Source organism: Thermophilibacter sp. ZX-H3, from assembly GCF_052599055.1.
Map to the genome: position 1 here is coordinate 1 of NZ_JBQXES010000022.1, position 46,087 is coordinate 46,087.

45 protein-coding genes and 2 tRNA genes are annotated in these 46,087 nt (G+C 68.6%); 39 read left to right on the plus strand and 8 right to left on the minus strand.

What is annotated here, in order from left to right; translation table 11 throughout:
• Positions 1-160: helix-turn-helix domain-containing protein (locus tag ACULPM_RS09340; protein ID WP_445332089.1), on the minus strand; the 160-nt coding region annotated here is incomplete at its 3' end.
• Positions 161-353: 193 nt separating this feature from the next.
• Between ACULPM_RS09340 and ACULPM_RS09345 the strand changes: the two genes are divergently transcribed.
• A tRNA-Glu gene (locus tag ACULPM_RS09345) sits at positions 354-429 on the plus strand.
• Positions 430-585: 156 nt separating this feature from the next.
• On the opposite strand, the gene ACULPM_RS09350 is transcribed toward ACULPM_RS09345, so the two are convergent.
• Together ACULPM_RS09350 and ACULPM_RS09355 are read right to left on the minus strand one after the other, a co-directional pair.
• The gene (locus ACULPM_RS09350; protein WP_445332061.1) at positions 586-1,545 is read right to left on the minus strand and encodes a hypothetical protein; all 960 of its coding nucleotides are present in this window, start codon (positions 1,543-1,545) and stop codon (positions 586-588) included.
• Positions 1,542-2,582, minus strand: a complete 1,041-nt coding sequence (locus ACULPM_RS09355) for a response regulator receiver protein (RefSeq protein ID WP_445332062.1) — start codon at positions 2,580-2,582, stop codon at positions 1,542-1,544. Before ACULPM_RS09355 ends, ACULPM_RS09350 begins: the two co-directional genes overlap by 4 nt.
• Positions 2,583-2,838: 256 nt before the next feature.
• On the opposite strand from ACULPM_RS09355, the gene ACULPM_RS09360 reads away from it, so the two are divergent.
• The gene (locus ACULPM_RS09360; RefSeq protein WP_167930771.1) at positions 2,839-4,053 is read left to right on the plus strand and encodes an iron-containing alcohol dehydrogenase; all 1,215 of its coding nucleotides are present in this window, start codon (positions 2,839-2,841) and stop codon (positions 4,051-4,053) included.
• A gap of 156 nt (positions 4,054-4,209) precedes the next feature.
• On the plus strand, positions 4,210-5,049 hold the full coding sequence (locus ACULPM_RS09365; RefSeq protein WP_445332063.1) for an HAD family hydrolase: 840 nt from the start codon (positions 4,210-4,212) through the stop codon (positions 5,047-5,049).
• Between the two features lie 193 nt (positions 5,050-5,242).
• Here ACULPM_RS09365 and ACULPM_RS09370 read toward each other — a convergent pair whose 3' ends face one another.
• Positions 5,243-6,769, minus strand: a complete 1,527-nt coding sequence (locus tag ACULPM_RS09370) for a Mur ligase family protein (protein ID WP_445332064.1) — start codon at positions 6,767-6,769, stop codon at positions 5,243-5,245.
• A 59-nt stretch (positions 6,770-6,828) separates the two neighbouring features.
• Between ACULPM_RS09370 and ACULPM_RS09375 the strand changes: the two genes are divergently transcribed.
• From ACULPM_RS09375 to nagB, 4 genes are all read left to right on the plus strand, one after another.
• Positions 6,829-6,904: transfer RNA gene (locus tag ACULPM_RS09375), tRNA-Val, on the plus strand.
• Between the two features lie 164 nt (positions 6,905-7,068).
• Positions 7,069-7,800 carry a ribonuclease PH gene (gene rph / locus ACULPM_RS09380; protein ID WP_167930774.1) on the plus strand — a complete coding sequence of 244 codons (732 nt, stop codon included), beginning with the start codon at positions 7,069-7,071 and terminating at the stop codon, positions 7,798-7,800.
• An 80-nt stretch (positions 7,801-7,880) separates the two neighbouring features.
• Positions 7,881-8,504 (plus strand): RdgB/HAM1 family non-canonical purine NTP pyrophosphatase, encoded by a 624-nt coding sequence (gene rdgB, locus ACULPM_RS09385; protein ID WP_445332065.1) that lies wholly within the window; start codon positions 7,881-7,883, stop codon positions 8,502-8,504.
• A gap of 261 nt (positions 8,505-8,765) precedes the next feature.
• Complete coding sequence (gene nagB / locus ACULPM_RS09390; protein ID WP_167930776.1) at positions 8,766-9,500, plus strand: glucosamine-6-phosphate deaminase; 735 nt, start codon at positions 8,766-8,768, stop codon at positions 9,498-9,500.
• Positions 9,501-9,802: 302 nt separating this feature from the next.
• Here nagB and ACULPM_RS09395 read toward each other — a convergent pair whose 3' ends face one another.
• The gene (locus tag ACULPM_RS09395; RefSeq protein WP_445332066.1) at positions 9,803-10,609 is read right to left on the minus strand and encodes an MBL fold metallo-hydrolase; all 807 of its coding nucleotides are present in this window, start codon (positions 10,607-10,609) and stop codon (positions 9,803-9,805) included.
• Between the two features lie 83 nt (positions 10,610-10,692).
• On the opposite strand from ACULPM_RS09395, the gene tilS reads away from it, so the two are divergent.
• The 7 genes from tilS (at position 10,693) to ACULPM_RS09430 (ending at position 18,541) form a co-directional block, all read left to right on the plus strand.
• Entirely contained in the window at positions 10,693-12,201 is a 1,509-nt protein-coding gene (gene tilS / locus ACULPM_RS09400; RefSeq protein WP_445332067.1) for a tRNA lysidine(34) synthetase TilS, read from the plus strand.
• 71 nt (positions 12,202-12,272) lie between these two features.
• Positions 12,273-12,824: a hypoxanthine phosphoribosyltransferase gene (gene hpt, locus ACULPM_RS09405; RefSeq protein ID WP_167930778.1), complete on the plus strand. Its 552-nt coding sequence runs from the start codon at positions 12,273-12,275 to the stop codon at positions 12,822-12,824.
• Positions 12,825-12,922: 98 nt separating this feature from the next.
• Positions 12,923-14,827, plus strand: coding sequence for an ATP-dependent zinc metalloprotease FtsH (gene ftsH / locus ACULPM_RS09410; protein ID WP_445332090.1), 1,905 nt, complete (start codon positions 12,923-12,925; stop codon positions 14,825-14,827).
• Between the two features lie 301 nt (positions 14,828-15,128).
• The gene (locus ACULPM_RS09415; RefSeq protein ID WP_445332068.1) at positions 15,129-15,437 is read left to right on the plus strand and encodes a winged helix-turn-helix domain-containing protein; all 309 of its coding nucleotides are present in this window, start codon (positions 15,129-15,131) and stop codon (positions 15,435-15,437) included.
• Between the two features lie 94 nt (positions 15,438-15,531).
• A complete protein-coding gene (locus ACULPM_RS09420; RefSeq protein WP_445332069.1) occupies positions 15,532-16,716 on the plus strand; it encodes a pyridoxal phosphate-dependent aminotransferase in 1,185 nt (394 codons plus the stop codon).
• A 42-nt stretch (positions 16,717-16,758) separates the two neighbouring features.
• Positions 16,759-17,586 (plus strand): phosphatase, encoded by an 828-nt coding sequence (locus ACULPM_RS09425; protein WP_445332070.1) that lies wholly within the window; start codon positions 16,759-16,761, stop codon positions 17,584-17,586.
• 181 nt (positions 17,587-17,767) lie between these two features.
• Entirely contained in the window at positions 17,768-18,541 is a 774-nt protein-coding gene (locus ACULPM_RS09430) for an exodeoxyribonuclease III (RefSeq protein ID WP_445332071.1), read from the plus strand.
• A gap of 257 nt (positions 18,542-18,798) precedes the next feature.
• On the opposite strand, the gene ACULPM_RS09435 is transcribed toward ACULPM_RS09430, so the two are convergent.
• Entirely contained in the window at positions 18,799-19,752 is a 954-nt protein-coding gene (locus ACULPM_RS09435; protein ID WP_445332072.1) for a patatin-like phospholipase family protein, read from the minus strand.
• A gap of 166 nt (positions 19,753-19,918) precedes the next feature.
• Between ACULPM_RS09435 and ACULPM_RS09440 the strand changes: the two genes are divergently transcribed.
• The 3 genes from ACULPM_RS09440 to ACULPM_RS09450 all read left to right on the plus strand — a co-directional run bounded on the left by ACULPM_RS09440 (position 19,919) and on the right by ACULPM_RS09450 (position 22,821).
• Positions 19,919-20,656 (plus strand): NAD-dependent protein deacylase, encoded by a 738-nt coding sequence (locus tag ACULPM_RS09440; RefSeq protein ID WP_445332073.1) that lies wholly within the window; start codon positions 19,919-19,921, stop codon positions 20,654-20,656.
• A 201-nt stretch (positions 20,657-20,857) separates the two neighbouring features.
• Positions 20,858-22,312, plus strand: a complete 1,455-nt coding sequence (gene folP / locus ACULPM_RS09445; RefSeq protein WP_445332074.1) for a dihydropteroate synthase — start codon at positions 20,858-20,860, stop codon at positions 22,310-22,312.
• Positions 22,303-22,821 (plus strand): hypothetical protein, encoded by a 519-nt coding sequence (locus tag ACULPM_RS09450; RefSeq protein ID WP_445332075.1) that lies wholly within the window; start codon positions 22,303-22,305, stop codon positions 22,819-22,821. The genes folP and ACULPM_RS09450 overlap by 10 nt, the downstream gene beginning before the upstream one ends.
• 12 nt (positions 22,822-22,833) lie before the next feature.
• On the opposite strand, the gene ACULPM_RS09455 is transcribed toward ACULPM_RS09450, so the two are convergent.
• Positions 22,834-23,613 carry a type III pantothenate kinase gene (locus ACULPM_RS09455; protein WP_167930787.1) on the minus strand — a complete coding sequence of 260 codons (780 nt, stop codon included), beginning with the start codon at positions 23,611-23,613 and terminating at the stop codon, positions 22,834-22,836.
• Positions 23,614-23,795: 182 nt separating this feature from the next.
• On the opposite strand from ACULPM_RS09455, the gene rpmE reads away from it, so the two are divergent.
• Positions 23,796-24,218, plus strand: coding sequence for a 50S ribosomal protein L31 (gene rpmE / locus ACULPM_RS09460; protein ID WP_204831517.1), 423 nt, complete (start codon positions 23,796-23,798; stop codon positions 24,216-24,218).
• A gap of 157 nt (positions 24,219-24,375) precedes the next feature.
• Here rpmE and ACULPM_RS09465 read toward each other — a convergent pair whose 3' ends face one another.
• On the minus strand, positions 24,376-25,833 hold the full coding sequence (locus ACULPM_RS09465) for a hypothetical protein (RefSeq protein ID WP_445332076.1): 1,458 nt from the start codon (positions 25,831-25,833) through the stop codon (positions 24,376-24,378).
• 185 nt (positions 25,834-26,018) lie between these two features.
• On the opposite strand from ACULPM_RS09465, the gene prfA reads away from it, so the two are divergent.
• From prfA to ACULPM_RS09570, 21 genes are all read left to right on the plus strand, one after another.
• Entirely contained in the window at positions 26,019-27,083 is a 1,065-nt protein-coding gene (prfA, locus tag ACULPM_RS09470) for a peptide chain release factor 1 (protein ID WP_445332077.1), read from the plus strand.
• A gap of 105 nt (positions 27,084-27,188) precedes the next feature.
• Positions 27,189-28,328 (plus strand): glycerate kinase, encoded by a 1,140-nt coding sequence (locus tag ACULPM_RS09475; protein ID WP_445332078.1) that lies wholly within the window; start codon positions 27,189-27,191, stop codon positions 28,326-28,328.
• Between the two features lie 388 nt (positions 28,329-28,716).
• Positions 28,717-29,769 (plus strand): N5-glutamine methyltransferase family protein, encoded by a 1,053-nt coding sequence (locus ACULPM_RS09480; protein ID WP_445332079.1) that lies wholly within the window; start codon positions 28,717-28,719, stop codon positions 29,767-29,769.
• A gap of 1 nt (position 29,770) precedes the next feature.
• Positions 29,771-30,421 (plus strand): L-threonylcarbamoyladenylate synthase, encoded by a 651-nt coding sequence (locus tag ACULPM_RS09485; RefSeq protein ID WP_445332080.1) that lies wholly within the window; start codon positions 29,771-29,773, stop codon positions 30,419-30,421.
• 139 nt (positions 30,422-30,560) lie between these two features.
• Positions 30,561-31,817, plus strand: coding sequence for a serine hydroxymethyltransferase (gene glyA, locus ACULPM_RS09490; protein ID WP_167930794.1), 1,257 nt, complete (start codon positions 30,561-30,563; stop codon positions 31,815-31,817).
• A gap of 117 nt (positions 31,818-31,934) precedes the next feature.
• The gene (gene upp, locus ACULPM_RS09495) at positions 31,935-32,582 is read left to right on the plus strand and encodes a uracil phosphoribosyltransferase (protein WP_167930795.1); all 648 of its coding nucleotides are present in this window, start codon (positions 31,935-31,937) and stop codon (positions 32,580-32,582) included.
• A 415-nt stretch (positions 32,583-32,997) separates the two neighbouring features.
• Entirely contained in the window at positions 32,998-33,306 is a 309-nt protein-coding gene (locus ACULPM_RS09500) for a hypothetical protein (protein ID WP_445332081.1), read from the plus strand.
• 2 nt (positions 33,307-33,308) lie between these two features.
• Complete coding sequence (gene atpB / locus ACULPM_RS09505) at positions 33,309-34,118, plus strand: F0F1 ATP synthase subunit A (protein WP_445332082.1); 810 nt, start codon at positions 33,309-33,311, stop codon at positions 34,116-34,118.
• A 103-nt stretch (positions 34,119-34,221) separates the two neighbouring features.
• Positions 34,222-34,425, plus strand: a complete 204-nt coding sequence (gene atpE / locus ACULPM_RS09510) for an ATP synthase F0 subunit C (protein ID WP_194371512.1) — start codon at positions 34,222-34,224, stop codon at positions 34,423-34,425.
• Positions 34,426-34,456: 31 nt separating this feature from the next.
• On the plus strand, positions 34,457-35,068 hold the full coding sequence (gene atpF, locus ACULPM_RS09515) for a F0F1 ATP synthase subunit B (protein ID WP_167930798.1): 612 nt from the start codon (positions 34,457-34,459) through the stop codon (positions 35,066-35,068).
• Positions 35,058-35,531, plus strand: coding sequence for a F0F1 ATP synthase subunit delta (locus ACULPM_RS09520; RefSeq protein WP_167930799.1), 474 nt, complete (start codon positions 35,058-35,060; stop codon positions 35,529-35,531). Before atpF ends, ACULPM_RS09520 begins: the two co-directional genes overlap by 11 nt.
• Entirely contained in the window at positions 35,528-37,177 is a 1,650-nt protein-coding gene (atpA, locus tag ACULPM_RS09525; RefSeq protein WP_167930800.1) for a F0F1 ATP synthase subunit alpha, read from the plus strand. Before ACULPM_RS09520 ends, atpA begins: the two co-directional genes overlap by 4 nt.
• Positions 37,178-37,183: 6 nt before the next feature.
• The gene (gene atpG, locus ACULPM_RS09530; RefSeq protein ID WP_167930801.1) at positions 37,184-38,098 is read left to right on the plus strand and encodes an ATP synthase F1 subunit gamma; all 915 of its coding nucleotides are present in this window, start codon (positions 37,184-37,186) and stop codon (positions 38,096-38,098) included.
• Positions 38,098-39,576 carry a F0F1 ATP synthase subunit beta gene (gene atpD / locus ACULPM_RS09535; RefSeq protein ID WP_445332083.1) on the plus strand — a complete coding sequence of 493 codons (1,479 nt, stop codon included), beginning with the start codon at positions 38,098-38,100 and terminating at the stop codon, positions 39,574-39,576. Before atpG ends, atpD begins: the two co-directional genes overlap by 1 nt.
• 8 nt (positions 39,577-39,584) lie before the next feature.
• A complete protein-coding gene (gene atpC, locus ACULPM_RS09540; protein WP_167930802.1) occupies positions 39,585-40,019 on the plus strand; it encodes an ATP synthase F1 subunit epsilon in 435 nt (144 codons plus the stop codon).
• Positions 40,020-40,031: 12 nt separating this feature from the next.
• On the plus strand, positions 40,032-41,312 hold the full coding sequence (murA, locus tag ACULPM_RS09545; RefSeq protein WP_445332084.1) for a UDP-N-acetylglucosamine 1-carboxyvinyltransferase: 1,281 nt from the start codon (positions 40,032-40,034) through the stop codon (positions 41,310-41,312).
• Between the two features lie 32 nt (positions 41,313-41,344).
• Positions 41,345-41,770 carry a metal-dependent transcriptional regulator gene (locus tag ACULPM_RS09550; protein WP_167930804.1) on the plus strand — a complete coding sequence of 142 codons (426 nt, stop codon included), beginning with the start codon at positions 41,345-41,347 and terminating at the stop codon, positions 41,768-41,770.
• 182 nt (positions 41,771-41,952) lie between these two features.
• Complete coding sequence (locus tag ACULPM_RS09555) at positions 41,953-42,858, plus strand: UTP--glucose-1-phosphate uridylyltransferase (RefSeq protein ID WP_445332085.1); 906 nt, start codon at positions 41,953-41,955, stop codon at positions 42,856-42,858.
• Positions 42,851-44,254, plus strand: coding sequence for a phosphoglucomutase (locus ACULPM_RS09560; protein ID WP_445332086.1), 1,404 nt, complete (start codon positions 42,851-42,853; stop codon positions 44,252-44,254). The genes ACULPM_RS09555 and ACULPM_RS09560 overlap by 8 nt, the downstream gene beginning before the upstream one ends.
• Before the next feature lie 10 nt (positions 44,255-44,264).
• Positions 44,265-45,182 carry a helix-turn-helix domain-containing protein gene (locus tag ACULPM_RS09565; protein ID WP_445332087.1) on the plus strand — a complete coding sequence of 306 codons (918 nt, stop codon included), beginning with the start codon at positions 44,265-44,267 and terminating at the stop codon, positions 45,180-45,182.
• Positions 45,183-45,259: 77 nt separating this feature from the next.
• Complete coding sequence (locus tag ACULPM_RS09570; RefSeq protein ID WP_445332088.1) at positions 45,260-45,889, plus strand: HAD family hydrolase; 630 nt, start codon at positions 45,260-45,262, stop codon at positions 45,887-45,889.
• Positions 45,890-46,087: the final 198 nt, after the last annotated feature.

Consider the following 46,087-nt stretch of genomic DNA (forward strand, 5'->3'; position numbering starts at 1 on the left):
TGGCGACCGTGGACGGCGCCCGCCCGATCTCGCGGGCTATCTCCCGGCACCCCCTGCCCCTGTCCAGCATCCTCTCGATCGTCTGCCGCTCGTGCCTCGTGAGCCTCGCGTAGGACCTCTCCGACGGCCCCTTCCCGCCCTTTCCTCTCTTCTTCGGCATGTCGCCTCCTCGGTTCGCGGGCCGGCCTCTCCGGCCCCCGAGGGGTGATGGTTCCCGGACTCAGCGAGACATGTTTCGATGAGTCTGGGAGGTGTCTCGCTGAACTTGCAAATCGAAGCTCGCGCGAGAAGGCGGCAGGCGAGAAGGACGGGGCTGGGCCGTGGCGGGCCGCCTCTGGTATACTCTCCCGTGCGTCCCCATCGTCTAGTGGCCTAGGACATCGCCCTTTCAAGGCGACGACACGGGTTCGACTCCCGTTGGGGGCACCACGAAGCGCTGCGGGCTCGTCCGGGTTTCGGGCGGGCCCGCTTTTCTCGCCGTCGTGACGTGCGGGCGGATGCTCGCAAACCCTCTGCGCGATAACCGGTCACGGGAGGGGCGGGCTCCAGCGACGCCGCCCTGGCGAGAAGAACGTCGTGCCGGGGCTACCAGTCTAGGTCGTTCTTCTCGGCAAACTGCCGCGCGGAGGCCACGAGCCAGTCGTGGCCCTGGCACCAGTTGATGAAGTCGGGCACGTCGGCGATGATGGGCTCCGCCTCGCGCACGGCGAAGACGCTCTCCTCGAAGCCGCCCGGCGTCACGTCGGGCCGGTCGGGGAGGTAGGGCTCCACGTAGGTGGGGCGCAGCAGCGCGTAGGCCCCTCCCCGGCAAAGCTGGTCAAAGCCGCGCAGGGCGCGCCGCGCCGCGCTCATGCGATCGAGCTTGTAGAGAAGGATCACCCGGGCGAGGTGCGACCAGGGGTCGCCCTGGCGGGAGAAGCGCGCGTCGAGCTCGTCGAAGCCCTTCTCGTCCTCGAGCCGTGCGAGCGCGAGGGCGCAGGTGTGGCGGGCGCCGAGCGGGTCGGACGGGGAGATGTCCATCAGGGACGTCGCCCCGCGCACGGCCATGCTGTAGTGCGCCGTGTCGAGGCAGGATCTGGTCAGTGCCGCACGGAGCCGCAGGTGGGGGCGGAAGAAGACGTCATCCCAGGCATCGCCCGCGGGCGGCTCGTCCGAGGGGAAGTCTCGCTCGAGCTCGTTGAGGCCCATGAACAGGTCGTAGGGGTCGCCGTCCTCGGAGATCAGCTCGAGCAGGCGCGCGTCGAGACTGGCCTCATCGATCTCCCTCGCGCGCGCAAACTCCGCATGCGCCTTCGCGAGCCTGCGCGAGCGCTCCGCCTCGAAGGCGGCGTCTTCGAGAAGGTCGTCGTTTCGGCAGCTCGCCCGATAGGCGTCGAGCGCCCGCGCCATCACGAGCATCGCGCGCTCGGACGCGTCCTCGATGAACGACTCGGGGTCCTCGCGCACGGCGAGCACCAGCTCGGCATACGCCTCGTCGGAGAGCGGCCCCAACTTCTTCAGGCGGCGCCGCGCGCAGCGCTCCACGAGCTCGTCCCATGCGTTCATTGCCGCCGCGCCCCCTCTCCCTCAGCCATCGCCTCGCGGGCGGCCTTCGGGTCGATGCGCGCGACCTCGCGGGCCACCCAAGCTCCGAAGGTGCCCCGCCCGGAGCGGTCCGTCCCCTCCTGCAGCAGCACGATCCCCTCGCTGACGGCGAGGATGAGCTCGTCCTCGCTGTAGGGGGCCACGCGCAGCCGGGCAAACTCCCCGTCGGGGAGCTCGGCCTGGCGGATGAGCGTCAGGGCGCCGCCCGGGTACTTTCTCAGCAGCTTCTCGATTCCCGTTCGCGCGATCTTGGGATGGCCGCTGTGAAGCGCGAGCGAGGACCCGGCGAGCAGGGTCCACGCGTCATCGGCCGGCCGACCCGAGGCGAGCGTGGGGTAGCGCTTGGTCAGCGCCAGCCAGCCCTCCAGGTCCTCGAGCTTTGCGAGCGCGTAGGCGAGCGTGAAGCGGACGTCGGAGGTGTCGCGCGGGTCGGATGCGAGGAGCCGCTCGGACACGTCGATCGCGACGCGGTTGCGCCCGCAGATGAGCGCCTCCTCCGCGAGCGAGGCGAGCCAGCGCCAGTAGGGCCGCATCGCGATGTCCGCCGCGAGGGCGGCGCGCTCGTCGCGCAGCTCGTCGAGGGCCTGGTCGCGCGCCTGCTCGCAGGATGCGCGGACCTCGTCGGCCCGGTCGCTGAGGAAGCGGTAGCGCTCGTCGATCGAGGCCGTGCGCGAGGACGAGAGCATGCGCGCCGCGTCATGGCACGCGGGGTCGAGCCTCAGGGCCTCCTCGAGGAGCTCCTTCCCGCGCTTGATGAGGTCGGGCGCCTGCTCGTCGGATGCGAAGGGGAGGCGCCGGTCCACGATGTCGCTCGCCATCGCCACGAGGTGGAAGGCGCGGTCGGCGTCCGTCTGGGGGAGGCTGTCGCGGTCCTGGGCGAAGCGTCGCCCAAACGAGGCGAAGGCGCGTGCGGCGAGCGCGGGGTCGCCCTTGTCGAGCTCCTCCGCAAAACGCAGGCTCAGCCGCTGGTAGTCCTCTCGCCGTGGGTCGTGCGCCATGCTGTCCCCCTCTCGTTCCCCTATGGTAGCCGAGAAGGGCGCGCCACGGTCGGCGGGGCTCCCGCGGCGCCGCCTGCGAGGTGCCCGCCGCCGGAAACATCGCAATGTTGCCAGTCGATTTCGCTATACTGAATCCGGCCGAGTCGCCGATCCCTCGACGGCCCGGGGCGGTACTTCTCGTTCGGCGAAAACGGGGGAGATGGTCTCCCGTTCGAATCCGTCGCGGTGGCGGCGGCATAGGAATTGGAGGAGTGTTATGGGACGTTTCACCAACCCGCGCGACCTGTACTTTGGTGAGGGCGCTCGCCACGAGGTCAAGAACCTCAAGGGCTCCCGCGCCATGATCGTCACCGGCGGCGGCTCCATGCGTCGCGGCGGCTTCCTGCAGGACGTCGAGGCCGACCTCAAGGAGGCTGGCTTCGAGGTTGAGATTTTCGAGGGCGTCGAGTCCGACCCGTCCGTCGACACCGTGAAGCGCGGCGCCGAGGCCATGCAGAAGTTCCAGCCCGACTGGATCATCGGCATCGGCGGCGGCTCGCCCATCGACGCGGCCAAGGCCATGTGGCTCTTCTACGAGTACCCCGAGGAGACCTTCGAGCAGGCCATCGTGCCGTTCAGCTTCCCCGAGCTCCGCACCAAGGCCAAGTTCTGCGCCATCGCCTCCACCTCCGGCACGGCCACCGAGGTCACGGCCTTCTCCGTCATCACCGACTACGAGAAGGGCATCAAGTACCCGCTCGCCGACTTCAACATCACCCCTGACGTCGCCATCGTCGACCCCGAGCTCACCTACACCATGCCGCAGAAGCTCTGCGCCCACACCGGCATGGACGCGCTGACCCACGCCATCGAGGCCTACGTCTCCACCGCGGGCTCCATGTTCACCGACGCCAACGCCCTCCACGCCATCCGCGAGATCGTCGAGTGGCTGCCCAAGTCCTACCAGGGCGATCACGAGGCCCGTCAGCACATGCACGAGGCCCAGTGCATCGCCGGCATCGCCTTCTCCTCCGGCCTGCTCGGCATCGTGCACTCCATGGCCCACAAGACCGGCGCCGCCTTCTCCGGCGACCACATCATCCACGGCTGCGCCAACGCCATGTACCTCGGCAAGGTCATCCAGTTCAACGCCAAGGACGAGCGCGCCAAGAGCCGCTACGCCTACATCGCCAAGGAGGTCCTGCACCTCGCCGGCGAGACCGAGGACGAGCTCGTCGCGTCCCTCGTCCAGTGCATCCGCGACCTCAACGACAAGCTGGACATCCCGCAGGGCATCAAGAACTACGGCAAGGGCGGCGTGAAGGCCGACGAGTCCATCATCGACTACGCCGAGTTCGAGTCCAAGAAGGCCGACGTGGCCGCCAACGCCATCCTCGACGCCTGCACCGGCTCCAACCCGCGCCAGCCGTCCCAGGAGGAGATGGAGAAGCTCCTCGAGTGCGTCTACAACGACGTGGACGTGGACTTCTAAGCCACACGTTCTTATCGCTTCGCAGCAGGGGGTCGGGCCTTCGGGCTCGGCCCCCTTTGCGCTTGGGGCTCGGGCGGCAATCAAACCCGCAGCTTTCATGGCGCTTATCTTTGTCGGGTACAATGCCGCATCGGAAACGTTGCGTAAGGGGGAGCGATGGGCGAGAAGAACGGGGCGGTCGCGTTCTTTGACGTTGACGGCACGCTGGTGTGGCACGACTTCGAGAGGATGCGGGCGCGGGCGAAGGAGGGCGCGACCTCCGAGGCCCTTCAGATTCGTCCGAGCGAGGTCGTATACGAGGCGTTTTCCCGCATGCGCGCGGCGGGCAACCTCACCTTCATCTGTACCGGCCGCCACCTGCCGTTCATCCCTCAGGCGATACGCGAGCTCAACCCCGACGGCTTCGTGGCGGGGGCCGGCGCGCTCGTATGCGTGGGGGACGAGGTGGTGCGCGCCGAGTTCATCGAGCGCGACCTGCTCCTCGAGACGGCGCGGCGCTTCGTGGCGGCGGGCATCGACATCACCCTCGAGGGCGACGAGGACAACATCGAGCTCCATCCCTCCGGGCGTCCCGCGCGCTTTCCGGGCTCGCGCCTCGCGCGCACGGCGGAGGAGGTCGCGGAGCTCTCCCGGGAGTGCCGCTACAGCAAGTTCTGCTCGAACGGTGTGGGGGAGCGCGACCTTGTGCCGCTGCGCGACTTCATCGACGCGCACTACACGATCTGCGACCTCCAGGGCGGCGTGCTCGAGTTCTCCATGCGCGGCGTCGACAAGGGGACGGGCATCGAGGCGGCGCTCGCTCACCTGGGGCACGGGCGTGAGGGGACCTTCGCGTTTGGCGACTCGGAGAACGACCTCTCCATGCGCGCCGCCGTGGAGACCTTCGTTGCCATGGGAAACGCGCTGCCCAACGTGCGCGCGGTGGCCGACTACGTGACGCTCACGGCCGCCGAGGACGGCGTGCCCGCGGCGCTGGAGCACTTCGGGCTCATCTAGGACTGCGGCCTCCCGTTCGTGGGGGAATCCCGCCCGAGGGGCCTCCTCCCGCCCGCGGGCCCGCCTCCCTCCCGTAGGGCCTCCATGAGTGACGGCTTTTGGACGGACGAGGGCCTCAAAGGTCGTCCATCCGTCCAAAAGCCGTCACTCGGCGTATGTGGCGTGTTCGCGTACGGAGGCGGCCGGCCAGGCGCTACGCCGGATGCCGCTCGTCGTGGGCGGCCACGCCCCGGCGCGCGAGCTCGCAGTCGGAGACGCAGGGAACAAAGCCGTCGCGCGTGAGCTGGTAGGCCTCGTGGCCCTTGGCGAGGAGCAGGACGACGCTTTTCTCGCCCTCCGCGAGCTCGAAGGCTCGGGCCGCCGCGGCCTCGCGGTCGATCACGATCTCGTGGGGATAGCCCTCCGGGAGCGACCGCTCCATCTCGTGGCAGATGTCGAGCGGGTCCTCCGTCCAGGGGTCGTCCGCGGTGAGCACCACGTAGTCCGCATAGCGGGCGGCGACCTCGGGGAGCTCGTGGCGGCGCTCCCGCGCCTTGCCGCCCACTGCCCCGAAGACGGCGATCACGCGGGCGCCCGTGAAGGTGCCCGCGACGGCGGAGAGCAGCGACTCGAAGGCGAGCTTGTTGTGCGCGTAATCGACGATGGCGGTGAGCTGGCGGTCGGCGCTGCGATAGAACTCCATGCGCCCGGGGACGCGCGTTCGCGCGAGGCCCTCCGCGATGGCGTCGGGCCCGATGCCCAGCAGATGCGCGGAGAGCGCCGCGGCAAGCGCGTTGGAGACGCTGAAGTCCCCCGGGAAGGGAAGCTGTACGCGGCGCTCCCAGCCGTCGAGGTGCAGCGTGAAGGCAACGCCCTCCTCCGAGTGCGCGATGCCGTCCGCCCAGGCGTTCGCCTCGGGGTGGTCGATTCCAAACGTGAGCGTGCGCGGGGCGCGGGAGGCCGCCTCGAGGACGCGGCCTGCATGGTCCGAGTCCAGGTTCACGACCGCGGTCTCGCACTGCGAGAAGATTTTGAGCTTGGAGGTGAAGTAGTCCTCGAAGTCGGCGTGCTCGACGGGGGAGATGTGGTCGAGGCCGATGTTGAGGAAGCAGGCCACGTCGAGGCCCACGCCATAGGTGCGGTCGTACTTGAGCGCCTGGCTCGAGACCTCCATCACCAGGGCGGCGAGCCCCGCCTCGCGCGCGTTGGCGAGGTGACGCCAGAGGTCCGGCGCCTCGGGCGTGGTGTTTCTCGAGGGCTCGTCCGCACGGCCGTCGAAGGTCTCCACGGTGCCGATCATGCCGCAGCTCTTCTCGCCGCGCGCCGCGTCCACGATGGAGCGGAGCATGTAGGCCGTCGTGGTCTTGCCCTTGGTGCCCGTGATGCCTACGGTGGGCAGGTCGCGGTCTGGGTGGTCGAAGGCCTCGGCGGAGGCGATTGCCATGGCGCGGCGCAGGTCGGAGGCCACGAGGGCGGGGACGCCCTGCGCATGGGCGGCAAGCTCGTCCGCGTGCGCGGTGTCGCAGAGGTACGCCGTGGCGCCCGCGGCGAGCGCCGACTCGAGGAACGCGGGCCTGAAGGCCGCCCCCTTGCAGACGAAGAGGTCGCCGGGCCGGACGGAGCGCGAGTCGCAGGAGGCGCCCGTCACGGGCACGGCGTCGTTGCCGGCGGGGATGGACGAGGCAAGCGTCCCGGAGGCCTCGAGCGCCCGCGCGATGTCTGTGAGCGTAATAGTCTTCATACGAGTTAGTATAGCCGCGTCTCGGCGACGCTGCGCCGTATGCTAGACTGCAGGTGCTCGGGCGATTGGCGCAGCGGCTAGCGCAGGTGCCTTACACGCACAAGGTCGGCGGTTCGAACCCGTCATCGCCCACCAGCCATCCTCCGGCCCCCGCCCGCCTCGCGCGACGGGGGCCTTTTCGTGCCGGCCGACGGCAGCTGCTAGAATTAATCCGCCCTGTGGAAGGGTCCGGATGAAAAAGCGCAGGTCGCTGAAACGCCAGTCGCCCACAGGGCGGATTAATTTTGAGGGGAGATGCCATGACGGAAGAGTCCACCCGCTCATATGGCCGCACGGCCTCGGAGATGCGCCCGGTCACGCTCACGCCCGGCGTCATGAAGAACGCCGACGGGTCGTGCCTCGCGGAGTTCGGCGACACGCGCGTGCTTTGCTCGGCGACGGTGGAGGAGAGCGTGCCCAACTGGCGCAAGGGGTCACATGCGGGCTGGGTCACCGCGGAGTACGCGATGCTGCCGGCCTCGACCAACCGGCGCACGCCGCGCGAGTATCGCGGTCGCAAGGGCCGATCCATGGAGATCGAGCGCCTCATCGGGCGGAGCCTGCGCGCGGTCACGCGCCTCGACCGCCTGGGGGAGATCACGATCACGCTGGACTGCGACGTCATCCAGGCGGACGGCGGCACCCGCACCGCGTCGATCACCGGCGCGTGGGTGGCGCTTCACCAGGCGCTGCTCGGGCTCGTGGAGGCCGGGAAGCTTCCGCGCCTGCCCCTTACGGGTCGCGTCGCCGCCGTCTCCGCGGGCGTGGTGGACGGCATCGCCCTGCTCGACCTCGACTACCCCGAGGACTCCCATGCTGAGGTTGACCTTAACCTCGTGGGTACCGCCGCCGGGGATATTGTCGAGGTGCAGGGCACCGGCGAGCGCGCCTGCTTCGACCGCGCGCAGCTGGACGCGCTCTTGGACCTCGGCCAGGATGGCATCGCCCGCCTCACCGACCTTCAGGCCCAGGTGACCGGCTTCAGTCTGTAGGTGGGCGCGGGCCCGCCGACCAAAGTGCCTAAAAGGGGCCTGTCCCCTTTTAGGCAAGTTTTCTGACCAAAGGAGGAACGATGGCAGAGATCAGCATCGCCGAGCTGGACCCCGAGCGCACCGTGGTCGTGGCCACGGGCAACGCGCACAAGGTCGTCGAGATAGAGACCATCCTCGCGCCCGTGATGCCGGGCGTTCGCTTTGTCGCCCTCGGGGAGCTGGGCGACTTCCCCGACCCGGTGGAGGACGGGGACACGTTCTTCGACAACGCCCTCATCAAGGCGCGCGCGGCACAGAAGGAGACGGGCCTTCCCATGGCCGTGGCCGACGACTCCGGCCTCTGCGTGGACGCCCTGGACGGCGCCCCCGGGATCTTCTCCGCGCGCTGGGCCGGCGAGCATGGCAATGACGCCGCCAACAACGAGAAGCTCATGGCGCAGATGGCGGGCGTGCCCGACTCCGAGCGCGCCGCGCGCTTCCACTCCAGCGTTGTCCTGGTGCGCGGCGATGAGGTCCTGCGCGGGGATGGCGACTGCGAGGGCCTCGTTGGCCACGAGCCTCGCGGAGAGCACGGCTTCGGCTACGATCCGCTCTTCCTGCCCGCGGAGACGCCGGGCCGCACGATGGCCGAGCTCGCGCTGGACGAGAAGAACCTGATCTCGCATCGCTTCCACGCCCTTGAGGACCTCGCCGACAAGCTGTAGCACAGCCCGTCAGCTGCCCGCCCGCGGCGTTTTTGCGCCGCTCGCCCAAAAGGGTGGCGAAACACGTTAGAAATGAGGCACAATCGGTAACCGTCCGGGATGAGGAGTCCCGGTTCGTCGTGGACGGGCAGGGGCCTCGACGCGACGAGTCCTTCTCATAGCTTTTGGCGACCTCGCCCTGGTGGTCGCAGTCACATTGGCCGCGGCCGATGGGGCCGCACGGCGGGCGGGGAGCTTGCCGGTCTATGGAAGGGATGCGTTATGAGAATCGTTCGCGCCAAGGATTACGAGGACATGAGCCGCAAGGCCGCCGCCATCATCGCGGCCGAGGTCACCCTCAAGCCCGACTGCGTGCTCGGCCTTGCCACGGGCTCCACGCCCATCGGCACCTACCAGAACCTCGTTGCCGCCTATGAGGCCGGCGAGCTCGACTTCTCCGAGGTCAAGACCTACAACCTCGACGAGTACCGCGGCCTGCCCGGCGACCACGAGCAGAGCTATCGCTACTTCATGAACGTGAACCTCTTCGACCACGTGAACATCGACAAGGCCAACACCCACGTGCCCGACGGCCTGATGGAGGACTACGAGGCCGCCTGCGCCGAGTACGACGCCGCCGTCGCCGCCGCCGGCAACCAGGACCTCCAGCTCCTGGGCATCGGCAACAACGGCCACATCGGCTTCAACGAGCCCGGCGACGCCTTCGTCAAGGGCACCCACTGCGTGGACCTCACCGAGTCCACCATCCAGGCCAACAGCCGTCTCTTCGACAGCATCGACGACGTGCCGCGTCAGGCGTTCTCCATGGGCATCGGCACCATCATGGCCGCCAAGAGGATTCTCGTCGTGGCCAACGGCGACGCCAAGGCCCAGGCGGTGCACGACATGATCTATGGCCCGATCACGCCGTCCTGCCAGGCCTCCATCCTGCAGCTGCACCCCAACGTGGTGGTCGTGGCCGACGAGGCCGCGCTCGCCAAGTGCCCGGAGGCGTAGGCGCGCGTCGCGCATCTTGCGTCCGTCAAGGGGGGCGATTCCCGGCAGGGGATCGCCCCTTCGTCATGCGGGTCCTTCTCGCCCGATCCTTGTCCGAGCCGGCATGCTCGCGAGCGTGTTCCGGGAGTGCGGCCGCACTGGGCGTGAAAGGGACGCCGGTGCGGCCCGATGGGGACGATACGCCGGGAAGTGCCCGCCGCGACGCCGGAGACCGACCGCACTCGCGAGTGCGGTCAACGAGTGCGGCCCGGGGGCGAGCCCGCACGCGCGCCCGCGTGGCGTCGCGCGGCAGGGGCCCGTCCCTACCAGATCGTGAGCGGCCAGTCCTGCGCGGCGCAGCAGAGGCTGAGCCGCCCGTCGGGCGTGCGCGCCTCGGTGAAGGCGTCGTTCGCCGCCTCCGCGCCGACCGCCCCCGCGAGCGTGCGCATGCAGGCGCTCGGCCGGTTGTTCTCCTGCGAGAGGTGCATGGCCACGACGGTCTCGGTGTCCTCGCCCACAAGCGAGCCCAGGGCGTCGGCCGCCTGGGCGTTGGAGAGATGGCCGGTCCGCCCCGCCACGCGCGCCTTGAGATAGCCGGGGTACGGCCCCGTGGCGAGCATGCGCTCGTCGTGGTTGGACTCAAGGGCGAGGATGCGCACGCCCGCGAGCGCCGCAAGCGCCTCGGGGCCGAGCTCGCCGGTGTCAGTGCAGAACCCGAGCGCGTCGTCGCCGGTCGAGAACCGAAACCCCATCGGGTCCGCGACGTCGTGCGAGGTGGGGAAGGCCTGCACCCGCATGCCGGCCAGCTCGAAGGAGTCGGCGTGCCCCACGATGATGAAGGGCAGCGCGGAGAGGTACGGGCGGGCGGCGGCCGTGCCCGCGGTGGTCACGAGCTCGCCCTCGAAGTGATTGCAGAAGACGGTGAGCCCGCCCACGTGGTCGGAGTGCTCGTGGGTGAGCAGGACGGCGCGGACGTCGCCCATGTCCAGCCCGAGCTCCGCCGCCCGGGCGAGAAGCGCCCTGCGCGAGATGCCGCAGTCCACGAGGACGGACCCCTCGGGCCCCTCCACGACGGCGGCGTTTCCCTTGGATCCGCTGGCCAGGACGTGCAGGTGAATCTCGGGGGTCATGGGCGTCCTCTCGCTGTCGTACACTCTTCCCGTGCGGCGCCCTTCGGGCCGCACGTACTAGGGTAGCCGTTGGGAGGCAGCGCATGCCAAGTGTTTCTCGCCGATACGCCACGGGCCGCAACCGCTTTGCCCGGCCGAGCGGCCGGCCGGACGAGGAGCGGGCCGCCCCCGTGGTGCTCATGGTCTCGGGAGGGGCGGACTCGACGGCCCTGCTCGTGCTCGCCGCGACCTCCGCGCTCGACATCGAGGACGGCCGTGGCGCCGCCCGCATCGCCCGAGAGCGGCTGCACGTGCTCCACGTCAACCACGGCCTGCGCGGCCTGGACGCCAAGGAGGACGAGGAGTTCGTCCGGGACCTCGCCGCGCGCTTCGGCATCCCCTGCACGATCCGGCGCGTGGATGTGGCGGCGCTCGCCGCGTCAACGCCCGGCGGCAACGTGGAGAACGCCGGGCGCGAGGCGCGCTATGCGGAGGCGAGCCGCCTCGCGAACGAGCTCTCCTCCCGCTTCGGCACGCCGCGCTCGGCCGCGCGCATCGTGACGGCGCACACCGCGGACGACCGCGCTGAGACCTTCCTCATGAATGCCATCCGGGGCACGGGGGCGGCGGGCCTCTCGTCCATCCCGCGCCGCCGCAACCGCATCGTGCGCCCGCTGCTCGACCGAACGCACGCGGAGCTCTGTGACCTGCTGCGCATGCGCGGGATCGTCTGGCGCGAGGACAGCACCAACGAGGACACCCACTACCTGCGCGCCTTCGTGCGCCACGAGCTGCTGCCCATCGCCCGAGAGCGCAACCCGCGCGTGGTCGCGAGCCTGTCGACGACCTGCGACATCCTCTCCGAGGAGGACGCCTACCTCACCTCCGTCGCGGCGCGCGTCCTGCGCGAGCTCACGCGCCGCGAGGCCGAGGGGCTCGTCGTGCTCGACGCCGCGCGCCTCGCGGCGACCGAGGTCGCCATCGCGCGCCGGGTGGTCCGCCAGGCGATCCTCTCCGTCTGCCCGGATGCCCGCCTCGAGGCGCGGCACGTGGCCGCGGCGCTGGCGCGCGTCGCTGCGGGGGAGGGCTCGCTGACCGTGCCGATGGGCGCGGACGTGCGCGTTGAGCACGGGCTTCTCGCCATCCGGGCGCGCATCGCCCCGCCTGCGCCGGCCGCGGCGTGGCTCGAGGTGCCCGGCAGGCTGGAGTTCCCGGACGGGCGCGCGCTCACGGCGCGCGTGCTGCGCGTTCCCGAGGGGACGGACGCGGCGGCGCACGCCCGGGCGCACGGGCTCGAGTGGGAGGGGTCCTCCGTCCTGCTCGACGCCGTGGCGGCCGGCGTTGACCCGGCGCGTGGAGGGCGGCTCTGGGTCGACGTTCCCCATGCGGGCGAGGTGCTCTGCCCCCTGGGCATGCACGGACAGTCCAAGAAGCTCTCCGACCTGCTCGGCGAGGCTCGCATCCCCGTTGCGGAGCGCGCGCTTCTGCCCGTCGTGCACACCTCGCCTACGGGCTCGGTCGTGTGGGTGGCGGGCGTGCGCGCGGACGAGCGCGTGCGGTGCGGCGCGCAGACGAGATGGATGCTGGAGTTGACGCTCGTCGTGGGCGAGTAGCAGGCCGTGCGCTATTCTGGAACAATCGAGCCGCCGTGGGGCGTCGGGTGACGCCCGGAAAGGGGAGTGCCATGGAGTCGATGCATCCCGACGTTCAGGGGATTCTGCTCAGTGAGAAGGACATCCACGACGTCGTGAGCCGCATGGGCGCGGAGATCTCTCGCGACTATGCCGACAAGAACCCGCTGGTCGTGGCCGTTCTGCGGGGTGCCGTCGTCTTCATGGCAGACCTCATGCGCGCGATCGACTGCCCGATGGCCATCGACTTCATGGCGGTGTCGAGCTACGGCGAGGGCGCCAAGAGCTCGGGCGTCGTGCGCATCGTGAAGGACCTCGACACCAAGATCGAGGGGCGCAACGTCCTTATCGTCGAGGACATCCTCGACTCCGGCCTCACGCTCTCCTACCTCATGCGCATGCTCTCCAACCGCAACCCGGCCTCCATCGAGGTCGCGGCGTTCCTCGTGAAGGACGTGCCGGGCAACCGTCCCGCCGTCACCCCGCGCTACGTGGGCGCCCACGTGCCCGACGAGTTCATCGTGGGCTATGGCCTCGACTTCGCGGAGCGCTACCGCAACCTGCCCTACATCGGCATCCTCAAGCCCGAGGTCTACCAGAAGTAAGACGCCCGGCCCGCGGCCGGTGGGCGAGAGGCCCGTCACGCATCGTAAGGAGTACCGTGTCCCAGCAGAACAAGCCCGACCTTCCGACCCCGCCGGGAATGCCCGGCCCCGAGCACCGTCGCTCGATCGTCATCTCAACGGCCATCGTCGCCGCCATCGTGCTCTACCTGGTCTTCTCCATGGGCGGCGCCCTCACCCCGGGAGGCAAGGGCCCCGACACGCTTGCGACCAACGAGTTCGTGACCGCGGTCAAGGACGGGCGCGTGCGCGATGCCACGTACAAGACCTCGGACGGCAGCGTCTCCGGCACCTACTGGCATGACGAGAAGGACGCGGAGGCCGACAACGAGGGCGCCCTCGTGCGCTATACGAGCGTCTACGTGGGGACCGACTCGCTTGCCGAGCTCATGGCCGCGCATCCCGACGTCACCTACAAGATCGACACCTCGGACTCGGCGATGCTCGAGACGATCCTGCTCTCCGTGGTGCCCACGCTTCTTCTGGTGGGCGTGTTCGTGTTCTACATGAACCGGATGTCCGGCCAGCAGGACAAGACGATGTCGTTCGCCAAGACCAAGGCCAAGACGGCCGAGAGCGAGCGACCCAAGGTGAAGTTCTCGGACGTCGCGGGCATCGACGAGGCCGTGGAGGAGCTCCAGGAGGTCCGCGACTTCCTCTCCGACCCCGATCGCTACCACAGCATGGGCGCCCGCATCCCGCGTGGCGTGCTGCTCGTGGGCCCTCCGGGCACGGGCAAGACGCTCCTGGCCAAGGCCGTGGCCGGCGAGGCGGGCGTCCCGTTCTTCTCGATCTCCGGCTCCGACTTCGTGGAGATGTTCGTGGGTGTGGGCGCCTCGCGCGTGCGCGACCTCTTCAAGCAGGCCAAGGAGGCCGCTCCCTGCATTGTCTTCATCGACGAGATCGACGCGGTTGGACGCCAGCGCGGCGCGGGGCTCGGCGGCGGTCACGACGAGCGCGAGCAGACCCTGAACCAGCTGCTCGTCGAGATGGACGGCTTTGAGGACAACTCCTCGGTCATCCTCATCGCGGCCACCAACCGCCCCGACATCCTCGACCCGGCGCTCCTGCGCCCCGGCCGCTTTGACCGGCGCGTGACCGTGGACCGTCCCGACGTGCGCGGCCGCGAGCAGATCCTGCGCGTCCATGCCGAGGGCAAGCCCTTCGCCGACGACGTGGACTTCGAGCGGCTCTCCAAGATCACGCCCGGCTTCACGGGCGCGGACCTCGCCAACCTCATGAACGAGTCGGCCCTTCTCGCCGCGCGTCGCCACAAGGAGACGATCGGCCCGGGCGAGGTCGAGGAGGCCATGGAGCGCGTCATGGCCGGACCGGAGCGCAAGAGCCGCGTCATCACGGAGCGCGAGCGCCGCGTGATCGCCTATCACGAGTCCGGGCATGCCCTCGTGGGGCACGTGCTCGAGAACTCCGACCCCATCCACAAGATCAGCATCGTGAGCCGCGGCCAGGCGCTCGGCTATACGATGCAGGTCCCCGAGGAGGACCACTTCCTCGAGACGCGCGACGGCATGCTCGACCAGATCGCCGTCCTTCTCGCCGGGCGCACCGCCGAGGAGCTCTTCTGCGATGACATCACCACGGGCGCGAGCAACGACCTCGAGCACGCCACCAAGCTCGCGCGCACGATGGTCACGCGCTACGGCATGAGCGAGGAGCTGGGCGCGCAGGTCTTTGGCGAGGCGCAGCATGAGGTCTTCCTGGGCCGCGACTACGCCAACCACCAGGATTACTCCGCCGAGACCGCCAAGCGCATCGACGACGAGGTCGAGCGCATCATGCGCGAGGGTCACGGGCGTGCCCGCGCGGTCCTGGACGAGCGCCGGGGACAGATGGACACGATGGCGCGCGTGCTCCTGGAGCGCGAGACCGTCGAGGGCGAGGCCGTGGACGCCCTGCTCGAGGACCGCTGGGACGAGTACGCCTCCGGCGACGGGACTGCCGAGAAGGACGGGGCAGACGCGTAGGTCCTCGCGTATAAAAGTGATAGGTGCTGCCGGTTATGGAGTTCTTCTGAACCAATAACCGGCAGTTTCTGTATCTACGGCTAAAAAACGATAGAAGGTACTACCAAAATGACTGACAGCCGACAGAACACCGCTCGTCAGATGGCGGAACGCTTCCGGGAAGAGAGGGGGTACGTTCAAATAATGCGCAGGTAGATTGGGGTAGCTAGAGGGTCTTCGCGTCAGCTTGATGCTACGTTCTGGAAAGAAAACGGGGATGTTTTGGAGGTGCCCCCGACGGGACGTGGAGGAGGTGTCGCGGTTGGCCAGGCAGCTGTCCCAGAGCGTGCGCATCAAGATCAACGAGACCGATCGCGACGTCCTTCGCGCGATGGGCCTCAGGGCGGGAGGCCCCAACGTGAAGGTCACCGTCCCCAACCGCGAGTTCGCCGACGGCATCAGCAAGTCCGCTCAGGCAGTCCGCCGCTCCTGTCAGAAGCTCGAGAGGATGGGGCTCATCAGAAGCTGGCGGACCAAGCGCGCGGACGGGAGCTTCGACGCCAACAGGTACGAGGTCACGCTGGTGGGCTGGGCGGTGCTCAAGGGCGCGCCGGAGCAGGATAAATCCTGATAACGGCTCGCCGCGGAGCGTCCGTGTGGTCCTTCTCGCGACTACAATGAGCCGCAGCAACGTGCGAGCGGTGGTGCCGCGAGAGGAGAGAAGCATGTCACTTAACGAGAAGAGCGTCGCCTACGGCGCGCAGAAGTCCTCCATTCGAGAGATCTCCGCCTATGCGGGGGAGCGCAAGGCCCAGATCGGGGCCGAGAACGTCTTCGACTTCTCGCTTGGCAACCCGTCGATTCCCGCCCCCGACGCCGTGCGCGCCTCCATCGAGAAGAGCCTCACGCTGCCTGCCACGCAGCTCCACGGCTACACGCCGGCGAGCGGCCTTCCCGCCGCGCGCGAGGCCGTGGCCGCGAGCCTCTGCCGCCGCTTCGGCGAGGGGACGGCGTCTGCCGGGGACCTCTACCTCACCTGCGGCGCGGCCGCGTCGCTCTCCATCTCGTTCCACTCAATCGTCAACCCGGGCGACGAGGTCATCGTGATCGCGCCGTACTTCCCCGAGTACCGCGTCTGGATCGAGACCTCGGGCGCCACGTGCGTGGAGGTGCTCGCGGACCCCGCCACGTTCCAGATCGACACCGCCGCCGTGGCTGCCGCCATCACGGAGCGCACCAAGGCCGTGGTCATCAACTCGCCCAACAACCCGGTGGGATCGGTGTACTCCCGCGACAACCTCGAGGCGCTCGCGGACGTGCTGCACGAGGCTGAGAAGCGCCTCGGCACGACCATCTACCTCGTGGCCGACGAGCCCTACCGCGAGATCACCTACGGCGCCGAGGTGCCCTGGGTGCCGGGCGTCTACGACCGCACCATCGTGTGCTACTCCTACTCCAAGAGCCTGTCGCTCCCGGGCGAGCGCATCGGCTGGGTACTGGTGCCGCCGACCAACCCCGAGCACGACGAGCTGATCTTCGCCGTGGCCGGGGCCGGCCGCAAGCTGGGCTTTGTCTGCGCGCCGGCGCTCTTCCAGCGCGTGCTCATGGACTGCGTGGACTGCCCGAGCGACGTCGAGGCCTACGCCGAGAACCGCCGCGCCCTCACCGAGGGGCTCTCCGCGCTGGGCTACGAGTTCATCGAGCCCGAGGGCGCGTTCTACCTGTGGGTCAAGGCGCTGGAGCCGGATGCGGGCGCGTTCTTTGAGCGCGCCAAGGCCCTTGAGCTGCTGCCCGTCCCGTCTGACTCCTTCGGATGCCCGGGCTGGGTCCGCGTGGGCTACTGTGTGAGCCACGAGACCATCGTCAACTCCATGCCCGCCTGGGCCGCCCTCGCCGCCAGCTACCGATGAGTCAAAAGGGACAGGCACTTTTGACCCATTTTGAGGAGAGCCATGCTGCAGAATCGCTGTGACGTCCACACGCACACGCTCTACTCGCGCCACGCCTACTCCACGGTGCGCGAGAACGTGCTCGCCGCCCGCGAGGCGGGCCTCGAGCTTCTGGGCGTGACGGACCACTTCTCCGACATGCTCTTCCCCAACACCGACCTCACGCGCGGGAGCCTTCGCGACTACCAGCACTTCATCAATATGCGGGTCTGGCCGCGTACGTGGGAAGGCATCCGCCTCCTGCATGGCGCGGAGGCGGACATCCGAACGCTTGACGGGCGCCTCTTCGGCCAGGGCATCGAGGTTGCCGAGGACATCACCGGGCGCTCGCTGAGCGCCGCCGCTACGCTCTACGACCGGGTCGTTGCTGGCTGCGACTACGTGATCGCGAGCGTCCACTACAAGGAATTTGCCGCAGGGGCCTCGCTCGCGCGGACCACGCAGATGTATCTCGGGGCCCTCGCCCAGCCCAAGGTGCTCGTGCTCGGCCACACAGGCCGCGCCGGCGTGCCCTTTGACGTCGACGAGGTGGTGGGGGAGGCCGCGCGCCGGCACAAGCTCATAGAGATCAACGAGCACAGCCTCGAGATCAGCCGTCGTGACGGCCGCACCTGGACGAGCTGCAGCAAGATCGCCGAGAAGTGCGCCGAGCTTGGGTGTCAGGTCGTGGTCAATACGGATGCGCACATCTGCCCGTCGATCGGCCGTACGCCCAACGCGCTCGAGATGCTCGAGCGGATTCACTTCCCGCAGGAACTTATCGCCACGCGCTCGGCAGAGGCGTTCCTCTCGGCGATGGCGACTGCCGGTCTTGAGGCGCCGAGCTTCTAGTCCGGGCTCCTGCGCCGATTGTCGGTGATTTTTCGCCAAGGTGCCAAGTATCACCAAGTTAGTGTCATTTTTCTACCGGCACATTCGCAGCGGGAATTTGTCTATTACTTCGGGTATCTTTCAAAAAGCACCGACAATCGAAAGTCACGGGGCACGCCCGCCCCGCGCCGAAAGGAATGCCATGTCTCGCGAGCTGCGCCTCGTCTCCTGGAACGTCAACGGCCTGCGCGCCGTCATGAAGAAGGATCCCAGCTTCACCGACGTGGTCGAGGCCGTGGATGCCGACGTCTTTGCCATCCAGGAGACCAAGCTGCAGGAGGGCCAGATTGCCCTTGACCTGCCCGGCTACTACCAGACCTGGAGTTATGCCGAGCGCAAGGGCTACTCCGGCACCGCCGTCTTCAGCCGCGAGGAGCCGCTGCGAGTGATCAACCACATCGGCGCCCCCGCCGCAGACGACGAGGGTCGCGTCTGCGCCCTGGAGTTCCCGAGCTATTGGTTCGTGGACGTCTACACGCCCAACGCCCAGAACGAGCTGGCGCGCATCGACACGCGCCTGGCGTGGGATGCGGCCTACCGCGAGTTCCTGTGCGGGCTGGCCGCCAAGAAGCCCGTGGTGACCTGCGGCGACTTCAACGTGGCCCACAACGAGATCGACCTCAAGAACCCCGGCCCCAACCGTGGCAACGCCGGCTTCTCCGATGAGGAGCGCGAGAGCTTCACCCGCCTGCTCGACGCCGGCTTCACCGACACCTTCCGCGCGCGCCACCCCGACCTCGCCGGCGCCTACAGCTGGTGGAGCTACCGCTTCAACGCGCGCAAGAACAACGCAGGCTGGCGCATCGACTACTTCCTCGTGTCCAACGACATCGCCGACCGCGTGACCGGGGTTTCGATCCTCTCCGAGGTCTATGGCTCCGACCACTGCCCGGTGGAGCTGACCATCAGCCTCTAGCGGGGGAGGCGCGGGGACGCGTTCTTCTCGCCGCGCCGGGCGTGCCGAGCGGCATGCTCGGCGATGCGCTTCCGACCCTGCGCGCTTCTCCGTCCCATCTCGAGCATGCCTCCGCTCACGGTTGCGCCGAGCATGCCCCGGCGCACGCTTTTGGCCAAAAATCGAGAAGAACCGTGCACAGAGGCATGCTCGGCGCGGCTGTGCGCGGAGGCATGCTCGAGGCGGGGGAAGTCGGGGCCTGAAGGCGGGGCGGGTTCCTAGCCCAGGGTGATGTAGCCGGTTCCGGCGTCGGGGTCCTCCGGGCGCGGGCCGGCGTCAGGCGCGCCAAAGAGGAACGTGCGCCAGAGCGGCAGGTCGCGCAGGCCCTGTTCGTGCGCCGCCTCATAGGAGGCCGTCAGCTTGCGCGTGCTCACGGTCCCGCTCTCGACGGTCATCTCGTCGGGATAGACCACGTAGGCACGACCCTCGGCGGCGAGGCGCTCCACGTGCTCGATGGCGACGTTGTAGCGCTCCCAGCGAGAGAGAAGGGCCTTGCGCAGGTAGGGGTGATCCTTGGCGACGCGGGCGTAGATCCGGGCCTCGCGGTCCGTCGGGGGCTGCTTGCGGTAGCCGCGCGGGCGCGTTGCCACGAAGAAGAACCGCTCGAACCCGTCATCCTCCGCCATGCAGAGCGGGATGCCCGCGCCCGTTCCCAGGCCGCCGTCGTAGTAGGTCACGTCGTCGATGGGGAGGGGCTGCATCGCACCCGGGAGGGTGGAGCTTGCGCGCACGATGTTGACCATGCGCGCGGGGTCCGTCATGTCCTCGCGGCCAAAGCGAACGGTGCGGCCGGAGTCGCGCTCGAAGGCCTGGATGCAGACTCGGGCGGGGTTGGCCGAGAACGTCTCCCAGTCAAAGGGGAGCGCACCCGAGGTGAGGGCGCCCTCATAGAGCGCGTCGGCGTCGAAGTACCCCTTTCCGCGCAGGACGGAGCGCAGGCCCACGGCAGACTTCGCGGGGCCGTCCACGATGAACGACTTCCTCACGCGCGTGCGGTCGCGCGAGACGTAGTTGATCGTGTTGCTCGCCCCGGCCGAGAGGCCGCAGACGTAGTCAAAGTGGATTCCCTGCTCCAGCAAGACGTTGGCGATTCCGGCAGAGAAGCTGCCTCGATACCCGCCGCCCTCGAACACGAGGGCGCAGTCGAAGACGTTGTTGGTGAGCGTGTTCACGGTGCCTCCTTCGCGTAATTCGACGCTCCGGCGCGCAATACCCTGTTATATGCCCCAAACCTTGCCAGGGGATTCCCCGTCGACGGTTTCTCCATGACGTTGGGGTGCCTGCGCGGCGGCGCCGTTCGCGCTACCATGGCGAGAAGAACGACGAGGGGAGAGGAACATGGCGCAGACCATCACCGATCCGACCCAGGCTGCCACGGAGCTTGCGGAGCGCTTCTCATGTGCGCGCCGCGCCGTGTTCTTCGGGGGCGCGGGCGTCTCGACGGCGAGCGGCATCCCCGACTTCCGCAGCGCGGACGGGCTCTACCACCAGCACTTTGCCTATCCTCCGGAGGAGATGCTCAGCCATGGGTTCTTCGTCTCCCACACGGAGGAGTTCTACGACTTCTATCGCGAGCGCATGATCTGTCTCGACGCGCGCCCCAACCAGGCCCACCGGAGGCTCGCCGAGCTCGAGCGCGACGGGCACCTCGCCGCGGTGGTGACGCAGAACATCGACGGGCTTCACCAGGCGGCGGGCTCGCGCGTGGTTCACGAGCTCCACGGCTCCACGCACCGCAACGTCTGCACGCGCTGCGGCGAGACCTACGCCGCCGAGTGGGTCATGGCGACTGACGGCGTGCCGCGATGCGAGAAGTGCGGAGGCCTTGTGAAGCCCGACGTCGTCCTCTACGGGGAGCAGCTCGACGAGCACGTCCTTCTCGCCAGCGTGCGCGCGATATCCGAGGCGGACCTGCTCGTCATCGGGGGGACGTCGCTCGTGGTGTACCCCGCGGCGGGGCTGGTCAACTACTTCCAGGGGGAGGATCTCGTGATCGTCAACCGGGACCGCACCCCGCAGGATGACGTCGCCGACCTCGTCTGCGCCTGCGACATCGCGGCCGCCTTCGACTTCTAGCCGCGCAAAGGGGGCGCGTGCCACTGGCGTCGGGCTTATTTGGCGTGCCACCGGCGTCAGGTTTATTTGGCACACGTTACCCGCGTGCCAAATAAACCTGACGCCGGTGGCACGCCAAATAAGCCTGACGCCGGTGGCGCGGCGGCATGCCGGCCGGGGCGGGTACAATGGTCGAATACGCTCGGACCGAGGAGGATGACCATGCTTCGAGAGAACCACACCACCTGGCGCTGCGGCGCGCATGAGATCTCGCTCGCGCGCCCGCGCATCATGGGCGTCCTCAACGTCACGCCGGACTCCTTCTCGGACGGCGGGGAGAACCTCGACCCCAAGGCCGCCGTCGCGCGCGGCCTTGAGATGCTCGACGAGGGCGCGGACATCATCGACGTGGGCGGCGAGTCGACGCGGCCCGGGCACACCCCCGTCCCCTCGAAGGAGGAGGCGGAGCGGATCGTCCCGGTGGTGCGCGCGCTCGTCGCGGAGGGGGCCGTCGTCTCCGTGGACACGCGTCACGCCGACGTCGCCCGCATGTGCGTCCGCCTGGGCGCCGCCATCGTGAACGACGTGACGGGCTTCACCGACCCCGAGATGGTGCAGGTCGCGGCAGACACGGACTGCGGGTGCATCGTGATGCACTGGAGCAAGGACTCGCTCGCCGCCCGACCGCCGCGGCGCCAGGTCCTTCTCGACGAGTCGCGCCCCACGGGGTCTGCCGCCCAGCGCCCCGTCACCTCCCAGCGCCGCTTCACGCTGCCCGAGGAGGCCCCCATCATGCGCAAGGTCATGGGCTTTCTTGGGGACCAGGCGCGCACGCTCATGCGCGCCGGCGTCGCGCGCGAGCGGATCTGCGTGGACCCGGGCCCGGGCTTTGACAAGATGGCGGACGAGGACGTGGTCATCCAGCGCGCCACCCGCTCGATGGTCTCGATGGGCTATCCCGTGGTCACGGCGGTCTCGCGCAAGCGCTTCGTCGGGGCGGTCTCCGGCGTGGCCGATGCCGCGGAGCGCGACTTTGCCACGGCGGGCATCTGCATCTCCGCGCTCGAGAACGGCGCCCGCATCCTGCGCGTCCATGACGTGGCGGGGGTCTCCCAGGCGGTGAACGCCTACTGGGCCGTGTCCCACAAGGACGCGCGCCAGGGGTTTGTGAGCCTCGGCTCCAACGTGGGCAACCGCGTGGCCAACCTCGCGCGGGCCACGCAGCTCATCGACGAGATCCCCCTCACCTGCGTGGTCAACGTGAGCCACGCGTACGAGACCGAGCCCGCCTACGGTATCGCCACTCCCGTGGCCAACGCCGTGGCGGAGATCCGCACGGAGCTCCACCCGCTCGTCCTCATGGGCAAGCTGCTCGAGGTGGAAAACGAGCTCGGCCGCATCCGCGCGGACGCCGCCACGCGCGACCCCAAGAAGCCCGGGACGGGCCCGCGCACCATCGACTGCGACCTCATGTGGGTCGAGGGCGAGCGCCACGCCGGGTCCCGGCTCACCCTGCCGCACCCCCGCCTCGGCGAGCGCGACTACGTCATCGTCCCCATGGAGGACCTCATGCATGACCCGGTGCGCTTCCTCACGCACGGCGGCGTGGAGGTGCTCCCCCGCGAGCAGCGTGTGGGCCTCGTGACCGCCGACCTCGGGGAGGTCGCATGGGAGTAGCCTCGCTCACGCTGCGCCCCGCGGTGCCGATGGGGCACGTGACCGGCGTGCCGTTCGTGGCGGCCCTCGGCGTGGCGGGCGCGCTCGGCGCGCGCGTTTCCTGGCCGCATGAGGTGGTGGGCGCGGACGAGGAGCCAATCGCGTCCGTCCGGGCCCGTGCCGGCTACGATGACGAGGGCATCTACGTAAGCTGCGACATCGTGCCGCGGGGCGAGAAGGGCCTCGATGCCGACGCGCTCTCCTGCGCCGCCCGCGAGGCGGTGGACGCATGGGCGGCATCCGTCGCCGCGGGCCGCGCCGCCGCGGGCCCGCTCGCGCCCGTGCTCTCCGACTACTTCGACGCCCTCGCCTCCATGGGGGAGGCCGTGGAGGTCCTGCGCGCGGGACGAGCCGTTGCCGAGGGCACGCTCGTGGCCGTGGACGTGTGGGGTCGGGCCACGGTGCGCCTCGCGGACGGCCGGGAGCTCGAGCTCGCCCCCGAGCAGGCGGAGCTTCGTCGCATCGCGTAGGGAGACGCCGCGCTAGCCGCGCGCCCGCTCCCAGAGCCAGATCTCGCGGATGCCGCGCAGGGTGAGGTCGGGGTCCACGGCGTCGAAGAGGTCCGTCGCCTGGGCGACGGTCCCGGCGAGGCCGCCCGTGCCCACGACCGTGGCGTCAGGGGCGCCCAGCTCGGCGCGGATGCGCGCCACGAGCCCCTCGGCCTGCGCCGCGGCGCCGACGACGAGGCCCGACTGCAGGGCCGACTCGGTGGAGTCGCCGAGCGTCCGGGCGGGAGCCTCAATGGGCACGCTCGCGAGCCGCGCCGCGCGCGAGAAGAGCGCGTTCGCGGAGAGCATGAGCCCCGGCGAGATGGCGCCGCCGCGGTAGCGCCCCCGCTGGTCCACGACGTCGATGTTCGTTGCCGTCCCAAAGTCCACCACGATGACCGGCGAGCCGTAGGTGCTTCTCGCCGCGATGGCGTTGGCGATGCGGTCGGCCCCGACCTGGCGCGGGTCGGGCATGGCGACCTCCATCCCGTAGCCCTCGCTCGCGCGGACGACGAGCGGGGCCTTGCCGAGATGCGCCGTGAGGCAGCGCTTCCACGCGCGCTCGAGCGCGGGGACCACCGAGGCCACGCCCGCCTCGCTCGCGTCGTCGAGCGCGAGGCCATCCTTCGCGAAGAAGGAGAGGAGCCGAGCGTGAAGCATGTCGGCCGTGTCGCTCGCGTCCGTGGACATGCGCCACCCGCGCGCAAGGGAGCCGTCCTCCCGGAAGAGCCCCAGCGTGGTCTGCGTGTTTCCGACGTCGATGGCAAGGAACATACGTGCCTCCCCGTGGCCTGCCGCCCGCGGCGGCGCGTTCTTCTCGCCTCATCTTACGCGGAAATCTCCACATATGCGCTACGGGGTTTCTGATATAGTCATACGGCTATTGTGTCTTGGTCGGAACCAAGACGAACCCCTGCTCTGGTCGGAAACCAGGGCCGAAGAAGAGGAGTCCTGCCATGAAGCAAGGTATCCACCCCGACTACGTGGAGTGCACGGTCCGCTGCACCTGCGGCAACACCTGGACGACCCGCTCCACCAAGAAGGAGATCGTCGTCGACCTCTGCGACAAGTGCCACCCGTTCTACACCGGCACCCAGAAGCTCGTCGACACCGGCGGCCGCGTCCAGCGCTTCGCCGACAAGTTCGGTGGCGCCGCTGCCGCGCAGCTGAAGAAGGCCCAGGAGGCCAAGGCCGCCAAGGCCGCCAAGGCCGCCGAGGAGGCCGCCGCCAAGAAGGCCGCCAAGGAGGCCAAGGCCGCCGAGAAGGCCAAGCGTGCCGCCGAGTACGCCAAGAAGGCCGAGGCCGAGGCCGCCAAGGCCGCTGCCGCCGCCCCCGCCGAGGAGGCCGCTGCCGAGCCCGAGGCCACCGAGGCCGAGTAGCCCCAGGCATCATGGCATGAGAGGGCGCCCCGCGGAATCGCTCCGCGGGGCGCCCTTCTGTGTGCGCGGCCAGCATGCGCCCGGGGCAACCCGGCGCGAGGGCCAGCGGGCCGTTCTCGCCGTGCGATCGCCCGGGGCGCCCTTTTGCGTGCGAGGCTCACTTCCGCAGCGAGAACACGTCCGTGTACGTGAGGGTCTCGTCGTAGGGGATGAACAGGAACGAGCCCGTGTGCGCGAAGCTCGTCGTGACCTCGGCGGTCGCGGCCGTCGGGTCGTCGGGGCTCCCCAGCCGCAGCGTGAGCGAGACCACGCCGTCCACGTCCTCGGGAAGCGTCGCCTCGAGGACGAGCGTCCCGTCCTCGTCGTCAACGAGGGTGGCCGTGAACGGGACCTCCTGGAACAGGGCGTCGCCGTCGCAGCCCTGGGCGTCCTGGGCGGGGTGGGCATGGTAGTGGGCGACGCCCGCGACGGAGCCCGAGACCTGCGTGACGCCGCCCTCCGTCCACGTCTGGTCAACGTTGATGACAAGGCCCGCCGCCCGCGCGGCAAGGCACTTGGTGCCGTCGGTCTCCTGGCGCGAGAAGGTGCCCGACCACGTCCCCACCAAGGGCTCCAGGCTGCGCGTCCGGCCGTCCTCGGACACCCGCACCCCCTCGATCTCCCACTGCCCGGTCGACGAGCGGAAGGAGAACGTCACGGTCAGGCGGCACTCGTACGACTCGAAGATCCCCGCGCGAACGCACACGAGGTCCAGGACGTCGGTGCCCTCCTCGGGGTCGAACTCCTCGCGCTCGACGGTCAGCTCGGCGCCCTCGTAGAGCTCCTCGAGGCTCGCCCCGCCCCCGTCGCCGCCGAGCTGCTGGTCGGCGCGCTCGAGCACGGTCGCCATGTTCACGGCGAGTCGCTCCCGGCTGATGCCGTTGACCGGCGCCCATGACACGCGGACGTCCTCGGGCTCCCCCGCGGCGACCCACTCGCCGTCCCGGAGCGCGTAGCCCAGCGTGGCCGACTTCTCGGCGCGCACGGCGTTCGAGCCCTCGTAGGTGACGAGCACCTCCGCTCGCGCCACGCCGTCCTCGGACGGGGCGATCGAGCGGACCTCGACGTCCCGCGCAACAAGGATGTCATCGATGCCAAAGGCGCCCGGCGCATACTCGGGCGTCGTCAGGCGCGTGCGCGCGTCCTCGGCGACGAGCTCCTCCGAGGGGGCCTCAGGGGGTCGGAGCGCCAGCGCGACGCCCACGGCGAGAAGAACGAGGACGGCCACCGCCGCCACCACGGCCGCGACGCGATGGGCGCGCAGCGCGTCGCGGACCGCCTGCGCCCTGCCGTGCAGGTAGCGCCCCATCGTCCCCGCCACGTCGCGCAGCGCGGGGTCGTCGGCGCCCGCATCGGGGCCGGCCGGCGTGGGGGCGACGGGCGGGCGCCGCTCGGTGTCATCCGCCGGGCGTCCGCCGAGCGTCGCGGTTCTGCCCGCGACGGTGGCGTCGGCATCGCTCGCGTCAGGGGCGTCGTCCGTCACCCTGGCCGGCGCGGGCGTCGCCTCAAGCAGCCCGTCTTCGGCCGCCTCGCGCGCCTCGCGCCCGTCCTTCTCGCTCTCGTCAGCTGCCGACATGCGTTTCTCCTTTGGTTGCACTGGGCTCTAGTGTCTCATACCGGCGGCTCGGGGTATGATAAGACGGTTAAAGACACGTGCGGGGGAGGGCCTGTGTACGCGAGATTCGACATGCTCTAGCGGCTGGGAAGGGGGAGACCCCCCATCGCGCATGCCAAGACACCAAGCCCCCACGAGGAGAAGAAATGCGAGACAAGCTCACCAAGATCATCCAGGCCTACGAGGAGCTCGAGCAGAAGCTCATGGACCCGGCCGTGGTCTCCGACCCCAAGGAGTACGCGCGCCTGGCCAAGGAGCACGCGAGCCAGGCCGAGCTCGTGGCCCGCGCCCGCGAGTACCTCGGCGCGCTCGACGACATCGAGGCCGCCAAGGAGATGCTCCACGAGGCCGATGCCGACGAGAAGGCCATGCTCCAGGAGGACATCTCCGCCAACGAGGCCAAGCTCCCCGAGCTCGAGGACGAGATCAAGTTCCTGCTCATCCCGGCCGACCCCAACGACGAGAAGGACACGATCGTGGAGATTCGCGGCGGCGTGGGCGGCGACGAGGCCGCCATCTTCGCCGGAGACCTCTTCAAGATGTACCAGCGCTTCTGCGAGAGCCGCGGGTGGAAGATCCAGATCCTCTCGTCCAGCCCGAGCGAGGCCGGCGGCTTCAAGACCATCGAGTTCAAGGTCACGGGCGAGAAGGTCTACTCCGTCATGAAGTACGAGTCCGGCGTCCACCGCGTCCAGCGCGTGCCCAAGACCGAGAGCCAGGGTCGCATCCAGACCTCCACGGCCACCGTTGCGGTGCTGCCCGAGGCCGACGAGATCGACATCCAGATCGATCAGTCCGACCTGCGCATCGACACCTACTGCGCGTCCGGCCCCGGCGGCCAGTGCGTCAACACCACCTACTCGGCGGTGCGCATCACCCACCTGCCCACCAACACCGTGGTGCAGTCCCAGGACCAGCGCTCGCAGATTCAGAACCGCGAGGTCTGCATGCAGATGCTGCGCGCCCGCCTCTACGAGATGGAGCTGGAGAAGCAGCAGGCCGAGCAGGGCGCCGCGCGTCTCTCGCAGATCGGCCACGGCAACCGCTCCGAGAAGATCCGCACCTACAACCAGCCGCAGGACCGCGTGACCGACCACCGCATCGGCTTCAACAGCACCTACAACGGCGTCCTTCTCGGCGACGCGCTGTCGGGCGTCATCGAGGCGCTCGCCGCTGCCGAGCGCGCGGAGAAGCTCGCCCAGGCGGTCTGATCTCAGTCGGGTACGCCCGGACGCCCCGCGGCCCTGATGGGCGGCGGGGCGTCCTGCCATCGGGTGCGGCACCGCTCTGACCGCACATGGAGCAAGGGGGGGACCGTGCGCATCGTCGTGGCGTCCGACTCGTTCAAGGGCACGCTCTCGTCCGTCAGGATCGCCCGCCTCGTCGCCGAGGAGGCCCCGGGCGTCATCCCGGGGGCCGAGGTGGTCGCCGTCCCCATGGCGGACGGCGGGGAGGGCACGTCCGAGGTGCTCGCCTCCGCCTGCGGGGGCAGGCTCCGGGAGGTCGACGCGCTCGATCCCCTCGGGCGGCCCGTGCGCGCATCGTATGCCCTGCTCGGATCGGGCAGGGCCGTCGTGGAGGTCGCTGCGGCGTCGGGCCTTCCGCTGCTCGCCCCCGAGGAGCGCCGCGCCGGGCGGACCACGAGCTTCGGGACGGGCCAGCTCATCCTCGACGCCCTTGACCAGGGGTGCCGCAGCATCACGCTCGCCCTCGGCGGAAGCGCCACCAACGACTGCGGAACGGGGGTCCTGCGCGCCCTGGGCGCCCGCTTTCTTGACGTCGCGGGCGATGAGCTCCAGGGGACGGGCGACGAGCTGGGGAGCATCTCCCGCATCGACCTCTCGGGTCTGGACGAGCGCGTAGGCCAGACGGAGTTTCGCGTCATGTGCGACGTCGACAACCCCCTGACGGGGCCGGACGGGGCCACCGCGGTGTACGGGCCCCAGAAGGGCGCGAGCCCGGAGGACGTCGCCCGGATCGACGCGGGCATGCGTCGCTTTGCCGCGGCCATCAGAGACCAGCTCGGAATCGACGTCGAGGGCATTCCCGGCAGCGGCGCGGCGGGTGGCATCGGGGCGTGCTGCGTGGCGTTTTTCGGCGCGGCGCTCGTCCCCGGCGTCGAGCAGGTGGCCTCGCTCGTCGGGCTTGGGGACAGGCTCGCCACGGCCGACCTCTGCATCACGGGTGAGGGGCGGCTCGACGCGCAGAGCATCCGCGGCAAGGTGGTCGCCGGGGTCGCCCGAGCGTGCGCCCGCGCGGGGGTCCCGTGCGTCGCCATCACGGGCGCTCTCGACCTCGAGGCCCCTGAGCTGCCCGGGCTTGCGGCGGTCGTTCCCACAGCGGTCGATCCCGATCTGGGGCTCGCGCACGCGCTCGAGCATGCGGAGGAGCTCTATCGGCTGGCGGTTCGCCGGGCGCTCGCCCTCGTCTCCCTCGGGGCGTCTCTCGGGGCCTGATGGGCTCCGACCTGTCGCCTCGGCCCCGCGCGGCGCTTGTGCGGGGCCGAGGCGACACCTCGCCCGGTCCGTCCGTCGCGAAGCCCCCGCACGGCGGCTGCGCGGGGCCGAGGCGACATCTCGCCCGCCCCGTCCGTCGTGAAACCCCCGCACAGAGGCTGCGCGGAGCCAATGCGACACTTTCTGGCGGCATTTCGTCGCGAAGCCCCCGCACAGGCACCGTGCGGGGCCGAGGCGACACCTCGCCCAGGCCGCCTGTCGCAAACCCCCGCACGCCTGTCGCGCGGGGCCCTCTCGACGTTTTCGCGGCAGCATCCGCGACCCTCCCGCCCCATGGCGTCCCACCCGCGCTATGATGCAGTGACGCCTCGCGAGCGAAGGGAGCACGATGCCACACGGCGAGCCCTGGACCATCAAGCGCATACTCGACTGGACGAGCGGATACCTCGAGCGCAAGGGTGACGAGCACCCGCGCCTCTCGGCGGAGTGGCTGCTCGCTAACGTCACTGGGCTCTCACGCGTGGAGCTCTACGTCAACTACGACAAGCCGCTGGAGGCCGACGAGCTCGCCGCCATGCACACGGCGATCGAGCGGCGCGCGGTGGGGGAGCCCCTGCAGTACGTGACCGGCGAGATGCCCTTCCGCCACATCGTCCTCAAGTGCGAGCGCGGCGTGCTCATCCCGCGCCCCGAGACGGAGGTCCTCGTGGACGCCGCCCTCGAGGGCGTGGACGCGGCCCTCGCGCGTCGAGGCGAGAAGGACGAGAAGCGCCCGGAAGGCGAGAAGGACGAGAAGGACGTGGAAGGCGAGAAGGACGAGAAGGACGCGGAAGGCGAGAAGGACGAGAAGGACGCGGAAGGCGAGAAGGACGAGAAGCGCCCGGACGGCGAGAAGGACGAGCCGGCGGGCGATCCCGTCCGCGTGCTCGAGGTCGGCACGGGCACGGGCTGCATCGCGCTCTCCATTGCCTCGGAGCGCCCGGGAACGCACGTCACCGCGACCGACCTCTCCGAGCGTGCGGTCGAGCTCGCCTCCCGCAACCGCGAGGTGCTTGGCCTCGAGGACGCGGTGGACATCGTCCAGACGGACCTTGCGGAGGGGGTTGACCCCGAGCTCATGGGGTCCTTCTCGGTACTTGTCTCAAACCCGCCCTATATCCCCACCGCCGTGCTGCGCGAGGAGGTCCCCGCCGAGGTGGCGGACTACGAGCCCGAGCTCGCGCTCGACGGCGGCGATGATGGGCTCGACGTCTTCCGTCGCCTGCTCGACCTCGCCCCTCGCGCCCTCGCGCCCGAAGGCATGCTCGCGGTCGAGCTCTTCGAGGGCTCCCTGGGGGATGCCGCCGCCCTCGCGCGCGCCCAGGGCGGCTGGTCCTCGATCGAGGTCCGGGAGGACCTCACGCATCGTCCGCGCGTGCTCGTGGCCATACGGGAGGAATAAGATGGGACGCGTTCTTTCGGTTGACCAGCAGGCCCCGGACGAGGGTGCCGTCGCCCGCGTCGTCGACGTCCTGAGGGAGGGCGGCGTGGCCGTGCTCCCCACGGACTCGGTCTATGGCATCTGCTGCGCCGCGACGCCGGGCAACCCCGCCCACGGGCGCATCTTCGACATCAAGCGCCGCGACCGCGCCCAGACCCTGCCGTGGTTCATCGCCGAGGCCTCCGACCTCACGCGCTACGGCAGGGATGTCCCGGCGTGGGCCATGCGACTTGCCGAGCGCTACTGGCCGGGCGCGCTCACGGTCGTCGTGCGCGCCTCCGACGAGGTGCCGCCGGAGTACGCGCAGCCCTCCGAGGGCGGCGCCACGATCGCCCTGCGCGTTCCCGGCTCCGCGCTCGACCGGGCCGTCGTCCGCGCCCTCGGCGCGCCGCTCGCCCAGACGAGCGCCAACACGCACGGCGCCCCCTCGGCCACGAGCGGAAGCTCCGTCGAGCCCCAGATCGTGGACGCGGCGGACCTCACCCTCGATGGCGGCGAGGCCCCGGTGGGCGTGGCCTCGACGATCGTGGACGCCACGCGCCCCGAGCCGTGCGTGCTGAGGGAGGGCGCCCTCACGCGCGACGAGGTCCTTCTCGCCGTTCGCGAGGCGTAACACGGCGCTCACGGAGACCCCGCGTCATCGTGCTACGCTATATCCTGCGCACGCCGCAGGGGCGCCCTGCGGATCGGCGAGCCGGGCCGCGCGGGGCGCGTGATGGCGCTCGGGGCGGCTCCCAACCAGAGGAGGTCCCATGTTCTGCGAGCACCTGAGAGCGTCCGATCCCGAGGTCTTCTCCACGGTCGAGGACGAGCTGCGTCGCCAGCGCTCGTCCGTGGAGCTCATCGCGTCGGAGAACTTCGTTTCCCTGGCCGTCATGGAGGCCGTGGGGTCGCCCCTCACCAACAAGTACGCCGAGGGCCTGCCGGGCAAGCGCTACTACGGCGGCTGCTGGGCTGTCGATCGTGCGGAGAACCTCGCGCGCGACCGCGTCTGCAAGCTCTTTGGCGCGGGCTTTGCCAACGTGCAGCCGCACTCGGGCGCCCAGGCAAACTACGCCGCCCTCGCGGCGCTGGCGACTCCCGGCGACACCGTCATGGGCATGGCGCTCGACAACGGCGGCCACCTCACGCACGGCTCGCCTGCCAACTTCTCCGGCAAGCTCTACAACATCGTCTCCTATGGGGTTGATCCCCAGACGGAGCGCATCGACTATGACGTCGTGGCGGAGCTCGCCGAGAAGCACCGCCCCAAGGTGATCATCGCCGGTGCCTCGGCCTACCCGCGCACCATCGACTTCGAGCGCTTCGCCCAGATCGCGCACGGCGTGGGCGCGTCCCTCATGGTCGACATGGCGCACATCGCCGGCCTCGTGGCCACGGGCCGCCATCCCAGCCCCGTGCCCTACGCTGACGTCACCACCTCCACCACCCACAAGACCCTGCGCGGACCGCGCGGCGGCCTCATCCTGGCAAACGACGCCGACCTTGCCAAGAAGCTCAACTCCGCGGTCTTCCCCGGAAGCCAGGGCGGCCCGCTCGAGCACGTCATCGCCGGCAAGGCCGTCGCCTTCGGCGAGGCGCTCTCGCCGGACTTCGCTGCCTACACCGATGCCATCCTCGCCAACGCCAAGGCGCTCGGGCGCGGCATGGAGTCCCGCGGGCTGCGCCTCGTCTCCGGCGGAACCGACAACCACCTCCTGCTCGTCGACCTCACCCCGGCGGGGGACGTCACGGGCAAGGACGCCGAGGGGCTGCTCGACTCGGTGGGCATCACGGTCAACAAGAACACCATCCCCGGCGAGAAGCGCTCGCCCTTCGTCACGAGCGGCATCCGCGTGGGCTCTGCCGCCGTCACCACCCGAGGCTTCAGTGAGCAGGAGTGCGAGCGCGTGGGCGAGCTCATCGGTGACGTCGTCTCGGGCCACGGCAACGACGAGCTCATGGACCGCATCAGCATGGAGGTTCGCGAGCTGCTCGCCGAGCATCCGCTCTACCCCGAGCTCGGCTAGCCGCTCGTCCAGTTGCCTATTTGGGGACAGGCCCCTTTTAGGCAAGTTTGCAGGTATGAACACTTGCCTAAAATGGGCCTGTCCCCAAATAGGCAACTAGACAACGAAGGAGAATCCATGGCAGAGGAGTTCGACCCGGCACGCTTCACCGTCATCGACCACCCGCTCGTGCAGCACAAGCTCTCCATCCTGCGCGACAAGGACACGCCCACCAAGCAGTTCCGCGAGCTCGTGAACGAGCTTGCGATCTTCGAGGGCTATGAGGCCATGCGCGACTTCCCGCTCGAGGACGTCGAGGTGGAGACGCCGCTCGAGGTCACCACGTGCCGCCGGCTCTCCGGCAAGAAGGTCGCCATCATCCCGATCCTGCGCGCCGGCCTCGGCATGGTGGACGGCCTGCTCCAGCTCGTCCCCTCCGCGCGCGTGGGCCACGTGGGCATGTACCGCGACCCCGAGACGCACGTCCCGCATCAGTACTACTGCAAGTTCCCGCCCGACATCGAGAACCGCATCTGCCTCGTCGTCGACCCCATGCTCGCCACCGGCGGCTCGCTCACGGCGGCCATCCAGTTCCTCCGCGAGGCCGGCGTCAAGGACATCCGCTGCCTGACGCTCGTCTCCGCGCCCGAGGGCGTGCGCGCGACGCTGGACTTCGACCCGGACGTGCGCCTCTACACCTGTGCGCTCGATCGCCAGCTCAACGACCACGCCTACATCCTGCCGGGCCTCGGCGACGCGGGCGACCGCATCTACGGCACCAAGTAGGGCGTGCGGCGCGCCGTCCTTCTCGCCCCGCGCGTTTTGGAAAGTGCGGTCGTGGCAGCTGGCCGCGGATTTGCGTTGTGAGATTCGGGCCTATGGCAGCAGCTCGGCTGCCATAGGTCCGCTTTTCACAACAGGCGATGACATCTCCCCAGTTGCCGAGATTCCGCGACTGCCAAGACCCGCATTTCTGCAACGTCGAGCGACGCGATTTTGCCGCGACCCCGCTTTTGACAACTCCCGGGCGTCGCTCGGGCCGCGCCGAGCGGGGCTGGCGAGAAGAACGGGCGAGAAGAACCGGCGAGAAGAACTCTTCACGATTGTGACGAATCGGGGGCGGGAGGGGGCCAGCTTGACCTATTTCGCGGTCGCGCTAGACTTCCAATGTCCTTAATTCGCTCGGACGGGAGGCGCGCGCTTGGAACCTCAGGTCGCCATCGCCTCCGGCGCGCTCTTCGGTCTTCTGGGGTGCGTCGCGCCTGCGGTGCTGTTCGAGCGGGCTCTGAGGGGAGGTCAGGGGGTGTCGCTCGCCGCCGGCCTCGCGGCGGTAAGCATGTCGTTTCTCACCCTTACCGTCGTCCTGCTTGTGGTGTATGCTGCCGCGAACGGGGGCTTCTTGGAGTTCGGTTGTGCGCTGGTCGGCTCGTTCCTGCTCTTTTGGGCGGTCGAGGCGATTCGCGCCTGGAGGGCGGCCAACGGCCGTTCCCCGCATAGAAGGGAAGGATGAGCGTGGGCAATCCTCTGGACAGCCTGGGCGATGAGGTAAGCGAGCTCGTCAAGAGCTTCACGTCCCAGACGATCGTCGGCCAACTCGACAGCGCGGGCCTCACCCAGTACACGTTCTGGTTCGCGGTCGCCATCATCTTGCTGCTGGTGGTGCTTCTCGTCTTCAAGAAGAAGCAGTCTCAGAGCCTCGTCCCGCAGGGCGCCTTCGTGAACGGCGTCGAGTATGTCGTCGAGTTCGTGCGCGACGACATGTGCAAGGGACTGCTCGGGGACACCTGGAAGAAGCACTTCCCGTTCATCGCCTCGATCTTCATGGTGATTCTCGCCAACAACATCGTGGGCATCATCCCGGGCTGCAAGCCGGGCACCGGCACCATCTCCACCACCGCCGCGCTCGCGCTCTGCTCGTTCGTCTACTTCATCGTGTGCGGCATCAAGAAGAAGGGCGCCTTCGGCTACGTCAAGAGCCTCGCGCCGGCGGGCGTCTCGTTCCCGCTGAACGCCCTCGTCTGGCTCATCGAGGTCTTCTCCACGATCCTGCGCCTCGTGACGCTCGCCGTCCGACTCTTCTGCAACCTCTTCGCTGGCCACGTGGTCATGGGCACCTTCGCCATTCTGGCGGCCCTGTTCTTCGAGCCCATGATCCAGGCGTTCTCCGCCGCTACCGCGCTGCAGGCGGGCGCGTCGATTCTCTGGATCGGCATCCTGCTCGTCATCTACGCGGTCGAGATCATCGTCGCGTGCGTCCAGGCGTACGTCTTTGCGCTGCTCTCCGCCGTCTACGTGCAGATCGCGGAGTCCGACGAGGAGTAGGCGGAAACATGGCAACTCGCGGGCCCTGCCCGCAGTTCATAGCACGTTGGTTTGAAACTCGCCCAAACACCAATCTGAACGGGCGAATGTCAAAGGAGGAACAGTGGGTGCTCTCGGTGTAATCGGTTATGGTCTCGGCGTCATCGGCGCGGGTCTCGGCATCGGTCTTGCCGCCTACGGCGTCGCGCAGGGCATGGCTCGTCAGCCCGAGGTTCAGGGCCGTCTGTTCACGGTCTTCATTCTGGGCTCCGCCTTCGTCGAGGCCCTCGCCCTCATCGGCTTCGTCGTCAGCCTCATCGTCAAGTAAGGGCTGTCGTACGAGCGAGTTGGAGGCACGCATGAAGAACACCGCACACAGAGCCGCCTCGGCCGCGGCCGTCTCCGGGGGCCTCGCCCTCGCGCTGACGACGATGCCGACGGTGGCGCTCGCAGAGGAGTCCGCGGTCGGCGCCGACATCCTCATCCCCAAGGTGGCCGAGTTCGTCCCGGCCCTCATCGCCTTCCTCATCATCTGGGCCGTCCTCGCCAAGCTCGTCTGGCCGCAGGTGCTCCAGATGATGGAGAAGCGCCAGGAGAAGATCCAGTCCGACCTCGACGCCGCCGAGCGCTCCAAGGTCGAGGCCGCCGAGCAGGCCCGCGCCTATGACGAGAAGATCGTCGAGGCCCATCGCGAGGCCGAGGCCATCGTCGCCAAGGCGAAGAAGGAGGCCGAGGAGGAGCGCTCGCGCATCCTCGCCAAGGCCCAGAAGGAGGCCGTCGACATCATCGCCAAGGCGCATGGCGCCGTGGACTCCGAGCGTCACAAGGCCATGATCGAGCTCTCAGGCTCCGTGGTGGACCTCTCCGTGGAGATTGCGAGCAAGATCATCGGCAACGACCTCACCGACGAGCAGCAGCGTCGCCTTGCCGAGAAGTACCTCGCGGAAGTGGGCACCTCAAATGGCAACTAAGCGCTCCGACGCCGATAGGGTCGAGGCATACACCCGGGCCCTCATCGAGGCGGCCCGCTCCGAGGGTCGCGCCAACGCGGACCTCGTCCAGTGGCAGCATGCGAGGAAGTTCTCGCCCGAGGTCCTGGAGACCCTTGCCGCCATGCAGCGCGAGGACGACCTCGACCTCGTGGCGGAGGTGGCCAAGCAGTACAAGGAGCTGCTCGACGCCGAGGACCGCACGGTCTCGGTGACGGTCACCACCGCCGTCCCCATGGACGAGGCGCTTCGCGCCAAGGTGCGCGAGAAGGCCGAGCATGACCTCGACGCCCCGGTTTACCTCGTCGAGCGCGTGGACCCCGCCATCATCGGCGGCATCATGCTCGAGGTGCGTGGCAAGCGCTACGACGCCTCGGTCCGCGCCCAGCTCGCAAACATCAGAAAGACGCTTTCCTCTTCGTTCATTGGAGGTGAGGAGAAGTGACGGACTCCATCAGCTCGCAGAAGATCATGGACACGCTCCGCAAGGAGCTCGCGGCCATCAGCGCCACGGTGGACAGGCAGGAGGCCTCCGTCGTGACCGAGGTCGGAGACGGCATCGCGCACGTCTCGGGCCTCAAGACCGCCATGGCCGGTGAGCTTCTCCAGTTCACGAGCTCTCTCACCGGGCGCGACGTCTACGGCCTCGCCCAGAACCTCGACCGCGACGAGGTCGGTGCCGTCCTCTTCGGCGATGTCGAGGACATCAAGGAGGGCGACGAGTGCCGTACCACCGGCCGCGTCATGGATATCCCGGTCGGACATGCCATGCTCGGCCGCGTAGTGAACCCCCTCGGCCAGCCGATCGACGGCCTCGGCCCCATCAACACCACGCATCGCCGCCCCATCGAGTTCAAGGCCCCCGGCATCATGGAGCGCCAGCCGGTGTGCGAGCCCGTCCAGACGGGCCTTCTCGCCGTCGACGCGATGGTGCCCATCGGGCGTGGCCAGCGAGAGCTCATCATCGGCGACCGCAAGACGGGCAAGACGGCAATCGCCATCGACGCCATCGTCAACCAGCGCAAGACCGACATGATCTGCATCTATGTGGCCATCGGCCAGAAGGCCTCCACGGTCGCCACGATTCGCGAGTCCCTCTCGCAGCGCGGCGTCCTGGACAAGACGGTCATCGTGGCCGCCACCGCCGCCGACTCCGCGCCGATGCAGTACATCGCCCCCATGGCGGGCGCCGCGATCGGCGAGTACTTCATGTACAACGACGAGCACGGCAACCCTGCCGATGCCGAGCACCCCGGCGGCCACGTCCTCGTGGTCTATGACGACCTCTCCAAGCAGGCGGTGGCATATCGTCAGATGTCGCTGACGCTGCATCGTCCGCCCGGACGCGAGGCCTATCCCGGCGACATCTTCTATCTGCACTCTCGCCTGCTCGAGCGTGCCTGCAAGCTCTCCGACGCCAACGGCGGCGGCTCGCTCACGGCGCTCCCGATCATCGAGACGCAGGAGGGCGACGTCTCCGCCTACATCCCGACGAACGTGATCTCCATCACGGACGGTCAGATCTACCTGCAGTCCAACCTCTTCTTCCAGGGCCAGCGCCCGGCCGTCGACGTGGGCATCTCGGTGTCGCGCGTCGGTGGCGACGCGCAGGTCAAGGCCATGAAGCAGGTCGTGGGCACGCTGCGTCTGGACCTCGCGGCCTACCGCGAGAAGCAGGCCTTCTCGCAGTTCGGCTCCGACCTCGACGCCACGACGCAGTATCAGCTCAACCACGGCGCCCACATGATGGAGCTGCTCAAGCAGCAGCGTTACTCGGCGCTCGACGTGCGTGACCAGATCATCGCCATCTTCGCCGCCAAGGAGGATTTCCTTGACGACATCGACCTCGGCAACGTGAACCTGTTCCGCGACGGCCTCGCCCGCTACATGGCAGAGCGCCACCCGCGCCTGCGCGACTCGCTGCTCGACGGAAAGATCGGCGAGGACCAGCAGAACCGCCTGCGTACGCACATCGCCCACTTCAAGGCGGAGTTCCTCAAGGAGCACCCCAACAAGGTGCGCGAGGACGTCGAGAAGAACGCCGAGCCGACGGTCGACCACGCTGGCGCGCCCTCGCTCGGTCAGGAGTAGTGCCCGATGGCTAACCTGCGCGAGATACAGAGGCGCCGCGCCTCGATCCAGAGCACCATGCAGATCACCCGAACGATGGAGATGATCTCCACCGCGCGGATTCGCAAGGCGCTCACGAGGGCCGAGGAGGCGGAGCCCTACAAGGACGCCATCACGCGCATGCTCGCCAACGTCGCCGCGGCGGGTTTCGACACGTCGCAGCCGCTTCTGGCGCGGCACGCCGCCGAGAAGCACGTCCTGTTCATCCTCATCGCGTCCGACCGCGGCCTTGCCGGTGGCTTCAACATCGTGCAGCAGCGCGCGGTCGAGCACGAGATGGCCGAGCTTGCGGCGCGCGGGGTCTCCTCGTCGGTCATCACCTGCGGGCGCAAGCCCACGGAGTACTTCACGTACCGCAAGATCGTCCCCGTGATGTCGTTCGTCGGCATCTCCTCTGAGCCGAACATGGACCAGGCGGACCGCATTGCCTCCTACGTCATGGACGGCTATGCGTCCGGGGCAATCGATCGCGTGGTGCTGTACTACTGGCACGCCAAGAACCGCGTGGAGCAGACCCAGGTCACCGAGCAGCTGCTGCCGCTCTCCAAGGAGCAGCTCACGATGCCCAACAAGCCGCGCGAGCGCGAGGCGCTCTCGAAGGTGGGGGCGCACGAGCACACCGACTTCGCGTTCGACCCCTCGCCGAGCGAGGTCCTGGGCCACCTCATGCCCGCCTACTTCCGGACGGTCATCTTCCACGCCCTGCTCGACTCCGCCGCCGCGGAGCATGGTGCGCGCCGCCGCGCCATGCAGTCTGCGACCGACAACGCCAAGGAGGTCCTGGACTCGCTCGCACGCACGTACAACCGTGAGCGCCAGGGCGCCATCACCACCGAGCTCAACGAGATCATCGGCGGCGCGTCCGCATTGGAGGACTACTGATGTCAGAGAAGAACCTGGAGCCGCGCTCCGCGCTTGAGGAGGCGGCCTACAACAAGCTCAACCGCTCCGTCGGCGTGGGCACGGTCGTCCGCATCGTCGGCCCCGTCGTCGACGTGCAGTTCGAGGGTCAGGTCCCGAGCGTCTACACCGCGCTCACCGTCGAGGGTGACACCCCCGTCGGCCACGTGAGCACGGTGCTCGAGGTCGAGTCCCAGCTCCCGGGCGGCGTCGTCCGCACCGTCGCCATGTCCTCGACCGACGGCCTCACGCGCGGCCTCAAGGTGCGCGACACCGGCCACCCCATGATGATGCCGGTCGGCCCCTCCACCCTCGGACGCGTCTGGAACGTCATGGGCCAGCCGGTCGACGGCAAGGGAACGCCCGACGACGTCCAGTACTATCCGATCCACCACCCCGCCCCGTCCTTTGACGAGCTCACCACGCAGACCGAGATCTTCGAGACCGGCATCAAGGCCATCGACCTTCTCGAGCCCTACGTCCGCGGCGGCAAGACGGGCCTCTTCGGCGGCGCGGGCGTCGGCAAGACGGTCCTCATCCAGGAGCTCATCAACAACCTCGCGCAGCAGCACGGCGGCACCTCGGTCTTCACGGGCGTCGGCGAGCGCACCCGCGAGGGCACCGACCTCTACCTCGAGATGAGCGAGTCCGGCGTCATCGAGAAGACCTGCCTGGTCTACGGGCAGATGAACGAGCCGCCCGGAGCGCGCATGCGCGTGGCGCTCGCCGGCCTCACCACCGCGGAGTACTTCCGCGACCAGGGCCAGGACGTGCTCCTGTTCATCGACAACATCTTCCGCTTCTCGCAGGCGGGCTCCGAGGTCTCGGCCCTTCTCGGCCGCATGCCCTCCGCCGTTGGCTACCAGCCCACGCTGGCAACGGAGATGGGCGAGCTCCAGGAGCGCATCACCTCCACCAAGGAGGGCTCGATCACCTCGGTCCAGGCCGTCTACGTTCCCGCTGACGACCTCACCGACCCGGCCCCTGCCACCACCTTCACGCACCTCGACGCCACGACGGTCCTCTCGCGCGCCATCACCGACCTCGGCATCTACCCGGCCGTGGACCCGCTTGCGAGCTCGAGCTCCGCGCTCGACCCCTCGATTGTCGGCGAGGAGCACTACCGCGTGGCCATGGCGGTGCAGGAGACGCTTCAGGAGTACTCCGACCTGCAGGACATCATCGCCATTCTCGGCATGGACGAGCTCTCCGAGGAGCAGCAGAACGTCGTGTCTCGTGCGCGCAAGATTCAGCAGTTCCTCTCGCAGTCCTTCCACGTGGCCGAGAAGTTCACCGGCAACCCCGGCACCTACGTGACCGTCGAGGACACGGTGCGCTCCTTCGCCGAGATTGTCGACGGCAAGTGCGACGACCTGCCCGAGCAGGCGTTCCGCTTCGCGGGCACGATCGAGGACGTCCGCCAGAGGGCGGCCACGATGTCCGACGGGGCAAAGGGCTAGGGAGCGACATGGCTGAGCTCAACTGCCAGTTTGTGCGGCCCGACGGGCTCATGTTCGACGGGCCCGTCGACCACCTCATCCTCGTGACCTACGCCGGCGAGCTCGGCGTCTGGCCGGGGCATGCGGCGGAGATCGTGGCGCTCGGCGACGGCGTCGTGCGCATCACCGCCCTTCAGCGCGACGGCGGCCACGAATATGACGTCGTGGTCTCCGGAGGCTATGCAGAGATCGACAACGATGGCGTCATCATCCTCGCCGACCACGCGCGTCGTGTCGACGACATCGACCCGGACAAGGTCCGCGAGACGCGCGAGCTGGCCCTCGAGCACCTCGACCAGGTTGAGGACGGAGACCACCGCCGCGCCTACTACGAGAGCAAGGTCCGGTGGTGTAACCTTTTGCTCAAGCAAGTCACCAAGGGCTCGGCTTCGGGCCAGCGCTAGCACGGAGGCCTCATGGACGTCATTCAGATCGAGGGTGGGCATCGCGTCACGGGCGAGGTGCGCGTCGAGGGGGCCAAGAACTCGGCCCTCAAGCTCATGGCCGCGACCATCATGGCCCCCGGCGTGACCACGCTCACCAACGTGCCCAACATCGCCGACGTCCACGTCATGGGGAAGGTGCTCAAGAACATCGGCGCCACGATCGAGGTCGTGAACGAGCACGAGCTCAAGATCGACACCTCGACCGTCGACTCGTGGGAGACGCCGTATCACCTCGTCGCCCAGATGCGCGCCTCGACCGCCGTCCTGGGGCCGCTGCTCTCCCGCTTCGGCAAGGCGGTCGTCGCCATGCCGGGCGGCTGCAACATCGGCGCGCGCAAGATCGACATGCACATCCTTGGCCTCGAGGCACTCGGGGTCGAGTTCAAGGTCGACCACGGCAACATCCACGCGAGCGCCCCACACGGCCTCAAGGGCGAGACTGTCACGCTCTCCTTTGCAAGCGTCGGCGCCACCGAGAACCTCATGATGGCGTCGGTCTTCGCCGAGGGCGTCACCACCATCGACAACGCTGCCCGCGAGCCCGAGATCGTTGACCTCGCAAACCTGCTGAACGAGATGGGCGCCAAGATCAGCGGCGCCGGCTCCCCGGTCATCGAGATCGAGGGCGTGTCCAAGCTCCATCCGGTCACGCACAAGGTCGTGGGCGACCGTATCGAGGCCGGGACCTTCCTGGCCATCGGCGCCCTCACCGGCGACCCCGTGACCGTACGCGGGTTCGAGCCCAAGCACCTCGGGCTCGTCCTCAGGAAGTACGAGCAGATGGGCGTGAAGATCGAGTGCGGCCAGCGTGTCTGCACCGCCTGGCGCGACCGCCCGCTCATCCCGACCGACATCCAGACGCTGCCCTTCCCCGGGTTTCCCACGGACATGCAGGCCCAGACCATGTGCCTGCTCGCCCTCGCCAAGGGGAGCTGCATCATCACGGAGAACGTCTTCGAGAACCGCTTCATGCTCGCGAGCGAGCTCTCGCGCATGGGCGCCAACATCACGATCGAGGGTCACCATGCGATCGTCCACGGCGTCGACGGCTTCTCAGGGGCGCAGGTGAAGTCCCCCGACCTGCGCGGAGGAGCGGCACTCGTCATGGCCGGCCTCGTGGCCGACGGCATCACCACCGTCTCTGACATCCATCATATCGACCGCGGCTACGAGGGCTTTGTCGAGAAGCTCGCCTCGCTGGGCGCGCGCGTGCGGCGCGCGAGCATCGAGTGCGAGGACGACGACCTCTAGGTCCCGCGGCTGCGCAGGAAACGGGAGACCACATGATCAACACCGGCGTTCAGGGCGATCACGCCCTCACCCGTGCGGGGGAGGACTACCTCGAGGCGATCTACCGCCTGTCCACCGAGGGGGGCTCGACGGACGGCTCCGTTCGCTCCGTGGACGTTGCCGAGCAGCTGGGAGTCTCCAAGGCGAGCGTGAACAAGGCGCTCTCCATGCTCAAGGAGACGGACATGGTCGCGCAGAACCGCTACGGTCGCGTGACGCTGACCGAGAAGGGCCGTCGCTACGCCGCCGTCGTGTGGCGCGCGCATCGGGCGCTCAGGACGTTTCTCGAGTCGGACCTCGGGGTCGACCCCGAGGTCGCCGACCAGGAGGCGTGCCTCATGGAGCACGTCCTGTCCGAGGACACCATGGAGCGGCTCATCTCCTACCTTGAGCGGCAGGGCATCGACGTCCCGAGCTAGACGCACGGCATCTCCAGACATGTGAACTCACTGTGTGGCTCGCGCGCCCCCCCCCGCGGAGGGCGCGCTTCTTTGTCCCCTTGCCGAGAAGGAAATTCCGTCAGGGGGACGATGGGGTATGTTTCTTGTGCCGCCGGACTGCATCGGGCGGCACGGCAACGAACCTACCGAAGGGAAACCCCATGAAGGCAATCATCCCCGCCGCCGGCCTCGGAACGCGCTTCCTCCCCGCGACCAAGTGCACCCCCAAGGAGCTCCTCCCCGTGCTCGACAAGCCCGTCATCCAGTACGTGGTCGAGGAGGCCCTCGAGCCGGAGGGCGTCGACGGCGTGGTTATCGTCAACTCTCACGAGAAGCCCCAGATCGAGTCCTACTTCTCCGTCGACCACGCCTTCGAGTCGATGCTGCGCAAGCGCGGCAAGACGGCGGAGGCCGCCCGCGTCCACGAGGCCTCGACGCTTCCCGTCTCGTTCGTCTATCAGGACGAGGCCCGCGGCCTCGGCCACGCCGTCCTCCAGGCTGCCGACGAGATTGACCGCGACCCGTTCTTCGTCCTTCTCGGCGACTACTTCGTTCCCGACCGCCAGATGTGCGTCCGCATGGCGGAGGTCTCCCGCGAGCACGGCGGCGCCTCGGTCATCGCCGTCGCGCCCGTGCCCGCCGACCAGGTGAGCCGCTATGGAATCATCGCCGGCGAGTGCGTGGGGTGCCTCCCGGGCACTGAGGCCGAGGGCGAGCAGGAGGGCGCGGTCTGGAAGGTCACGGGGCTCGTCGAGAAGCCCCGCCCGGAGTATGCGCCCTCGCACCTCTTCATCGTTGGCCGCTATCTGCTTTCCCCGCGCATCATGGAGCTGCTTGCGACGCAGGGCCCCGGCGCCGGCAATGAGATCCAGCTGACCGACGCCATGGAGCGCCTGCTCGCCGAGGAGGAGATGTACGCGCTCGTCGTCGACCCCGCGGAGGGCTGCGATACCGGCACCCCGGCCGCCTGGGCGGCCACGAACGCCCGCATGGCCCTCGAGGACCCGTCCTTCAGCGACGCCTTCCGTGAGGAGTTCGGCGAGAAGGGCGCGTCGGTTCTTGGATAGGAGGGGCGACATCATCCGCTTCGGGAGCGACGGCTGGAGGGCGCGCTACGAGGACGGCTTCGACGCCGAGGGCGTCGCCCGCGTCGCGGACGGCCTCGGGCTCGTCTGGTCGGACCCCATGCCCGGGGCGACCGCGTACGTGGGCTTTGACACCCGCCACGAGTCGCGTGAGCTCGCGCGGCTCGCGGCGGGGATCCTCTCCTCGTACGGCCTTGTCGTGCGCGTTTCGGACGTTCCGTGCCCAACGGCGGCCGTGGGGTGGAGCTGCGCGCGCGACGAGCGGGCATGCGGCGCGGTCATGCTCACGGCGAGCGAGCTCTCGTGCGAGTACGGCGGGCTTCTTGTTCGCGGGGCGGACGGGGGACCCGTCTCGAGGCGCTTTCTCGATGAGGTGGAGCAGGCGATATCGCTCGCGCCGCCGGAGTCGCGCGGAGCCTTCGAGGAGTGCGACCTCGTCGGGCCATATCTTGAGGACCTCGCCTCGGTCGTGGATGGCGACGCCATCGAGCGCCGGGCCCCGCGCGTGGTCGTCGACGCCATGTATGGGTCGGGCACCACGCATCTCGCTCGCCTGCTGAGAGATCTCGGATGCGACGTCGTGGAGATGCACGTCGAGCCTCGTGAGGACTTCGGGGGCATCCACCCCGACCCGGTCGAACCATGGGTTGATGCCTGCGAGCAGGCCGTTGTGGCGCAGGGGGCCGACATGGGCATCGCCCTTGACGGAGACGCCGACCGCGCCGCCGTCATAGACGAGCGTGGACGGCTCCTTCCCGCACGCGTGCTGGTTCCGATGCTGCTGGGCAACCTCGTGATGGGCCATGGGATTCACGGGCGCGTCGTGACGACGCTCACCTGCTCGGCGTGCATAGCGCGCGAGGCCTCGCGCCTCGGGTGCAGCGTCACGTCGGTCCCCGTCGGGTTCTCGAGGATATATAGGGAGCTGCTGGACGCCGACGTGATCATGGGGGTCGAGGAGTACGGGGGCGTCTGCGTGCCCACGCATCTGCGCGAGAGGGACGGCCTGCTCGTTGCCCTGCTCGCCGTTGAGATGGTGGCGCGCTCGGGCAAGTCGGTGTCAACGATGGCCGAGGAGCTTGAGGGCACCGTGGGAACGATGTGCTACGCGCGACGCGACCTCAGGCTCGACGCGGCGTCGACCCAGGCGTTCAGAAACGTCCTCCCGGGGCTCAACCCCGGCGAGCTGGCAGGGAGAAGCCCTGTCGAGGTCTCTCACGCCGACGGCCTGAGGCTCCAGTTCGCCGATGACTCCTGGGTGCTCGTTCGCCCCTCGAGGACGAGCTCTGTGGTGCGGGTGTACGCGGAGGCTCCGACGAAGCAGGACAGAGACGAGCTGCTCTCCGCAGCGTGTGACGTCGTGCGACGCGGCATATAAAGACGCCTCCGTGAAGAACGTCGACCACATCACCCTTCGAGGGGGCGGGCACGAGGAGTGCATCGAGGAGATATCCGACGCTTGGCCATATGTCCTCGAGTGCGCCGAGCTTGACAGGTACCCGCATCGCAGCTGTCCTTGGCACTGGCACCAGGAGGTCGAAATTTTCTATGTCCAGAGCGGGTCGCTGGAGTACCGGACTCTCCGCGGCGCCACGAGCTTTGGGACGGGGTCGGCTGGCTTTGTAAATGCGGGCGTCTATCACATGACGCGCGCGACAGACGAGGGCTCCGGGACGGTTCAGCTCTGCCACATCTTTAGGCCGGGACTGCTTGAAGATGCGGGTGGTCGGATAACTGAGCGCTGCATTCGCCCTCTTGTCGAGGCGCGCAGGGCTGAGGTTCTCTCCTGGAGTGCGGATTCGCCGCAGGACGCGCGTGCCCTCAGCCTCTTTAGGGAGTCTTTTTGCCTGCGCCCAGAGGACGGTGCCGCATACGAGCTGCGCCTTCGGTCACTGCTCTCGGAAATCTGGGCGCTTGCCCTCGAGAAGGCCCGCCCGCTCATGGACGAGGGCCCGGCCTCATATCCGACTCATCGCGATCTGCGTTTTGAGAAGATGCGCGATTTCGTGCGCGAGCATTATGCCGAGACCATCGAGGTTGCCGACATCGCCTCGGCAGGTTACACGAGCGTGCGCGACTGCTTTCGCTCGTTCAGGGACTACGTTGGCATGGGACCCGCGCAGTACGTTCGCGAGTATCGGGTGAGGCAGTCGTGCAGACTGCTTGCCCATACGTCGAGAACCATCGAGTCGGTCGCGCTGTCCTGCGGCTTTTCGTCCGCCACGCAGTTCTCGCAGACGTTCAGGACAATCATGGACAGCACTCCGTCCGCCTATCGTGCCAGGTGGCGTGAATCCGATACCTAGTGGCACAAATGAATATGGTGCAGGGGTCTTCTTCTCGGCAGACTTGCCTCAAGGCAACTCGAACGAAGGGGGCTGACATGGCAGGGTTCAAGCACGTGATCTTTGACGTTGACGGAACGCTGGCAGACACGGACAACATCTCGCAGCGTGCGCTCCAGGACCTTCTCTTTGAGTGGACGGGCGAGGAGGAAGATCTCAAGGACCTCGCGTTTACCCGGGGGATTCCGGGCGACGAGGCCCTCGCACAGCTGGGGATCCTCGACGAAGGGGCCCTGGAGAGGTGGGATGAGCTCGCGAGGGAGCATGCTGACGAGGTAAAGCTCTTCTGTGGAGTGCGCGAGATGCTCGAGGAGCTGCTCAAGAGCGGCAAGAAGATGGGAGTCGTCTCGTCACGCAGGCGTGACGAATACGAGGCGGTAATTTCTCCGCTTGGCATTGACGGCTACTTCGAGAACATGGTTCTCGCCGAGGACACCGATCGGCACAAGCCGGAGCCGGATCCGCTGCTCGAGTACCTGAGGCGCGCCGGGGCAAAGCCGGAGGAGGCCATCTATGTGGGCGACACCGTTCATGATTCCCGGGCGGCGCGTGCGGCAGGAGTCTCCTTCGTGTTTGCCGGATGGGGCGCGGCATCGAACGTCGAACAGGCGAGCTATTGGGTTCACGCACCCTCGGAGGTTCTCCTAATTGCCAACTATGCCCTCTAGCACTAGCGGATGAGGAACGTTGCTAAACTCCTATACATTGTGGAGGAAACGTGAACCTCCCGATTCCCGCCCCCGCGGGGCGCCGGGGTGCGTATAGTTAATCCCCGCGCAGCGACGGGGCAGGCGCCCCCGACCAGCGCGGCGAACCTTGAAAACCGGATACTGCGATCGAGAGATCGACGAAGACAGACCAGCGAA

Excerpts from the sequence above, each read along its gene's own strand:
- ACULPM_RS09370 (WP_445332064.1), bottom strand. The coding sequence starts at position 6,769 with ATGAAGACTATTACGCTCACAGACATCGCGCGGGCGCTCGAGGCCTCC.
- atpD (WP_445332083.1), top strand. The coding sequence starts at position 38,098 with ATGTCAGAGAAGAACCTGGAGCCGCGCTCCGCGCTTGAGGAGGCGGCC.
- rdgB (WP_445332065.1), top strand. The coding sequence starts at position 7,881 with ATGGCAGAGATCAGCATCGCCGAGCTGGACCCCGAGCGCACCGTGGTC.
- ACULPM_RS09465 (WP_445332076.1), bottom strand. The coding sequence starts at position 25,833 with ATGTCGGCAGCTGACGAGAGCGAGAAGGACGGGCGCGAGGCGCGCGAG.
- nagB (WP_167930776.1), top strand. The coding sequence starts at position 8,766 with ATGAGAATCGTTCGCGCCAAGGATTACGAGGACATGAGCCGCAAGGCC.
- atpG (WP_167930801.1), top strand. The coding sequence starts at position 37,184 with ATGGCTAACCTGCGCGAGATACAGAGGCGCCGCGCCTCGATCCAGAGC.
- ACULPM_RS09550 (WP_167930804.1), top strand. The coding sequence starts at position 41,345 with ATGATCAACACCGGCGTTCAGGGCGATCACGCCCTCACCCGTGCGGGG.
- folP (WP_445332074.1), top strand. The coding sequence starts at position 20,858 with ATGCTTCGAGAGAACCACACCACCTGGCGCTGCGGCGCGCATGAGATC.
- ACULPM_RS09450 (WP_445332075.1), top strand. The coding sequence starts at position 22,303 with ATGGGAGTAGCCTCGCTCACGCTGCGCCCCGCGGTGCCGATGGGGCAC.
- ACULPM_RS09480 (WP_445332079.1), top strand. The coding sequence starts at position 28,717 with ATGCCACACGGCGAGCCCTGGACCATCAAGCGCATACTCGACTGGACG.
- upp (WP_167930795.1), top strand. The coding sequence starts at position 31,935 with ATGGCAGAGGAGTTCGACCCGGCACGCTTCACCGTCATCGACCACCCG.
- ACULPM_RS09425 (WP_445332070.1), top strand. The coding sequence starts at position 16,759 with ATGCTGCAGAATCGCTGTGACGTCCACACGCACACGCTCTACTCGCGC.
- ACULPM_RS09360 (WP_167930771.1), top strand. The coding sequence starts at position 2,839 with ATGGGACGTTTCACCAACCCGCGCGACCTGTACTTTGGTGAGGGCGCT.
- atpF (WP_167930798.1), top strand. The coding sequence starts at position 34,457 with ATGAAGAACACCGCACACAGAGCCGCCTCGGCCGCGGCCGTCTCCGGG.
- ACULPM_RS09485 (WP_445332080.1), top strand. The coding sequence starts at position 29,771 with ATGGGACGCGTTCTTTCGGTTGACCAGCAGGCCCCGGACGAGGGTGCC.
- hpt (WP_167930778.1), top strand. The coding sequence starts at position 12,273 with ATGGAGTCGATGCATCCCGACGTTCAGGGGATTCTGCTCAGTGAGAAG.
- ftsH (WP_445332090.1), top strand. The coding sequence starts at position 12,923 with ATGCCCGGCCCCGAGCACCGTCGCTCGATCGTCATCTCAACGGCCATC.
- rph (WP_167930774.1), top strand. The coding sequence starts at position 7,069 with ATGACGGAAGAGTCCACCCGCTCATATGGCCGCACGGCCTCGGAGATG.
- tilS (WP_445332067.1), top strand. The coding sequence starts at position 10,693 with ATGCCAAGTGTTTCTCGCCGATACGCCACGGGCCGCAACCGCTTTGCC.
- ACULPM_RS09355 (WP_445332062.1), bottom strand. The coding sequence starts at position 2,582 with ATGGCGCACGACCCACGGCGAGAGGACTACCAGCGGCTGAGCCTGCGT.
- glyA (WP_167930794.1), top strand. The coding sequence starts at position 30,561 with ATGTTCTGCGAGCACCTGAGAGCGTCCGATCCCGAGGTCTTCTCCACG.
- ACULPM_RS09430 (WP_445332071.1), top strand. The coding sequence starts at position 17,768 with ATGTCTCGCGAGCTGCGCCTCGTCTCCTGGAACGTCAACGGCCTGCGC.
- atpC (WP_167930802.1), top strand. The coding sequence starts at position 39,585 with ATGGCTGAGCTCAACTGCCAGTTTGTGCGGCCCGACGGGCTCATGTTC.
- ACULPM_RS09555 (WP_445332085.1), top strand. The coding sequence starts at position 41,953 with ATGAAGGCAATCATCCCCGCCGCCGGCCTCGGAACGCGCTTCCTCCCC.
- ACULPM_RS09420 (WP_445332069.1), top strand. The coding sequence starts at position 15,532 with ATGTCACTTAACGAGAAGAGCGTCGCCTACGGCGCGCAGAAGTCCTCC.
- ACULPM_RS09570 (WP_445332088.1), top strand. The coding sequence starts at position 45,260 with ATGGCAGGGTTCAAGCACGTGATCTTTGACGTTGACGGAACGCTGGCA.
- ACULPM_RS09455 (WP_167930787.1), bottom strand. The coding sequence starts at position 23,613 with ATGTTCCTTGCCATCGACGTCGGAAACACGCAGACCACGCTGGGGCTC.
- ACULPM_RS09395 (WP_445332066.1), bottom strand. The coding sequence starts at position 10,609 with ATGACCCCCGAGATTCACCTGCACGTCCTGGCCAGCGGATCCAAGGGA.
- ACULPM_RS09350 (WP_445332061.1), bottom strand. The coding sequence starts at position 1,545 with ATGAACGCATGGGACGAGCTCGTGGAGCGCTGCGCGCGGCGCCGCCTG.
- ACULPM_RS09365 (WP_445332063.1), top strand. The coding sequence starts at position 4,210 with ATGGGCGAGAAGAACGGGGCGGTCGCGTTCTTTGACGTTGACGGCACG.
- murA (WP_445332084.1), top strand. The coding sequence starts at position 40,032 with ATGGACGTCATTCAGATCGAGGGTGGGCATCGCGTCACGGGCGAGGTG.
- prfA (WP_445332077.1), top strand. The coding sequence starts at position 26,019 with ATGCGAGACAAGCTCACCAAGATCATCCAGGCCTACGAGGAGCTCGAG.
- ACULPM_RS09440 (WP_445332073.1), top strand. The coding sequence starts at position 19,919 with ATGGCGCAGACCATCACCGATCCGACCCAGGCTGCCACGGAGCTTGCG.
- ACULPM_RS09520 (WP_167930799.1), top strand. The coding sequence starts at position 35,058 with ATGGCAACTAAGCGCTCCGACGCCGATAGGGTCGAGGCATACACCCGG.
- rpmE (WP_204831517.1), top strand. The coding sequence starts at position 23,796 with ATGAAGCAAGGTATCCACCCCGACTACGTGGAGTGCACGGTCCGCTGC.